58 protein-coding genes (2 of these 58 cut by a window edge) are annotated in these 54829 nt (G+C 67.8%); 22 read left to right on the plus strand and 36 right to left on the minus strand.

Features of this window, described 5'->3' with window-relative positions; all coding sequences use genetic code 11:
* The 3 genes from G7045_RS14860 to G7045_RS13585 all read left to right on the plus strand — a co-directional run.
* Window positions 1–931, plus strand: partial view of a methyl-accepting chemotaxis protein gene (locus G7045_RS14860; RefSeq protein ID WP_166160115.1) — the 3' portion only. 698 nt of this gene lie to the left of the window's left edge; only the last 931 of its 1629 coding nucleotides appear in the window; its start codon lies off the left edge, out of view; the stop codon is at window positions 929–931.
* Between the two features lie 63 nt (window positions 932–994).
* Complete coding sequence (locus tag G7045_RS13580; RefSeq protein WP_166160116.1) at window positions 995–1987, plus strand: ABC transporter substrate-binding protein; 993 nt, start codon at window positions 995–997, stop codon at window positions 1985–1987.
* Window positions 1984–4545, plus strand: coding sequence for a bifunctional diguanylate cyclase/phosphodiesterase (locus G7045_RS13585; RefSeq protein WP_240919234.1), 2562 nt, complete (start codon window positions 1984–1986; stop codon window positions 4543–4545). The genes G7045_RS13580 and G7045_RS13585 overlap by 4 nt, the downstream gene beginning before the upstream one ends.
* Here the strand turns inward: G7045_RS13585 and glcF are convergent.
* From glcF to glcE, 3 genes are read right to left on the minus strand one after another with little or no spacing between them, the layout of a single operon-like run.
* Window positions 4469–5695, minus strand: a complete 1227-nt coding sequence (gene glcF, locus G7045_RS13590) for a glycolate oxidase subunit GlcF (RefSeq protein WP_166160117.1) — start codon at window positions 5693–5695, stop codon at window positions 4469–4471. The two genes, G7045_RS13585 and glcF, sit on opposite strands and share 77 nt — an antisense overlap.
* 18 nt (window positions 5696–5713) lie before the next feature.
* Window positions 5714–6511: a YoaK family protein gene (locus G7045_RS13595; protein ID WP_166160118.1), complete on the minus strand. Its 798-nt coding sequence runs from the start codon at window positions 6509–6511 to the stop codon at window positions 5714–5716.
* Between the two features lie 20 nt (window positions 6512–6531).
* Entirely contained in the window at window positions 6532–7653 is a 1122-nt protein-coding gene (gene glcE, locus G7045_RS13600; protein WP_370521769.1) for a glycolate oxidase subunit GlcE, read from the minus strand.
* Between the two features lie 116 nt (window positions 7654–7769).
* Between glcE and G7045_RS13605 the strand changes: the two genes are divergently transcribed.
* Window positions 7770–8897, plus strand: coding sequence for a diguanylate cyclase (locus tag G7045_RS13605; RefSeq protein WP_166160120.1), 1128 nt, complete (start codon window positions 7770–7772; stop codon window positions 8895–8897).
* Between the two features lie 56 nt (window positions 8898–8953).
* On the opposite strand, the gene G7045_RS13610 is transcribed toward G7045_RS13605, so the two are convergent.
* The gene (locus G7045_RS13610) at window positions 8954–10195 is read right to left on the minus strand and encodes an ammonium transporter (RefSeq protein WP_166160121.1); all 1242 of its coding nucleotides are present in this window, start codon (window positions 10193–10195) and stop codon (window positions 8954–8956) included.
* A complete protein-coding gene (locus G7045_RS13615) occupies window positions 10192–10530 on the minus strand; it encodes a P-II family nitrogen regulator (RefSeq protein ID WP_166160122.1) in 339 nt (112 codons plus the stop codon). Before G7045_RS13615 ends, G7045_RS13610 begins: the two co-directional genes overlap by 4 nt.
* Before the next feature lie 799 nt (window positions 10531–11329).
* On the opposite strand from G7045_RS13615, the gene G7045_RS13620 reads away from it, so the two are divergent.
* Window positions 11330–12103: a ferredoxin--NADP reductase gene (locus G7045_RS13620; RefSeq protein ID WP_166160123.1), complete on the plus strand. Its 774-nt coding sequence runs from the start codon at window positions 11330–11332 to the stop codon at window positions 12101–12103.
* A 65-nt stretch (window positions 12104–12168) separates the two neighbouring features.
* Here G7045_RS13620 and ptsP read toward each other — a convergent pair whose 3' ends face one another.
* The 3 genes from ptsP to G7045_RS13635 are packed head-to-tail and all read right to left on the minus strand — an operon-like array spanning window position 12169 to window position 14633.
* Window positions 12169–13923, minus strand: coding sequence for a phosphoenolpyruvate--protein phosphotransferase (ptsP, locus tag G7045_RS13625; RefSeq protein WP_166160124.1), 1755 nt, complete (start codon window positions 13921–13923; stop codon window positions 12169–12171).
* A 15-nt stretch (window positions 13924–13938) separates the two neighbouring features.
* Window positions 13939–14208 (minus strand): HPr family phosphocarrier protein, encoded by a 270-nt coding sequence (locus G7045_RS13630; protein WP_166160125.1) that lies wholly within the window; start codon window positions 14206–14208, stop codon window positions 13939–13941.
* Window positions 14205–14633, minus strand: coding sequence for a PTS sugar transporter subunit IIA (locus G7045_RS13635; RefSeq protein WP_166160126.1), 429 nt, complete (start codon window positions 14631–14633; stop codon window positions 14205–14207). Before G7045_RS13635 ends, G7045_RS13630 begins: the two co-directional genes overlap by 4 nt.
* Window positions 14634–14759: 126 nt before the next feature.
* On the opposite strand from G7045_RS13635, the gene G7045_RS13640 reads away from it, so the two are divergent.
* Together G7045_RS13640 and G7045_RS13645 are read left to right on the plus strand one after the other, a co-directional pair.
* The gene (locus G7045_RS13640) at window positions 14760–15263 is read left to right on the plus strand and encodes a TlpA disulfide reductase family protein (protein WP_166160127.1); all 504 of its coding nucleotides are present in this window, start codon (window positions 14760–14762) and stop codon (window positions 15261–15263) included.
* Between the two features lie 38 nt (window positions 15264–15301).
* Window positions 15302–15796 (plus strand): GNAT family N-acetyltransferase, encoded by a 495-nt coding sequence (locus G7045_RS13645; protein WP_166160128.1) that lies wholly within the window; start codon window positions 15302–15304, stop codon window positions 15794–15796.
* Between the two features lie 56 nt (window positions 15797–15852).
* On the opposite strand, the gene G7045_RS13650 is transcribed toward G7045_RS13645, so the two are convergent.
* The 22 genes from G7045_RS13650 to G7045_RS13755 all read right to left on the minus strand — a co-directional run bounded on the left by G7045_RS13650 (window position 15853) and on the right by G7045_RS13755 (window position 31301).
* Window positions 15853–16359 carry a peroxiredoxin gene (locus G7045_RS13650; RefSeq protein WP_166160129.1) on the minus strand — a complete coding sequence of 169 codons (507 nt, stop codon included), beginning with the start codon at window positions 16357–16359 and terminating at the stop codon, window positions 15853–15855.
* A 99-nt stretch (window positions 16360–16458) separates the two neighbouring features.
* On the minus strand, window positions 16459–16728 hold the full coding sequence (rpsQ, locus tag G7045_RS13655; protein WP_166160130.1) for a 30S ribosomal protein S17: 270 nt from the start codon (window positions 16726–16728) through the stop codon (window positions 16459–16461).
* A gap of 14 nt (window positions 16729–16742) precedes the next feature.
* Complete coding sequence (gene rpmC / locus G7045_RS13660; protein ID WP_166160131.1) at window positions 16743–16940, minus strand: 50S ribosomal protein L29; 198 nt, start codon at window positions 16938–16940, stop codon at window positions 16743–16745.
* 10 nt (window positions 16941–16950) lie between these two features.
* The gene (gene rplP, locus G7045_RS13665; protein ID WP_166160132.1) at window positions 16951–17367 is read right to left on the minus strand and encodes a 50S ribosomal protein L16; all 417 of its coding nucleotides are present in this window, start codon (window positions 17365–17367) and stop codon (window positions 16951–16953) included.
* A gap of 2 nt (window positions 17368–17369) precedes the next feature.
* A complete protein-coding gene (gene rpsC, locus G7045_RS13670; RefSeq protein ID WP_166160133.1) occupies window positions 17370–18236 on the minus strand; it encodes a 30S ribosomal protein S3 in 867 nt (288 codons plus the stop codon).
* Between the two features lie 17 nt (window positions 18237–18253).
* Window positions 18254–18586, minus strand: a complete 333-nt coding sequence (gene rplV / locus G7045_RS13675) for a 50S ribosomal protein L22 (RefSeq protein ID WP_166160134.1) — start codon at window positions 18584–18586, stop codon at window positions 18254–18256.
* A 10-nt stretch (window positions 18587–18596) separates the two neighbouring features.
* Window positions 18597–18872, minus strand: a complete 276-nt coding sequence (gene rpsS / locus G7045_RS13680; protein ID WP_166160135.1) for a 30S ribosomal protein S19 — start codon at window positions 18870–18872, stop codon at window positions 18597–18599.
* Between the two features lie 10 nt (window positions 18873–18882).
* Complete coding sequence (gene rplB / locus G7045_RS13685; protein WP_166160136.1) at window positions 18883–19707, minus strand: 50S ribosomal protein L2; 825 nt, start codon at window positions 19705–19707, stop codon at window positions 18883–18885.
* A gap of 3 nt (window positions 19708–19710) precedes the next feature.
* Window positions 19711–20025, minus strand: a complete 315-nt coding sequence (gene rplW, locus G7045_RS13690) for a 50S ribosomal protein L23 (RefSeq protein ID WP_166160137.1) — start codon at window positions 20023–20025, stop codon at window positions 19711–19713.
* On the minus strand, window positions 20022–20642 hold the full coding sequence (gene rplD / locus G7045_RS13695) for a 50S ribosomal protein L4 (protein WP_166160138.1): 621 nt from the start codon (window positions 20640–20642) through the stop codon (window positions 20022–20024). The genes rplW and rplD overlap by 4 nt, the downstream gene beginning before the upstream one ends.
* Window positions 20642–21316, minus strand: a complete 675-nt coding sequence (gene rplC, locus G7045_RS13700; protein ID WP_166160139.1) for a 50S ribosomal protein L3 — start codon at window positions 21314–21316, stop codon at window positions 20642–20644. The genes rplD and rplC overlap by 1 nt, the downstream gene beginning before the upstream one ends.
* Window positions 21317–21534: 218 nt before the next feature.
* On the minus strand, window positions 21535–21846 hold the full coding sequence (gene rpsJ / locus G7045_RS13705) for a 30S ribosomal protein S10 (RefSeq protein ID WP_005796953.1): 312 nt from the start codon (window positions 21844–21846) through the stop codon (window positions 21535–21537).
* Between the two features lie 24 nt (window positions 21847–21870).
* Window positions 21871–23061 carry an elongation factor Tu gene (gene tuf, locus G7045_RS13710; protein ID WP_166160078.1) on the minus strand — a complete coding sequence of 397 codons (1191 nt, stop codon included), beginning with the start codon at window positions 23059–23061 and terminating at the stop codon, window positions 21871–21873.
* A gap of 282 nt (window positions 23062–23343) precedes the next feature.
* Entirely contained in the window at window positions 23344–25452 is a 2109-nt protein-coding gene (gene fusA, locus G7045_RS13715) for an elongation factor G (protein ID WP_166160140.1), read from the minus strand.
* 84 nt (window positions 25453–25536) lie between these two features.
* A complete protein-coding gene (gene rpsG, locus G7045_RS13720; RefSeq protein ID WP_054258029.1) occupies window positions 25537–26010 on the minus strand; it encodes a 30S ribosomal protein S7 in 474 nt (157 codons plus the stop codon).
* 168 nt (window positions 26011–26178) lie between these two features.
* The gene (gene rpsL / locus G7045_RS13725; protein ID WP_166160141.1) at window positions 26179–26556 is read right to left on the minus strand and encodes a 30S ribosomal protein S12; all 378 of its coding nucleotides are present in this window, start codon (window positions 26554–26556) and stop codon (window positions 26179–26181) included.
* Window positions 26557–26683: 127 nt separating this feature from the next.
* Complete coding sequence (locus G7045_RS13730) at window positions 26684–27856, minus strand: D-alanyl-D-alanine carboxypeptidase family protein (protein ID WP_166160142.1); 1173 nt, start codon at window positions 27854–27856, stop codon at window positions 26684–26686.
* 25 nt (window positions 27857–27881) lie between these two features.
* Entirely contained in the window at window positions 27882–28517 is a 636-nt protein-coding gene (locus G7045_RS13735) for an alpha/beta hydrolase (protein WP_166160143.1), read from the minus strand.
* Between the two features lie 65 nt (window positions 28518–28582).
* Complete coding sequence (locus G7045_RS13740; RefSeq protein ID WP_166160144.1) at window positions 28583–28924, minus strand: ferredoxin; 342 nt, start codon at window positions 28922–28924, stop codon at window positions 28583–28585.
* Complete coding sequence (locus G7045_RS13745) at window positions 28917–30047, minus strand: VanZ family protein (protein WP_166160145.1); 1131 nt, start codon at window positions 30045–30047, stop codon at window positions 28917–28919. The genes G7045_RS13740 and G7045_RS13745 overlap by 8 nt, the downstream gene beginning before the upstream one ends.
* Before the next feature lie 14 nt (window positions 30048–30061).
* Entirely contained in the window at window positions 30062–30490 is a 429-nt protein-coding gene (locus G7045_RS13750) for a CopD family protein (RefSeq protein WP_166160146.1), read from the minus strand.
* 127 nt (window positions 30491–30617) lie between these two features.
* Entirely contained in the window at window positions 30618–31301 is a 684-nt protein-coding gene (locus tag G7045_RS13755; RefSeq protein WP_240919235.1) for a ligase, read from the minus strand.
* A gap of 98 nt (window positions 31302–31399) precedes the next feature.
* On the opposite strand from G7045_RS13755, the gene hemB reads away from it, so the two are divergent.
* Together hemB and G7045_RS13765 are read left to right on the plus strand one after the other, a co-directional pair.
* Window positions 31400–32410 (plus strand): porphobilinogen synthase, encoded by a 1011-nt coding sequence (gene hemB, locus G7045_RS13760; protein ID WP_166160147.1) that lies wholly within the window; start codon window positions 31400–31402, stop codon window positions 32408–32410.
* Window positions 32411–32446: 36 nt separating this feature from the next.
* Entirely contained in the window at window positions 32447–33568 is a 1122-nt protein-coding gene (locus G7045_RS13765; protein ID WP_205737196.1) for a magnesium transporter CorA family protein, read from the plus strand.
* 14 nt (window positions 33569–33582) lie between these two features.
* Here the strand turns inward: G7045_RS13765 and G7045_RS13770 are convergent, their stop codons facing one another.
* On the minus strand, window positions 33583–34080 hold the full coding sequence (locus G7045_RS13770) for a hemerythrin domain-containing protein (RefSeq protein WP_166160148.1): 498 nt from the start codon (window positions 34078–34080) through the stop codon (window positions 33583–33585).
* A gap of 39 nt (window positions 34081–34119) precedes the next feature.
* Window positions 34120–35178, minus strand: a complete 1059-nt coding sequence (locus G7045_RS13775) for an AraC family transcriptional regulator (protein WP_166160149.1) — start codon at window positions 35176–35178, stop codon at window positions 34120–34122.
* A gap of 56 nt (window positions 35179–35234) precedes the next feature.
* Between G7045_RS13775 and G7045_RS13780 the strand changes: the two genes are divergently transcribed.
* The 3 genes from G7045_RS13780 to G7045_RS13790 all read left to right on the plus strand — a co-directional run bounded on the left by G7045_RS13780 (window position 35235) and on the right by G7045_RS13790 (window position 40201).
* A complete protein-coding gene (locus G7045_RS13780) occupies window positions 35235–36851 on the plus strand; it encodes an FAD-binding oxidoreductase (RefSeq protein WP_166160150.1) in 1617 nt (538 codons plus the stop codon).
* Window positions 36839–38416, plus strand: coding sequence for a glycerol-3-phosphate dehydrogenase/oxidase (locus tag G7045_RS13785; protein ID WP_240919236.1), 1578 nt, complete (start codon window positions 36839–36841; stop codon window positions 38414–38416). The genes G7045_RS13780 and G7045_RS13785 overlap by 13 nt, the downstream gene beginning before the upstream one ends.
* Window positions 38417–38638: 222 nt before the next feature.
* Entirely contained in the window at window positions 38639–40201 is a 1563-nt protein-coding gene (locus G7045_RS13790; RefSeq protein WP_166160151.1) for an FGGY-family carbohydrate kinase, read from the plus strand.
* A gap of 96 nt (window positions 40202–40297) precedes the next feature.
* Here G7045_RS13790 and lplT read toward each other — a convergent pair whose 3' ends face one another.
* Window positions 40298–41563, minus strand: coding sequence for a lysophospholipid transporter LplT (lplT, locus tag G7045_RS13795; RefSeq protein WP_166160152.1), 1266 nt, complete (start codon window positions 41561–41563; stop codon window positions 40298–40300).
* Window positions 41564–41690: 127 nt separating this feature from the next.
* Between lplT and alr the strand changes: the two genes are divergently transcribed.
* The 9 genes from alr to G7045_RS13840 all read left to right on the plus strand — a co-directional run bounded on the left by alr (window position 41691) and on the right by G7045_RS13840 (window position 50579).
* Window positions 41691–42803, plus strand: a complete 1113-nt coding sequence (gene alr / locus G7045_RS13800) for an alanine racemase (protein WP_166160153.1) — start codon at window positions 41691–41693, stop codon at window positions 42801–42803.
* A 1-nt stretch (window position 42804) separates the two neighbouring features.
* Entirely contained in the window at window positions 42805–43569 is a 765-nt protein-coding gene (locus G7045_RS13805; protein WP_166160154.1) for a hypothetical protein, read from the plus strand.
* A 64-nt stretch (window positions 43570–43633) separates the two neighbouring features.
* Entirely contained in the window at window positions 43634–45022 is a 1389-nt protein-coding gene (radA, locus tag G7045_RS13810) for a DNA repair protein RadA (protein ID WP_166160155.1), read from the plus strand.
* Window positions 45023–45092: 70 nt separating this feature from the next.
* Window positions 45093–46031: a branched-chain amino acid transaminase gene (locus G7045_RS13815; RefSeq protein WP_166160156.1), complete on the plus strand. Its 939-nt coding sequence runs from the start codon at window positions 45093–45095 to the stop codon at window positions 46029–46031.
* Window positions 46032–46039: 8 nt separating this feature from the next.
* On the plus strand, window positions 46040–46246 hold the full coding sequence (locus tag G7045_RS13820; RefSeq protein ID WP_166160157.1) for a zinc-finger domain-containing protein: 207 nt from the start codon (window positions 46040–46042) through the stop codon (window positions 46244–46246).
* Window positions 46236–47147, plus strand: coding sequence for a glycosyltransferase family 2 protein (locus tag G7045_RS13825; RefSeq protein WP_240919237.1), 912 nt, complete (start codon window positions 46236–46238; stop codon window positions 47145–47147). Before G7045_RS13820 ends, G7045_RS13825 begins: the two co-directional genes overlap by 11 nt.
* 9 nt (window positions 47148–47156) lie before the next feature.
* Window positions 47157–47933 carry a glycosyltransferase family 2 protein gene (locus G7045_RS13830; RefSeq protein ID WP_166160158.1) on the plus strand — a complete coding sequence of 259 codons (777 nt, stop codon included), beginning with the start codon at window positions 47157–47159 and terminating at the stop codon, window positions 47931–47933.
* Window positions 47934–47942: 9 nt separating this feature from the next.
* Complete coding sequence (locus G7045_RS13835; RefSeq protein ID WP_166160159.1) at window positions 47943–49175, plus strand: O-antigen ligase; 1233 nt, start codon at window positions 47943–47945, stop codon at window positions 49173–49175.
* Window positions 49176–49349: 174 nt separating this feature from the next.
* Window positions 49350–50579 (plus strand): YbfB/YjiJ family MFS transporter, encoded by a 1230-nt coding sequence (locus tag G7045_RS13840; RefSeq protein WP_166160160.1) that lies wholly within the window; start codon window positions 49350–49352, stop codon window positions 50577–50579.
* A gap of 33 nt (window positions 50580–50612) precedes the next feature.
* On the opposite strand, the gene G7045_RS13845 is transcribed toward G7045_RS13840, so the two are convergent.
* The 3 genes from G7045_RS13845 to G7045_RS13855 all read right to left on the minus strand — a co-directional run bounded on the left by G7045_RS13845 (window position 50613) and on the right by G7045_RS13855 (window position 53997).
* Window positions 50613–51869, minus strand: coding sequence for an ATP-binding protein (locus tag G7045_RS13845; protein ID WP_166160161.1), 1257 nt, complete (start codon window positions 51867–51869; stop codon window positions 50613–50615).
* A 1-nt stretch (window position 51870) separates the two neighbouring features.
* On the minus strand, window positions 51871–52584 hold the full coding sequence (locus G7045_RS13850) for a response regulator transcription factor (protein ID WP_166160162.1): 714 nt from the start codon (window positions 52582–52584) through the stop codon (window positions 51871–51873).
* A gap of 90 nt (window positions 52585–52674) precedes the next feature.
* Entirely contained in the window at window positions 52675–53997 is a 1323-nt protein-coding gene (locus G7045_RS13855; protein ID WP_166160163.1) for an MFS transporter, read from the minus strand.
* Window positions 53998–54117: 120 nt separating this feature from the next.
* On the opposite strand from G7045_RS13855, the gene G7045_RS13860 reads away from it, so the two are divergent.
* On the plus strand, window positions 54118–54829 hold the 5' portion of the coding sequence (locus tag G7045_RS13860) for a DMT family transporter (protein WP_240919238.1). The gene runs 176 nt beyond the window's last position; 712 of the gene's 888 nt are visible here — the first part of the coding sequence; the start codon lies at window positions 54118–54120; its stop codon lies off the right edge, out of view.

The following is a 54829-nucleotide window of genomic DNA, read 5'->3' on the forward strand; positions in this document are numbered from 1 at the left end:
GCGCGGCAACCTGGCCGTGGACATGCACATCAAGCCCGGCGACAGCGCCAGCCTGATGGCGCAAATGGCCGCCATGCGCGACAGCCTGGTGCGCGTCGTCTCCCACGTGCGCCAGGGCAGCGAGACCGTGGCCGCCGCCAGCACGCAGATTGCCGAGGGCAACCACGACCTGTCGGGCCGCACCGAAACCCAGGCCAGCGCGCTCGAAGAAACCGCCGCCTCCATGGAGCAGCTCGGCGGCGCCGTGCAGCAAAACGCCGCCCACGCCCGCCAGGCCAACCAGCTGGCGCAGCAAGCCTCGGACATTGCCGGCCAGGGTGGCGCTGCCGTGCAGCAGGTGGTGACGACCATGACCGGCATCGCGCAGTCGAGCCAGAAGATGGCCGACATCATCCAGGTGATCGACGCCATCGCCTTCCAGACCAACATCCTGGCGCTCAACGCCGCCGTCGAAGCCGCACGCGCAGGCGAGCAGGGCCGGGGCTTTGCCGTCGTCGCCAGCGAGGTGCGCCAGCTCGCCGGCCGCAGCGCCGAGGCCGCCAAAGAAATCAAGCAGCTGATCGACGCCAACGTCACCCAGGTGCAAGCGGGCCACCAGCAGGTGCAGCAAGCGGGCCGCACCATGGACGACGTGGTGCAGGGCATCACCCGCGTTGCCAGCATCATGGGCGAGATCAGCGCTGCCAGCCACGAGCAAAGCGCCGGCGTCGGCCAAGTGGGCGAGGCCGTGGTGCAAATGGACCAGACGACGCAGCAAAACGCCGCCCTGGTCGAAGAAATGTCCGCCGCCGCGCACAGCCTGCGCCAGCAAGCGCAAGACCTGGTGCAGGCCGTGGCCGCGTTCGAGCTGCCGCACGACGGCCACCCCAGCAGCAGCGCCGCCGCGCCGCGCCGCCTGCCCGCGCAACGCCCGGCACTGCAGCTCGGTTGATGGCGCGCAACGAATACCCAATCCCCATCCGGCCCCACGGATAGGGACCGGATAATGGCGGGCATGACGCCCGCTGCCGCCACCGTCCACCACCGCCTGCGCCGCCTCGGCCGCGCGCTGCTGGCTGCGGCCACCGTGGCGCTGGCGGCCTGCAGCCCGGCCTACCAGCCGCCCCTGATGGTGGGGGCCAACACCTGGATTGGCTACGAACCTCTGTTCCTGGCGCGCGAGCAAGGCTGGCTCGACGGCCACAACCTGCGCCTGGTGGAGCTGGCATCGAGCAGCCAGACCATGGACGCGCTGCGCGCCGGCCAGCTCGACCTGGCGGGCCTGACCCTCGACGAAGTCCTGACCCTGCAGCAAGAAGGCGTGCCGCTGGTCGCCATCTGGGTGCTCAACGTCTCCAACGGCGCCGACGCCGTGGTCGCCCGCAAACGCGTGCCCGACCTGCAGGCCCTGCTTGGCCAGCGCATCGGCGTCGAACAGACCGCCCTGGGGGCCTTCGTCCTCGACGCCGCGCTGCGGCAAGCGGGGCTGCGCAGCGACGAGGTGCGCATCGTCGCCCTGCCCATCGACGAGCACCTGGGCGCCTGGCGCAGCGGCCAGGTCGATGCCCTGGTCACCTTCGACCCCATTCGCCAGGCCCTGCTGCAAGAAGGCGGGCACGACCTGTTCGACAGCCGCGCCATGCCCGACCAGATCGTCGATGTGCTGGTGGCACGCCCGAGCGCCCTGCAATGCTGCAGCGCCCGCATTGCCGCGCTGCTCGCCGGCCAGCAGCGCGCCCTGCGCCACCTGCAAACACAGCCCCAGGCCGCCCAGGCGCAAATCGCCCAGCGCCTGGGCCTGCAGCCGCAGGACATTGCCCGCAGCCTGGCCCATGTGGAGCTGCCCAACGCCCACGCCAACACCTTGCTGCTGCGCGGCCCCGAACCAGCGCTGGCGCGCAGCGCCGAACACCTGGGCCAGCTCATGCAAGAGCGCGGCCTGCTGGCCGCAGCGCCGCACGGCGCGCAACTGTTTGACGCCCGCTTCACCCCCTCCGACCGGCCATGACAGACCGCCCCACCCCGCCACTGCGCCCGCTGCGCACCATCCGCCTGCAGCTGTGGCTGCCCCTGTTGCTGCTGGTCGTGAGCCTGGCCAGCATGGCGGTACTGGCCGCGCTGCAGCAGCGTGAGCACCACCAGGCGCTGCAGCAATTTGCCCACCAGACGGCGCACGAGCAGCTGCTGGCCACCCGGCGCGCGCTGGAGACCACGCTGCGCCGCAGCGACGGCAGCGGGCTCGACGCCGCCTTGGCGCCGCTCGGGCTCGATCCCAGCGTTGCCCACGCCGTGTTCAGCGACGACCAAGGCATGGTGCGCGCCGCCACGCGCTTTGCCTGGCGCGGCCAGGCCGTGAGCAGCCTGGCGCAGTACCCCGGCGCCGACACCACCGCACGCCTGGCGCAAGGCAGCGCCACGCTGCTGCTCAGCGCCGACGGCCTGCAACTGACCGCCCTGGCCCCCGTCACCCTGCACCCGCAGGCGAGCCAGATGCGCACCGACAAGCCCGGCATGTTGTGGCTGCAATACGACCTGCGCCCGCTGGCACAGCAGGCACAGCACCGCCTGCAAGAGCAAGCGCTGTGGCTCGCTGGCGTGCTGCTGCTGGCCGCCTTGCTGCTGCTGGGCCTGCTGCACTGGGCGGTGCTGCGCCCGGTGGCCGCGCTGCGCAGCGCCATGGCACGCATTGGCAGCGGCGATTTTGAGCAGCTGCCGCAGTGGCGCGGCGCGGGCGAGTTTGCCGACCTCGGCCATGCCCTGGCCCGCATGGCGCACCGGCTGCAAGACAGCGCCCGCAGCCTGGCCGAAAAAGAGCAGCGCTACCGCCAGCTCTCGGACTCGGCGTTCGAGGCCATCGTGCTGCACAGCAATGGCGTCATCGTGGACGCCAACCAGGCCGCCGACGAGCTCATGGCCGTGCCCCCGGGCGGCCTGGTGGGCCTGCCCATGCTGCAATTCGTGGCCGAGCACGACCACCCCATCACCCGGCTGCGCACCGGCAGCGGCGCCGAGGGCCTGTGGGAAGTCGATCTGCGCGACGCCAACGGCCAGATCATCCCGGTGGAATGCAGCGTGCGCCAACGCCATGAAGGCGCGCAGGCGGTGCGCGCCGTGGCCGTGCGCGACATCCGTGCGCGCCTGGCGGCAGAGGCCGAGATCCGCCAGCTGGCGCACTACGACGCCCTCACCGGCCTGCCCAACCGGCGCTTCATCCTCGACCAGGTGCAGCAGGAGCTGGCCGAAGTCGAGCGCCACCCGCGCCGCGCGGCGCTGGCGGCGTTCAACCTCAATGCGTTCCAGGGCATCAACGACTCCCTGGGCATGGCAGCGGGCGACGCCGTGCTGCGCACCATGGCGCGGCGCCTGAGCGCCCTGCTCGGCCCCGGTCAGACCCTGGCGCGCGTCGATGGCGACACCTTTGCCCTGCTGCTGACCGACCTTGGCGGCGACCTGCAGGCCGCCTCCACCCAGGCCGCGCGCAGCATCGAGCAGCTGCTGCTGGCCGTGGCCGAACCGCTGGAGCAGCAAGGCCAGGTGCTGCACCTGAGCGCGGGCGCCGGCGTGGTCATGATCCCCAACGACAGCCGCGACCCGCCCGAGCTGCTGCGCGAGGCCGAAACCGCCATGCACCAGGCCAAGGCCACGGGCGACGCGCGCGTGCGCTTTTTTGCCCACGCCCTGCAAGAGGCGGCCAGCGAGCGCCTGGCGCTGCGCAACGACCTGCGCCTGGCGCTGGGCAGCGCCCCCGCAGCGGCGCAGCAACTGCTGCTGCACTACCAACCGCAAGTGGGCGCGGACGGCTCCTTGCTCGGCGTTGAAGCCCTGGTGCGCTGGCAGCACCCCCGGCGCGGCCTGGTGGCGCCGGGCCAGTTCATCCCCGAGGCCGAGGCCAGCGGCCTGATCGTGCCCCTGGGCCAGTGGGTGCTTGAAGAGGCCGTGGCCTGCCTGCAGCGCTGGCAGGCGGCGGGCCACCCCTGGGCGGCCCAGTTGACGATGGCGGTCAACGTCAGCCCGCGCCAGTTCCGCGAGCCTGACTTCATCGCCCGCGTGGAAGACCTGCTCGCGCATGTGGACGTGCGCGCCCTGTCGCTGGAACTGGAGCTGACCGAGAGCGTGGTCGCCGACGACCTGGAAGCAACGCTGGAGAAAATGCAGGCCCTGCGCCGCCACGGCCTGCGCTTTGCGCTCGACGACTTTGGCACCGGCTACTCCAGCCTGGCCTACCTCAAGCGCCTGCCGATCGACACGCTCAAGATCGACCGCTCCTTCGTCATGGACATCGACGCCCCGGCAAAGGCACAAGGCGGCAAACGCCCGGCGGTGCTGATCGACGCCATCGTCGCCATGGCGCACCAGCTGGACCTGCGCGTGCTCGCCGAAGGCGTGGAAACGCCCACGCAGCTGGCCAAGCTGGTGCAGTCGGGCTGCGATATTTTTCAGGGCTACCACTTCAGCCGGCCCCTGCCCGAGGCCGCACTCGCCGCCTGGGCTACGGCGTCAACGCCCGATCGAGCAGCTCCACCCAATGGCGCACCGGCGTCTGCGTGCCCGCCTGTAGGTGCGTGATGCAGCCCACGTTGGCGCTGGCGATCACCGTCGGCGCCAGCGCCTGCAAGTGCCCGAGCTTGCGCGCGCGCAGCTGCTGCGACAAGGCCGCCTGCAGCACCGAATAGGTGCCGGCCGAGCCGCAGCACAGGTGCGATTCGGCCGGTAGCTGCAGCTCAAAGCCGAGCAGGCGCAAATACTTTTCCACCCCGCCGCGCAGCTGCTGCCCGTGCTGCAGGGTGCAGGGCGGGTGCCAGGCGACCACGCCCTCGGGGCGCCGGTGCAGGCGCTCACGCAGCAGCGGTACGAGCTCGGGCAGCAGCTCCGACAGGTCGCGCGTGAGGCTGCTCACGCGCGCGGCGCGGGCGGCGTACTGCGCATCGTGGCGCAGCAGGTGGCCGTATTCCTTGACCGTGACGCCGCAGCCCGAGGCGTTCATCACCACATATTCGACCGCGCCGGACTCGATGGACGGCCACCAGGCGTCGATGTTGGCGCGCATCTGCGCCAGGCCACCGTCCTGGTCGTTGAGGTGGAACTTGACGGCGCCGCAGCAGCCGGCCTCGGGCGCCACCACGGCCTCGATGGCGGCGGCGTCGAGCACGCGCACCGTGGCGTCGTGGATGTTGGGCGCCAGCGCCGGCTGCACGCAGCCCGCCAGCAGCAGCACCTTGCGCGCATGGCCGCCGCTGGGCAGCGGGCGGCGCGGCGGCGGCGCCGGCACCTTGGCGCGCACGCCCTCGGGCAGCGCAGCGCGCAGCGCCTGGCCCAGCTGCAGCGCGGGGGCGAACAGGGGCGAGTTCAGCCCCTCTTTGAGCGCCCAGCGCGCCACGCGCTCGCCCAGCGGGCGCGGCACCTGCGCATCGACCAGGCGCCGACCAATGTCAAGCAGCTGGCCGTACTGCACGCCGCTGGGGCAGGTGCTTTCGCAGTTGCGGCAGGTCAGGCAGCGGTCGAGGTGCAGCTGCGTCTTGCGCGTGGGCGTCTGGCCTTCGAGCACCTGCTTGATGAGGTAGATGCGCCCGCGCGGGCCGTCGAGCTCGTCGCCCAGCAGCTGGTAGGTCGGGCAGGTGGCGGTGCAAAAGCCGCAGTGCACGCACTGGCGCAGGATGGCTTCGGCTTCCTGGCCCTCGGGCTGGCCTTGGTAGGCGGGGGCGAGTTGGGTTTGCATGGGGGCAGTCCTTGGGTTTTAGGCCAGGGGCGGGGGCAGGCCCTCGGGGTCGCGCGTGCGCCACTCGCGCAGCGCGGCGCGCAGGCGCCGGCGGTCGCGCCACAGCGGCGGCAGCGCCAGCAGCAGCAGCACCAGCGCCAGCGGCACGACGCAGATGAAGCCCAGGTACTTGAAGCCTGCCGCCCCGGTGATGCCGCCGGCCAGAAAGCTGACCAGCAGCGTCGCGTGCAGCCACAGGCGCTCGCGGTTGGCACGCACCTGCTGCTGCGGCGGGGCGCCGCTTTTGTTCCAGAACAGCGCCTTGCCCAGCTCTATGCCCAGGTCGGTGACGGTGCCGGTGACGTGGGTGGTGCGAATCTGCGCCGACGACATCTTGGTGACGACGGCGTTTTGCAGCCCCATCAGAAACGCCAGCAGCAGCACCGTCAGCGGCACGGCAAAGGGCGTCGGCCAGCTCAGGGTGATGGCGCCCATCAGGCCAAAGAGCAGCAGCAGCACGGCTTCGATGAACAGCGGCAGCGCGTAGGTGCTGCGCAGGTGGCGGTGGCGCGCCCAGTGCACCATGATGGCGGTGGTGCCGGCGCCCGACATGAAGGCCCAGAGCGCCCCGATCGCCCCCAGCACCAGCTTGACGTTGCCCAGCACCAGGTGGTCGGCCAGCATGGCAACGATGCCCGTCATGTGCGAGGTGTAGAGGCTGACGACCAAAAAACCGCCCGCGTTGACCGCGCCGGCGTTAAAGGCCAGCAGCAGGCCCAGGTTGCGATTGCCCGCCACCGTGCGGCGGCGATCCATGAGGTGGCGCAGACTGCGCATGAAAGCTCCCTGCCCCGCCGTCAGGCAAACAGGCCCGCCGGGTCAAACGCCTGGCGCACCCGCTCCTGGAGCTTTGCCAGGGCCGTATTTTTTACATCAAAATGGGCTGTAGCGCTTATCTGGCAAGCGCTAGCAGCTATGAAAAGTATAGCACTACCACCCACTGCAGCAGCCGCCGCCTGCAGCGCTGCGCCGGCCTCGGGCGGGGCTTGCAGCCAGCGCTGCGCGCCGTGCCACTCGATCAGCGGCGCGCCCACGTCCGGGGGCAGCAGCAGCGGCGCAGCGCTGTCGGGCACCGACAGGCGCCACAGCGCGTGCCCGGGCGCGCGCTGCGCAAACCAGGGCAGGGTCTGCTCGGCGCAGGCTTGCCAGGCCAGCGCGGCCTGGGCGTCGTCCAGGCGCTCGCCGCCCAGGTGGGTGCAGGCGGCCTGCACCGCCGCACGGGCGCCACGCAGGCGCACATACAGCTGACCCTGGCCCTGGCCGGGCTCCCAGCGGCTGGCGTTGAGCGGCAGCGGCTGGCCGCACCAGGCGTTGAGCCACTGCAGCGCCTGGGCCTGGCTGCAGTCCAGGCGCAGCGTGGCCTCGGCCGGGGCCTGCGCCAGCACTTTGAGGCTGACCTCGGTCAGCACCCCCAGCCGCCCCCAGCTGCCCGCCATCAGGCGCGAGATGTCGTAGCCGGCGACGTTTTTCATCACCTGGCCGCCAAAGCGCAGGTGCTCGGCACGGCCATTGATGAGGCGCACGCCCAGCACGTAGTCGCGCACCGCGCCCACGCTGGCGCGCGCCGGCCCCGAGAGCCCGGCAGCGACCATGCCGCCGACGGTGGCGCCGGGGCCAAAATGCGGCGGCTCGAACGGCAGGCATTGGCCGCTGGCCGCCAGCAGCGCCTGCACCTGGGCCAGCGGCGTGCCCGCGCCGGCGGTGACGACCAGCTCGCTGGGCTCGTAGGCGACGATGCCACACAGCGCCCGGGTATCGAGCACCGCGTCCGCCTCGGTCGCCGCTGCCGGCGCCGCCCAAGGCCGGGCGGCGTAAAAGTCCTTGCTGCCGCTGCCGCGCACGCGCAGCCGGCAGTGCGTGGCCAGGGCGGTGCGTACGCATTCCAGGGTTTGGGTCACAGCGTTATCCATGACCAAGATCGTAGCGCCAGTGCCAGCGCTGGCGCCCAACCCTGCCCATAATCATCCATGGCGCGCAAGGGGCGCGCGCCAGCGGTTTTGCCACCCACCACCGGCCCCATGGAGGCACCCCCATCGTGGAGCAGTTTCCTGCCGAATCCATCTCCGGCATCCGGCTGCTGCGCTTTCCCAGGGCGCTGGAGCAGGAGTTTCGGCGCTATCACCTGCAGATTTTTCTGGTGCGTATGCGCTGGGCGCTGCTGGTGGCGACGTCGTTGTTTCTGCTGTTTGCGGTGCTCGACATCATCAGCCTGCCCGAGCCGGTGCGCACCCAGGTGCTGGCGCTGCGCCTGGGGCTGATCCTGCCGCCGCTCGTCCTCACCTGGGCCGCCACCTACCGGCCCCGGCTGCACGACTGGTTGCAGTGGATTGGGGGCGCGGCCTCGCTGATCTGCGGGCTGGGCGTGGTCGGCGTCATTGGCGTGGCGCGCAGCCACGCCTTTCCCCTGCCCTACGAGGGCATCATCCTCGTCACCTTTGCGTTTTACTTTCTCACCGGCCTGCACTTTGTGCCCGCCGTAGTCTGCGGCTGGCTGACGTTTGCCGCCTACCTGGGCATGGAGCTGCTGGCAGGCACACCGGGCGATGAGCTGCTGTACAACGCCTTCTTCCTCGGCACGGCCAACGTCATCGGCACCACCGGCTGCTACTTTCTGGAATACGCCGTGCGCCAGCAATTCCTGGCCAAAAAAGAATTGCGGGAAATGGCAGAGAAAGACCCGCTGACCGGGCTGCTCAACCGCCGCGCCTTCACCACCCGCGCCGAAAGCGCCTGGCGCCAGGCGCAGCGCGAGCACCATGCGGTGGGCGTGGCCATGATCGACGTCGATTTTTTCAAACGCTACAACGACCACTACGGCCACGCGGCGGGCGACGCGGCGCTGCGCCAGGTCGCCCAGGTCCTGCACGACCATGCCCGCCGCCCGCTCGACAGCGTGGCGCGCTACGGCGGCGAGGAGTTCGTCGGCCTGTGGTACGACGTGCGCGCCGAGGACATGCAAGCACTGCTCGAACAGGTGCGCGCCGGCGTTGCTGCACTCGCCCTGCCCCACACGGCCTCCGATGCAGCAGCGCACGTGAGCATCAGCATCGGCCTGCTCCATAGCCACCCCCAGCCCGGCGACAACCTGGAGGCTGCGCTGCGGCAGGCCGATGCTGCGCTGTACCGGGCCAAGGCACAGGGGCGCAACCGGGTGACCCCATAAAAAAACGCACCGGGATGCCAACCATCCACGGTGCGCGAAGGGAGAACCGTGCGTATTTAGCGGACGTAGGCCGTCTCGCCATGCGCCGAGATGTCCAGGCCCTGGCGCTCAGCATCCTCGGGCACACGCAGGCCCACCAGCAGATCGGCCACCTTGTAGGCCACGAACGCCACCACCGCCGACCAGACCACGGTGATGAGCACACTCTTGGCCTGCACCCAGACCTGCGCCCCCATGGCAAAGGTATCGGGCGTGAGGCCGCCGGTACCGCCCAGGCTTTGCGCAGCAAACACCCCGGTCAGGAGAGCACCGGCAATGCCGCCCACGCCGTGCACGCCAAAGACGTCGAACGCATCATCGACCCGCAGCAGGCGCTTGAGGCCACTCACGCCCCACAGGCACAAAGGGCCCACCAGCAGGCCCATGGCCATGGCACCCATGGGGCCGACAAAACCAGCCGCCGGGGTCACCGCCACCAGCCCGGCGACAGCGCCCGAGGCCGCGCCCAGCATCGAGGCTTTGCCCTTGTGCAGCGCCTCGGCCCCCAGCCACGACAGCGTGGCCGCCGCCGTGGCCAGCACGGTGTTGATGAAGGCCAGGCCCGCCACCCCGTTGGCCGCACCGGCGCTGCCGGCGTTGAAGCCAAACCAGCCCACCCACAGAAGCGATGCGCCCACCATGGTCAGCGTCAGGCTGTGCGGCATGAGCGCCTCTTTGCCGTAGCCGATGCGCTTGCCCACCATGTAAGCGCCCACCAGTGCGGCAATGCCGGCATTGATGTGCACCACGGTGCCACCGGCAAAGTCGAGCGCGCCATCCTTGCCCAGCAGGCCGCCGCCCCACACCATGTGCGCCACGGGGATGTAGCTGAAGGTGAACCACAGCACGGAGAAGATCAGCACCGCCGAGAAGCGCATGCGCTCGGCAAACGCGCCCACGATCAGCGCCACGGTAATGGCGGCAAACGTGCCCTGGAAGGCGACGAAGACATATTCCGGAATCGTCGGCAGCAGGCCCGAGAGCTGATCCGGCGCAATGCCCTGGAGGAACAGCTTGCCGCCGTCGCCAAAGAACTGGCCTTCACCACTGAAGGTGTAGCTGTAGCCGAACAGCGCCCACAGCACGCTGATGAGGGCAAAGATCACAAACACCTGCACCAGCACCGAGAGCATGTTCTTGGCGCGCGCCAGGCCGCCGTAGAACAGCGCCAGGCCTGGGATGGTCATGAGGATGACCAGCAGCGTGGAAGTGAGCATCCAGGCGGTATCGCCGGCGTTCAAAGTGGCAACGGCAGTCATAGCGCCTCCTCACCGGTTTCACCGGTACGAATGCGCAGCACCTGCGACAGGGGCGAGACGAAAATCTTGCCGTCGCCAATCTTGCCGGTACGCGCCGCGCCTTCGATGGCCTCGATGGCGCGCTCGAGCAGGGCGTCCCCAATGGCGACTTCAATTTTCACCTTGGGCAAAAAATCGACCACGTATTCAGCCCCCCGGTACAACTCGGTGTGGCCTTTCTGGCGGCCAAAGCCCTTGACCTCGGTCACGGTAATCCCCTGAACACCGATGTCCGAGAGGGCCTCGCGCACCTCGTCGAGTTTGAAAGGTTTGATGATGGCGGTAACCATGTGCATGGCGGCTTCCTTTGGATGATGAGCGAACACAACACCTAAAGCACAGGTCGTGCCAGCAGCGATTTTCTCCCCGCAGGCCACAGGCATATACACATCAATTTTGATAGCACCTCACGCTGATTGGGCGCCGGCTGGCACTGGGCACAGAGGCTGATATTGGGCGCAATCTTTACTCCCACTCCCCTTGCGGGAGAGGGTTGGGGAGAGGGGTGAACAGGCAAGGCGCTACCAGCGCCCCCCTCTCCCCCGGCCCCTCCCCCGCGAGAGCTTATGTAGGCACACATCTTTTTTTGATAGCGCACAACGCTTGTTTGGCGCTGGTTTGCACTCCCTCTCCCCTTGCGGGAGAGGGTTGGGGAGAGGGTTGGGGAGAGGGGTGAACAGGCAAGGCGCTGCCAGCGCCCCCTCTCCCCCGGCCCCTCCCCCGCGAGGGGGGAGGGGAGCACAAACCGCCCTTTGACCAGGCGGATGGGAGCCGTCAAAAGATGTGTGCATACACAAGCCCGCGAGAGAGGGGAGTAAAACCCCGCAGCGTGGGCAGGCGGTAGGGCGCTGCAGCCGTCACACGCTGGATTTGCACCAAAACAGTGCAAGCCACGCGCCAGGAAAGTGCCATGCACCAGGGGCGCCATTTCTTGCCCCATATCAAGCCCCACCCCTGCCACCGCCCCAAAACCCAAGGGTTTGTCCGACAATCACCGGGGCGCGCCGGCACAGAATTTCGGCTTATGCCTGTGGCGCATAAAAAAACGTAGAAACTACGCCGCTTCTTTGTTCTTCCACCTTTGTCGAGTCATCTATGAGCGCATTCCTCGAAGAGCGTGTCCTGTCCGTGCACCACTGGACCGATCGTCTGTTCTCCTTCACCACCACGCGCGATCCAGCGCTGCGCTTCTCCAACGGTCACTTCACCATGATCGGGCTGAAGGTGGACGGCAAACCGCTGTTGCGCGCCTACTCGATTGCCAGCCCGAACTGGGAAGAGCACCTGGAGTTTTTGTCGATCAAAGTCCAGGACGGCCCGCTGACCTCGCGCCTGCAGAACATCCAGGTGGGCGACACCATCATCGTCGGCAAAAAGCCCACGGGCACGCTGCTCATCGACTACCTGCTGCCGGGCAAGAACCTGTACCTGATCGGCACCGGCACGGGCCTGGCGCCCTGGCTGTCGATCGTGCGCGATCCGGAAACCTACGAGCGCTTTGAAAAAGTAGTGGTGGTGCACGGCGTGCGCGAGGTCAACGAGCTGGCCTACCACGATCTGTTCGAGAAAGAGCTGCCCAACCACGAACTGCTGGGCGAGATCGTCAAGGACAAGCTGGTGTACTACCCCACGGTCACGCGCGAGCCCTTCCGCAACCAGGGCCGCATCACCGACCTGATTGAAAGCGGCACCTTCCCGGCCAACATCGGCCTGCCAGCGCTCAACCCGCTGACCGACCGCGTGATGCTCTGCGGCAGCCCGGCCATGCTCGCCGACCTGAAGGTGATGCTGGAAAAGCGCGACTTCGAGGAAGGCAACACCAGCACCCCGGGCGACTTCGTGATCGAGCGCGCTTTTGTAGAGAAATAAGCCTCTAGCGCCCGTCAATCAAGCGTCAGCAGCTATTAAAACAATAGCTGCTGACGCTTTTTTATTTACTCTTGATGGAGTTCACTGGCGGGCTCGTCGGCTTCGAGCACGCGCTGCGCCCAGGCGCCGAGCTTGCGCGTGTCGGCGCGCAGCACCTCCTGCTTGACGGTCAGGATCTGCGTCGGGTGCATGGAAAAACTGCGCAGCCCCAGGCCCAGCAGCAGCCGGGTGAGCGCCGGGTCGCCCGCCATCTCGCCGCACACGCTCACGCTCTTGCCCTGCTCGGCGCCGGCGGCAATCACGTCGGCCAGCAGGCGCAGCACCGCCGGGTGCAGCGGGTCGTAGAGGTGGGCCACGGCCTCGTCGGTGCGGTCTATGGCCAGGGCGTACTGGATCAGGTCGTTGGTGCCGATGGAGAGAAAGTCAAAATCGCGCAAAAAGCGCCGCGCCAGCAGGGCCGCTGCCGGCACCTCGATCATGGCCCCCAGGCGTACCGCACCGTAGGCGCAGCCCCGGGCGTCGAGCTCGGCACGCGCGAGCGCCACCTGGGCCAGGGTTTCGTCGATCTCGCGCGTGTGCGAGAGCATGGGAAACAGCAGGTTCACCTGGCCGTGGGCAGCGGCGCGCAGCACGGCGCGCAGCTGGGTGCGGAACATCACCGGGTCGGCCAGGCTCCAGCGGATCGCGCGCAGGCCCAGCGCCGGGTTCAGGTGGCTGTCCTTGTGCGCCTTGTCCAGCTGCTTGTCGGCGCCGACGTCGATGGTGCGTATCGTCACCGGCAGGCCCTGCATCCCGTCCATCACCTGGCGGTAGGCCTGGTACTGCTCCTCTTCGCCCGGCAGGTTGGCACCTTTGCCCATGAACAAAAATTCGGTCCGAAACAGGCCCACGCCCACCGCCCCGGCCTGCACGGCGACGAGGGCATCGGCCGGCTGCTCGATGTTGGCCAGCAGCTCGACGCGGTGGCCGTCGATGGTCAGCGCCGGTGCATGGCGCAGGCGCGCCAGGCGCTCGCGTTCGAGCGTGATCTGGCGCTGGCGAAAGCCGTATTCGGCCAGGATGATGGGCGAGGGATCGACGATGAGCACGCCGGCGTCGCCGTCGATGATGACCCAGTCGTCCTGGCGCACCAGCTGGCTGGCGGCGCGCGCGCCGACCACCGCCGGAATATCCATGCTGCGCGCGACGATGGCGGTGTGGCTGGTCTTGCCGCCGACGTCGGTGACGAAGCCGGCAAAAATGCTCTGCTTGAACTGCAGCAGGTCCGCCGGTGCCAGGTCGGGCGCCACCAGCACCAGGGGCACGTCATGCCCGGTGCCGGCGAGCAGTTCCTGCTGCGCCCCGGGCGGCGGCGGTGGCGGACTGGCCACCGGGTTGGCCACGCCCTTCATGTAGCGCAGGATGCGTTCGACCACCTGCTCCAGATCGGCCTTGCGCTCGCGCAGGTAGTCGTCCTCCATCTCGTCGAACTGGCGCGCAATCACGTCCAGCTGCGTCACCAGCGCCCATTCGGCGTTGTACAGGCGCTCGCTGATCCAGTGCTTGATGCCGGTGACCAGGGCCTCGTCCTGCAGCAGCATCAGGTGCACGTCCAGCAGCGCCGGCAGCTCGCTCGGGGCGTCGGGCGGCATTTCGGCCTGCAGGCGCTGCAGCTCCTGCACCACGGCGTTGCGCCCCCGGCGCACGCGCTCGATCTCGGCGTTGACCTGATCGGCGGTAATGAAGTAATGCGCCACCTCCAGATGGCCAGCGGCCAGCAGCACCACGCGCCCGATGGCAATGCCCCGGGCCACGGCCAGTCCGTGGATGGCAAAGGTCATGGCCAGCTCCTCGCTTTACTGCCCTTCGCCGAACTTGTCGGCGATGAGCGCCAGCAACGCGTCCATGGCCTCGCGCTCCTGGGGACCGTCGGTCTGCAGCACGACTTCGGAGCCGATGCCGGCGGCCAGCATCATCACGCCCATGATGCTCTTGGCGTTGATGCGGCGCTCGCCCCGGCTCATGTAAACGTCGCACGGAAAGCTGCCGGCGAGCTTGGTCAACTTGGCCGAGGCGCGGGCGTGCAGGCCCAGTTTGTTGATGATGGTGGTGGTTTCGCTGATCATGGACAGGGGCAACGCAAAGAAGGGGCCGACAGGGCGCTCTCCACCCGCATGACGCCGGCCTTGCCGCCATCGACGGCGCGCGAGACGAGGCTATCGAGCGCCTCATGGCGGTAGCACAGCGCGCGCAGCAGCATCGGCAGGTTCACCCCCGTGACCAGGGCGTAATCCGTCTGCGCCTGCACCAGGCGCTGGGCCACGTTGCAGGGCGTGGCCCCGAGCACGTCGGTCAGCACCAGGGTTTGCGGCTGGGGTGGCACCGACGCCAGCAGCGCCTGCGCGGCCGCCAGGCTGTCCTCGGGCGCCTCGTGCGCGGGCACGTCGAGCACCAGCAGCTCGGCGGCGCAATCCGGAAACACATGGGCAGCGCAAGCGTGCAGGGCCTGCGCCAGCGGGGCGTGGGTGAGGAGGAGGATGCGCGTACTCATGGCATGGGTGTTAGCCCTGGCATTATGCGGGCGTCCCAGGCGCTGGCCGACAATGCGAACTTATCGCCAGCGGTGCAGTCGCACCCAGGCAACACCCTTTTTCTCTTTGTTTTTCACGTTCACGCTATGGCCATCAAACAATGGATTGCAGGTGCCGCGCTGGCCGCTTTTGCCGCCGTCGGCGCGTATGTTTACCTTGGCGCCGGTCAGCAGGCGGCGCCGCAGTCCACCTTCGTGCTGCTCGACGGCAGCCAGCAGAGCACGGCCGACCTGCGCGGCAAGGTCACGCTGGTGAACTTCTGGGCCACCAGCTGCACCACCTGCGTGGCCGAGATGCCCGACATCGTCGCCACACACAAAAAATACCAGGCCCAGGGCTACGACACCCTGGCCGTGGCCATGAGCTACGACCCGCCGCAGTACGTGCTCAACTTTGCGCAGTCGCGCCAGCTGCCGTTCAAGGTGGCGCTCGACCACACCGGCGCCGTCGCCCGCGCCTGGGGCGACATCAAGATCACGCCCACCACCTACCTGGTGAACAAACGCGGCGAGATCGTCAAAAGCTACGTCGGCGCACCCGACTTTGCCGAGCTGCACCGCCTGATCGAAAAACTGCTGGCCGAAGCCTGAGCGCAGTACACTGGGCTTTTGCCCTCTGCCCCACCCCCGTGGCTCCTGCGCCTGCCATTACCCTCTGGACACCGACACAGCCGAGCGAACTCGACGCTGTGCGCGCAATTTTTCGTGAATACGCCGCCAGCCTGACGGTCGATCTGGCGTTCCAGGACTTCGAGGCCGAACTCGCCGCCCTGCCCGGCGACTACGGCGCGCCACGCGGCCTGCTGCTGCTGGCCAGCGTCGATGGCGCCATCGCCGGCTGCTGCGCCCTGCGCCCGCTCGACGGCTGCGACTACCCCAACGCCGCCGAGATGAAGCGCCTGTACGTGCGCCCCGCCTTTCGCGGCCTCGGGCTGGGGCGCCAGCTGGCCGAGGCGACGCTGGACGCCGCCCGCCTGGCCGGCTATGCCAGCGTACTGCTCGACACCCTCGACGAGATGGAGTCGGCACGCGCGCTCTACGCCGAGCTGGGGTTTGAGGAGATTCCGCCCTACTACCACAACCCCGTGGCTGGCGCCCATTACCTCAAAGCCGATTTGGAATAAAAATGGCGCTAACCCTTGTGGGGCAAGCGCCAGAAGCTATCGATTAGATAGCGAAATCAAGCCTGCGCTTGTGCCAGCAGTGTGCCCGCGTCGCTGACCTCGAACTTGCCCGGGGCTTCGTTGTTGAGCTGGCGCACCACGCCGTCCTTGACCAGCATGGAGTAGCGGTTGCTGCGCAGGCCCAGGCCCTTGCCGCTCAGATCGAGCGTCAGACCCGTGGCCTTGGCGAAGACGGCATCGCCGTCCGCGAGCATCCGCACCTTGCCAGCGGCCTGCTGCTCGCGCCCCCAGGCGCCCATGACGAAGGCGTCGTTCACCGCCAGGCACCAGATTTCATCCACACCGGCAGCCTTGAACGCCGCCACCTGGGCGATATAGCCCGGCAGGTGCTGGGCCGAACAGGTGGGCGTGAAAGCGCCCGGCACCGCCAGCAGGGCAATGGTTTTGCCGGCGCTGGCGGCGCGCACGTCCACCGGATTCGGGCCGATGCTGCAGCCGTTGCCCTCGACTTCGACGTACTCCATCAGCGTGGCGGCGGGCAGGGTGTCTCCAACCTTGATCATGGCAATTTCCTTTCCAAAGGCCCCCTGGGGGCAAAAAAAAAACGACCCACGCATTGTGGGTCGTTTCCTCAGGCATTGCTGCCCAGGGGCTGATTGGGCTTAGACCAGAGCAGCCTTTTGCACCAAGCGGGTGACAACCCAGTTCTTGGTCTTGGAGAGCGGACGGCTTTCCGTGATCTCGATCACGTCGCCCATCTTGTACTCGCCGTTTTCATCATGGGCGTGGTACTTGCTCGAACGCACCACGATCTTGTCGTAGAGCGGGTGCTTGACGCTGCGCTCGACGAGCACGGTCACGGTCTTGGCACGCTTGTCGCTGACCACCTTGCCAATCAAGGTGCGCTTGAGGGATTTTTTAGCTTCCGTCATGTCGGCTCCTTCGATTACTTGGCAGCTTGCTTTTCAGCAAGGATGGTCTTGGCGCGGGCGATGTCGCGGCGGGTAGCCTTGATCGTCGCCGTGTTGCCCAGTTGTTGCGTGGCCTTTTGCATACGCAGACCAAAGTGGGCCTTTTGCAGGGCTTTCACTTCAGCTTCGAGGGCAGCAACGTCTTTTTGGCGGAGTTCAGCAGCTTTCGTCATGTTGATCTCCTTAAGCACCAATTTGACGGGTCACGAAGGTCGTGCGCAGGGGCAGCTTGGCAGCAGCAAGGCGGAAAGCCTCGCGTGCCAGCTCTTCGGGCACACCGACGATCTCATAGAGCATCTTGCCGGGCTGGATCTCAGCCACGTAGTACTCAGGGTTGCCCTTACCGTTACCCATACGGACTTCGGCAGGCTTGGTCGAGATCGGCTTGTCAGGGAAGACACGGATCCAGATACGGCCACCGCGCTTGACGTGGCGCGAAATCGCGCGACGGGCGGCTTCGATCTGGCGGGCCGTGAGGCGGCCGCGATCGGTGGACTTCAGGCCGAAGTCGCCGAAGGACACGGCGTTGCCACGGGTGGCGATGCCGGTGTTGCGGCCTTTTTGTTCCTTACGGAACTTGCGGCGTGCTGGTTGCAGCATGTTTATTCTCCTTTACCGTCCGCAGCAGCGGGCGCGGCTTTGTTTACGCGCTTAACGGAATCGGCACCGGCGCCAGCGGGCTTGTCGCTGCCATCGGCAGGTGCGGCGTTGGTGCCTGCAGGGCGGCGGCCACCACGGCCAGCGCCATCACGGCGACCGTCACCACGGCCATCGCGACGCGGGCCACGCGGGCGACGTTCGTCGTCAGGACGCGGCGTCTCGACCGCCGGCACAGCGCCACGGCCCAGGGTGTCGCCCTTGTAGACCCACACCTTGACGCCGATCACACCGTAGGTGGTCTTGGCTTCGGAGGTGCCGTAGTCGATGTCGGCGCGCAGGGTGTGCAGCGGCACACGGCCTTCGCGGTACCACTCGGTACGGGCGATTTCGATGCCGTTGAGACGACCCGAGGACATGATCTTGATGCCCTGAGCGCCCAGGCGCATGGCGTTCTGCATGGCGCGCTTCATGGCGCGGCGGAACATGATGCGCTTCTCGAGCTGCTGGGTGATCGAGTCAGCGATCAGCTTGGCATCGATTTCGGGCTTGCGCACTTCTTCGATGTTCACAGCAACGGGCACGCCCAGACGGGTTGCCAGTTCCTTCTTGAGCAGCTCGATGTCTTCGCCCTTCTTGCCGATCACGACGCCCGGACGTGCCGAGAAAATCGTGATGCGGGCATTCTTGGCGGGGCGCTCGATCAGGATGCGCGACACCGCAGCGTTCTTGAGCTTGGCCTTGAGGTACTCGCGCACCTTCACGTCTTCGGCCAACATGCCGGCGAAGTCGCGGTTGCTGGCGTACCAGCGGCTGGCCCAGTTACGGCTTACAGCAAGGCGAAAGCCGGTAGGATGGATTTTCTGTCCCATATTCTTCCTCTGGCCTTTTAGTTGCCAACAGTCACGTAGATGTGGCAGGTCGGCTTGCTGATGCGGTTGCCACGGCCCTTGGCGCGCGCGGTGAAGCGCTTGAGCGTGGTGCCTTGCTCGACGTAGATGGTCTTGACCTTCAGATCGTCGATGTCGGCGCCGTCGTTGTGCTCGGCATTGGCGATGGCCGATTCGAGCACCTTCTTGACGATCACGGCAGCTTTTTTCTGCGTGAAGGCCAGGATGTTCAGGGCTTGGTCCACTTTTTTGCCACGGATCAGATCCGCGACCAGGCGACCCTTGTCCACAGACAAGCGGACGCCACGGAGAACAGCACGTGTTTCAGACATGTTCTATTCCTTACTTCTTGGCTTTTTTGTCCGCAGGGTGACCCTTGAACGTACGGGTCAGCGCGAATTCGCCGAGCTTGTGGCCAACCATCTGGTCGGTCACATACACCGGCACGTGCTGCTTGCCGTTGTGCACGGCAATCGTCAGGCCGATGAACTCGGGCAGCACCATGGAGCGGCGCGACCAGGTCTTGACGGGCTTTTTATCCTTGGTGGCGATGGCCTTTTCGACCTTGGCCAGCAGGTGATGGTCAACAAACGGACCCTTTTTGATAGAGCGAGTCATTTGCTACCCCTTACTTCTTACGGCGCGACACAATCATCACTTGTGTGCGCTTGTTGTTGCGGGTGCGGTAGCCCTTGGTCAGGTTGCCCCATGGGTCAACAGCGTGACGGCCTTCACCGGTACGGCCTTCACCACCACCGTGCGGGTGGTCGATCGGGTTCATGGCCACGCCGCGCACGGTCGGGCGAATACCCATCCAGCGCTTGACACCGGCCTTGCCCAACTGGCGCAGGCTGTGCTCTTCGTTGGCCACTTCACCGATGGTGGCGCGGCATTCGATGTGGATCTTGCGCACTTCGCCCGAACGCATACGCACCTGGGCGTACACGCCTTCACGCGCCAGCAGCGTGGCCGACGTGCCAGCGGAGCGGGCGATCTGGGCACCGGCACCGGGCTTGAGCTCGATGCAGTGAATGGTCGAACCCACCGGGATGTTGCGGATCGGCAGGGTGTTGCCGACGCGGATCGGGGCTTCGGAGCCGCTCAGAATGGAGCTACCGACTTCCAGGTTGCGCGGGGCAATGATGTAACGGCGCTCGCCGTCGGCGTAGCACACCAGGGCGATGTGGGCCGAACGGTTCGGGTCGTACTCGATGCGCTCCACCTTGGCGGGGATGGCATCCTTGTTGCGACGGAAGTCCACCACACGGTAGTGGTGCTTGTGGCCACCGCCCTTGTGACGGGTGGTGATGTGACCGTTGTTGTTGCGGCCGGCCTTCTGGAACTGGGGTTCCAGCAGGGCTGCGAACGCTTCACCCTTGTGCAGGTGGTCACGCGAAATCTTCACCGTGCCGCGACGGCCGGGCGAAGTGGGTTTGAGCTTGATAACGGCCATGGTTTACGCAGCCTCCCCGGACAGGTTCAGCTCTTGACCTTCTTTGAGCGTCACGTAAGCCTTGCGCACGTTGTCGCGGCGGCCCATCGTTTTGCCAAAGCGCTTGGTCTTGCCTTTGGTATTGACCACAGAAACGCCCTTGACTTCGACCTTGAACAGCAGCTCGACAGCGGCTTTGATCTCGGGCTTGGTGGCGTTTTGCAGCACTTTGAACGTCACAGCGTTGGACTTTTCGGCAACCATGGTGGCCTTTTCGGACACGATGGGAGCAACCAACACTTGCATCAGACGACCTTCGTCAAACTTGAGTGTGCTCATGCGAACATCTCCTTGAGTTTGTCGATCGCGCCCTTGGTGACGAGCACTTTCTTGAAGTGCACCAGCGACACGGGGTCTGCATAACGCGGTTCAACGACGAACACGTTCTTCAGATTGCGCGAAGCGAGGTACAGGTTTTCATCGACCTCGTCGGCGATCACCATCACCGATTCCAGGTTCATGGCCTTGAACTTGTCAGCCAGGACCTTGGTCTTGGGGGTTTCGACCTTGAGCGAATCGACCACAGCCAGGCGGCCTTCGCGCGCCAGCTGCGACAGAATGCAGGCCATACCGGCGCGGTACATCTTCTTGTTGATCTTCTGCGTGAAGTTTTCTTCAGGCAGGTTCGGGAAGATGCGACCGCCCCCACGCCACAGCGGCGAGGAGGTCATACCGGCACGTGCGTTGCCGGTGCCCTTTTGCTTGAAGGGCTTCTTGGTCGAGTGGCGCACCTGCTCGCGGTCCTTCTGGGCACGGGTGCCCTGACGGCCGTTGGCGCGGTAGGCGACGACGATCTGGTGGATCAGGTCTTCGTTGTATTGGCGATCGAACACGGTCTCGGGAACGTCCACCTTGGACGCGGCCTGGCCCTGTTCATTCAGGAGTTCGAGCTGCATTAGTTCGCTCCTTTGGAAGCTTTGGCCTTGATGGCGGGACGCACCGTCACGAAGCCACCCTTGGAGCCCGGAACAGCGCCCTTGATCAAGAGCAGTTGACGCGCTTCGTCGATACGAACCACGTCGAGGTTTTGGGTAGTCACGGTCTCATCGCCCATGTGACCAGTCATCTTCTTGCCAGGGAACACGCGGCCCGGATCCTGCGCCATACCGATGGAGCCAGGAACGTTGTGCGAGCGGCTGTTACCGTGCGAGGCGCGCTGCGAACCGAAGTTGTGGCGCTTGATGGTGCCGGCGTAGCCCTTACCGATGGAGGTGCCTTGCACGTCCACTTTCTGGCCCACGGCGAAGACGTCAGCGACGGGCACGGTGGCACCAGCAGCGTACTTGCCAGCAACTTCAGCGGTCACGGGGAATTCGCGGATGATTTCACCGGCTTCGACACCTGCCTTGGCGAGGTGGCCGGCTTCAGGCTTGGTCACACGCGAAGCTTTGCGTGCGCCGAACGTGACCTGCAGGGCCACGTAGCCATCGTTCTCTTGGGTTTTGACCTGGGTCACGCGGTTGTTGGACACATCCACCACCGTGACGGGAATGGCTTCCCCGTCATCGGTGAACAGACGCATCATGCCCACCTTGCGGCCCAGCAACCCGAGGGAGTTGCACAGACTCATTGGTTTTCTCCAGAGCTTTCACCGCCGCAACTTCAATTGGCTGCGCCGTTTACACCTTGCTCGCCCATGGGCTTGCGTGCTGTGAAAGAGGGTTATTAAAGCTTCGCCCACCCCAAAGGGATAAGCGAAGCCGCAAAGTATAACGCGGACTGCTTTTGCAAGCAAGCCCGCGTCATACTGGGGTTGCAGTGCCCGCTAACGGGCACTGCAAAGCGGCATTACTGCAGCTTGATCTCGACGTCCACGCCGGCCGGCAGGTCGAGCTTCATCAGCGCGTCCACGGTCTTGTCGGTGGGATCGACGATATCCATCAGGCGCTGGTGCGTGCGGATTTCGAGCTGGTCGCGGCTGGTCTTGTTGACGTGCGGCGAGCGCAGGATGTCAAAACGCTTCATGCGCGTCGGCAGGGGCACGGGGCCCTTGACGATGGCACCGGTGCGCTTGGCGGTGTCAACGATCTCGGCAGCGGACTGGTCGATCAGCTTGTAATCGAACGCCTTGAGGCGGATGCGGATTTTTTGCTTGGACATAGGTATTCCTGACGTACGTGAGGATTACGCAATGATCTTGGCAACCACGCCGGCGCCGACGGTACGGCCACCTTCGCGGATAGCGAAGCGCAGACCTTCTTCCATGGCGATGGGGTTGATCAGCTTGACGGTGATCGACACGTTGTCGCCAGGCATGACCATTTCCTTGTCGGCCGGCAGCTCGATGGAGCCGGTGACGTCGGTCGTGCGGAAGTAGAACTGCGGACGGTAGTTGTTGAAGAACGGGGTGTGGCGGCCGCCTTCGTCCTTGGAGAGCACGTACACCTCAGCCGTGAAGTGGGTGTGCGGCTTGATGGAGCCGGGCTTGCACAGCACTTGGCCGCGCTCGACGTCTTCGCGCTTGGTGCCGCGCAGCAGCAGACCGACGTTGTCGCCAGCCTGGCCCTGGTCGAGCAGCTTGCGGAACATTTCCACGCCCGTGCAGGTGGTCTTTTGCGTGTCGCGGATGCCGACGATTTCGATTTCTTCGCCGACCTTGATGATGCCGCGCTCGACGCGGCCGGTCACCACGGTGCCACGGCCAGAGATGGAGAACACATCTTCCACGGGCATCAGGAAGGCACCGTCCACAGCGCGCTCAGGCGTGGGGATGTAGGTGTCCAGGGCTTCGGCCAGCTTCATGATGGCTTCTTCGCCGAGCTTGCCGGTGTCGCCTTCCAGGGCCAGCTTGGCCGAGCCACGGATGATGGGGGTGTCGTCGCCGGGGAAGCTGTACTTCGACAGCAGTTCGCGCACTTCCATTTCGACGAGTTCGAGCAGCTCTTCGTCGTCCACCATGTCGCACTTGTTCAGGAACACGATGATGTAGGGCACGCCCACCTGGCGGGCCAGCAGGATGTGCTCACGGGTCTGGGGCATCGGGCCGTCAGCGGCCGAGCACACCAGGATGGCGCCGTCCATCTGGGCAGCGCCGGTGATCATGTTCTTCACGTAGTCGGCGTGGCCGGGGCAGTCCACGTGGGCGTAGTGGCGGCCAGCGGTTTCGTACTCGACGTGCGAGGTGTTGATGGTGATGCCACGGGCCTTTTCTTCGGGCGCGTTGTCGATCTGCGAGTAGTCCTTGGCTTCGCCGCCGAACTTCTTGGACAGCACGGTGGCGATCGCTGCGGTCAGCGTGGTCTTGCCATGGTCCACGTGGCCGATGGTGCCAACGTTGACGTGCGGCTTAGTCCGCTCAAATTTCTCTTTTGCCATATCAATCTCTCCAAAGAGCAATGCCTGTGTGGGGGTTTAACGTCTGCACCCGGTTGCTCAATCCCCCCGCACAGGACAACAAGGGGGCACCGGGTCGCAGATTGCAAAAATTCTTTTGCTATTGAATTAATAGCTGCTTGCGCTTGCTGGATAAGCGCAAACGGCTATTTTTTACCTAATCAGAGGTATCCGAGAAAATTCGCTGCGCGAATTCGATCCGACACCCCCAGTCAGAGGTGCCCGAGCAAATTCGCTGCGCGAATTTGGTCCGGCACCTAGGCATTATTTTGCGCGGGCAGCAACAATGGCTTCGGCCACGTTGCGCGGGGCTTCGGCGTAATGCTTGAATTCCATCGTGTAGGTGGCACGGCCTTGCGTCATGGAGCGCAGCGTGGTGGCGTAGCCGAACATTTCGGACATCGGCACTTCGGCCTTGATGGCCTTGCCGCCGCCGACCATGTCGTCCATGCCCTGCACCATGCCGCGACGGCTGGAGAGGTCACCCATCACGGTACCGGCGTAGTCTTCAGGCGTCTCGACTTCCACGGCCATCATGGGCTCGAGGATGACGGGGCTGGCCTTGCGGGCAGCTTCCTTGAAACCGAAGATGGCGGCCATCTTGAACGCCTGCTCCGACGAGTCCACGTCGTGGTACGAACCGAAGGTCAGCGCAACCTTCACGTCCACCACCGGGTAGCCGGCCAGCACGCCGGCCGTCAGGGCTTCGATCACGCCCTTTTCGACTGCCGGGATGTACTCGCGCGGCACCACGCCGCCCTTGATTTCGTCCAGAAACTCAAAGCCCTTGCCCGGCTCGTTGGGTTCCAGGCGGAACACGACGTGACCGTACTGGCCCTTACCACCGGACTGGCGCACGAACTTGCCATCCACGTCCTTGACGGTATTGCGGATGGTTTCGCGGTAGGCCACCTGGGGCTTGCCGACGTTGGCTTCGACGTTGAACTCGCGCTTCATGCGGTCCACGATGATTTCCAGGTGCAGCTCGCCCATGCCGGCGATGATGGTCTGGCCCGACTCTTCGTCGGTACGCACGCGGAACGACGGATCTTCGGACGCCAGGCGCGACAGGGCAATACCCATCTTTTCCTGGTCAGCCTTGGTCTTGGGCTCGACGGCCTGCGCAATCACGGGCTCGGGGAAGACCATGCGTTCGAGCGTGATCGGGCTGTCCACGTCGCACAGGGTTTCACCGGTGGTCACATCCTTGAGGCCCACGCAGGCAGCGATGTCGCCAGCGCGGATTTCTTCCACTTCGATACGCTCGTTGGCGTGCATCTGCACGATACGGCCGATGCGCTCTTTCTTGCCTTTGACCGAGTTGTACACCGTGTCGCCCTTGGAGAGCACGCCGGAGTACACACGCACAAAGGTCAGCTGGCCGACGAAGGGGTCGGTCATGAGCTTGAACGCCAGGGCCGAGAATTTCTCGCCGTCGTCCGCCTTGCGGGTGATTTTTTTCTCTTCGTCGTCGGGGTCGGTGCCGCCCACGTCGTCGATGTCCACGGGCGAAGGCAGGTAGTCGATCACGGCGTCGAGCATACGCTGCACGCCTTTGTTCTTGAACGCGGTACCGCACAGCATGGGCTGAATTTCGGTGGCGATGGTGCGGGTGCGCAGGCCCAGCTTGATCTCGGCTTCGGACAGGTCACCCTCTTCAAGGTACTTGTTCATCAGCTCTTCGCTGGACTCCGCAGCGGCTTCGATCATGTTCTCGCGCCACTTCTGGGCGTCCGCAGCCAGCTCGGCCGGGATGTCAGCGTAGTCAAACTTCATGCCCTGCGAAGCCTCATCCCACAGGATGGCCTTCATCTTGAGCAGATCGACCACGCCCTTGAAGTTGTCTTCAGCGCCAATCGGGATCACCACGGGCACGGGGTTGGCCTTCAGGCGCAGCTTCATCTGGTCGTAGACCTTGAAGAAGTTGGCGCCGGTACGGTCCATCTTGTTGACGAACGCCAGACGCGGCACCTTGTACTTGTTGGCCTGACGCCAGACGGTTTCCGACTGCGGCTGCACGCCACCCACGGCACAGTACACCATGCAGGCGCCGTCGAGCACGCGCATGGAGCGCTCCACCTCAATGGTGAAGTCCACGTGGCCGGGGGTGTCGATGATGTTGAAACGGTGTTCGGGGTAGGACATGTCCATACCCTTCCAGAAGCAGGTCACGGCGGCGGACGTGATGGTGATGCCGCGCTCTTGCTCCTGCTCCATCCAGTCGGTGGTGGCCGCGCCGTCGTGCACTTCGCCCAGCTTGTGGGTCACGCCGGTGTAGAACAGGATACGCTCGGTGGTGGTGGTCTTGCCGGCGTCGATGTGGGCCGAGATACCGATGTTACGGTAACGCTCGATGGGGGTTTTGCGTGCCATGGTGATGGTCTTTCGTTAACGGCCAAGAGCCCGGTCGTCCAAAGGGTGACGAGCGGGCTCCCGGCCTTCGAGGGGATGCGAGGATTAGAAGCGGAAGTGGCTGAAGGCCTTGTTGGCTTCGGCCATGCGGTGCACTTCGTCACGGCGCTTCATGGCGCCGCCACGGCCTTCGGTGGCTTCCATCAGCTCGTTGGCCAGGCGTTGGGCCATGGACTTTTCGCCACGCTTGCGGGCGGCTTCCTTGATCCAGCGCATCGACAGGGCCAGGCGGCGCACCGGGCGCACTTCCACCGGCACCTGGTAGTTGGCGCCACCCACGCGGCGGGATTTCACTTCCACCATGGGCTTGACGTTGTTGATGGCCGTGGTGAACACCTCCAGGGCATTCTTCTCGGGCTGCTTCTTCTCGATCAGCTCCAGGGCGCCGTAAATGATGCGCTCTGCAACTGCCTTCTTGCCGCCTTCCATGATCACGTTCATGAATTTGGACAGCTCGACGTTGCCGAACTTGGGATCCGGCAGGATTTCACGTTTGGGGACTTCGCGACGACGTGGCATTTTTTACCTCTATCTTTGCTTCAGTTGGCACCATTTCAGGCACCGCGAGAGCCAAACAACTGGACTCCCACTTACTCGACCCATGCAAAAACGACTGCACTTGGGGGTCACTACGCTGCACCACCGCGCCACGCGGGGCCAGCACCGAAATTGTCAAAGCGACAGGGCTTACTTGGCCTTGGGCTTCTTGGCGCCGTACTTGGAGCGCGACTGCTTGCGGTCCTTGACGCCTTGCAGGTCAAGCGAACCGCGCACGATGTGGTAACGCACACCGGGCAAGTCCTTCACACGGCCGCCGCGCACCAGCACGACGCTGTGCTCTTGCAGGTTGTGGCCTTCGCCGCCGATGTAGGAGATGACCTCAAAACCGTTGGTCAGGCGCACCTTGGCAACCTTACGCAGAGCGGAGTTAGGCTTCTTGGGCGTCGTGGTGTACACACGGGTGCACACGCCACGGCGCTGCGGGCAGTTTTCCATGGCGGGGCTCTTGGACTTGACAGTCTCGACCTCGCGCCCATGGCGAATGAGCTGGTTAATGGTTGGCATTAGATACGTCCCTAAACGTGAAAATGCTTAAAAAGCGAAAACGTGAAGCCCTTCGGAAAATTCCGAAAAGCCCTCAATCGTAGCAGCAGGGGCCGCGCTTGGCAAGCCCCCGCGCACCGCAGCCGGCTTACTTGATCCAGAGCCGAATGGCATCCCAGGCGCGGCCAAAGATGCCTGCCTGCTCCACACCCTCCAGAGCCACCAGCGGCACCTCGGCCACGGCCTGGTCACCGACCGAGACTTTGAGCGTGCCCACCTGCTGACCCTTGGTGATGGGCGCAATCAAGGGTTCCTGGCGCACGATGTGCGTGCTGACCTTGCCCGCACTGCCGCCAGGCACGGTGACGACGATGGCCTGCTCGCGGCCAATCTTGAGCTTGTTTTGCTTGCCCTTCCACAGCGCCGGCTCGGCCACGGGCTGGCCGGCGTCGAACAGCTTGACCGCGTCATACGCGGTGTAGCCCCAGTTGAGCAGCTTCTGGCTTTCGTTGGCACGGGCGTTCTCGCTGGCCGTGCCCAGAACGATGGAGAGCAGGCGGCGCTGGCCCACCTGGGGAAAGTCGCGCTTGGCGGTGGACACCAGGCAATAGCCAGCGGCGGCGGTGTGGCCGGTCTTCAGGCCATCGACGCTCGGGTCACGAAACAGCAGCAGGTTGCGGTTATTGCTGTTCGATGCCGGTGTGCCCTCGTAGCGGTACTGCTTGGTCGAGTAGTAATGCAGGTACTCCGGAAAGTCCTGCATCAGGCGCGTTGCCAGCGTCGCCAGGTCGCGCGCCGTGGTGGTGTGGCCGGGCTCGGTCAGGCCCTCGGGGTTTTTGTACTGCGTGCCATTCATGCCCAGGGCCTTGGCCTGCTCGTTCATGAGGCGCACAAAGTTTTCTGCCGTGCCGCCCACGCCCTCGGCCAGGGCCATGGTGGCGTCGTTGCCCGACTGCACGATCATGCCCTTGAGCAAATCGTCCACCGGCACCTGCATCTTGGGGTCGATGAACATGCGCGAGCCCGGCATCTTCCAGGCGCGCTCGCTCACGGGCAGTTTTTGCTCCAGCGTGATTTTTTTGGCGCGCAGGGCATCAAACACCAGGTAGCCGGTCATGAGCTTGGTCAGCGACGCCTGCTCCACCGGCGCGTCGATGTCCTTGGCGGCCAGCACCTGGCCAGCGGTCACGTCCACCAACAGGTAGTTGCGGGCGGCAATCTCGGGCGGTTGGGGCGCACTCACTTGCGCAAAAAGCACGGCGGGCAGGGCCGCAGCAGCGGCCAGCACCAGGGCGCGCAGGGCGGGACGGGGTTCAATCATGGCAAAACCTTTGCAAAAAGAGGGGTCAGCACTGCGTCTGCAGATGGCGCAGCACCAGGTTTTTCAACAGCGGCAGCTGGCCGTGGAAGAAATGCCCGCCGCCGGGCACCACGGTCACGGGCAGCAGCTGCGGCCGCGCCCAGTCCATGACGCTCGCCAGGGGCACGGTCTCGTCGTGCTCGCCGTGCACCACCAGGGTGCGCAGCTGCGCCTCGGGCGGCACGGGCGCCACGTCAAAACGGCTCGCCGCCGTGCCCACCAGCACGGCGTGCTGCACGCCGCGCTGCGGCCACAGCTGCTGCAGTGCGTGGCTGGTGACGAAGGCACCAAAGGAAAAGCCGGCCAGCGCCAGCGGCCCTTGGGGTGCGCTTTGCTGCACCACGGCGAGCAAATCGTCGAGCTCGCCCGCTCCGGCGTCGTAATGGCCGTCCGAAGCACCCACGCCCCGAAAATTAAAGCGCACCGCCTGGTAGCCGCCAGCGACAAAGGCGCGCGCCAGCGTCTGCACCACCTTGTTCTCCATGGTGCCGCCAAACAGCGGGTGCGGGTGGGCAATGACGGCGACGCCGCGCACGGCAACGCCAGCGGGCGGCAAGTCACGCAGCGCCTCGATGGCGCCCGCAGCACCCACCAGGCTCAGGCGTTCAGTCTGGGCATTCAAAATACTATCCTTTTGATAGCTGCTCGCGCTTATCTGGCAAGCGCCAGCAGCCTATAGAGCAGGTTTTAGCGCCCGAGTTCCGGCGGCGTCAGCAGGCGCTCGACCACCTGGCCGTTTTTCAGGTGCGACTCGACGATCTCATCAATATCAGCGGCATCGACGTAGGAGTACCACACGCCCTCGGGATAGACCACCGCCACCGGGCCGGCGGCGCAGCGGTCAAGGCAGCCGGCCTTGTTCACGCGCACCTGGCCCACGCCGGCCAGGCCCAGGGCCTTGACCTGCGCCTTGCAGCGCTCGAACGCAGCCTGCGCGCCGTGCTGGGCGCAACAGGCTTCGCCATTGGCGCGCTCGTTGGTGCAAAAGAAGATGTGGCGGGCGAAATACGGGGGGCGGGCATCAGTCATGGGGCGCGATTGTAGGTTCGCCGCCCCGGCGCTCGCGCCGCGACAGGCGCAGCACCAACACCAGCAACGTGGCATAGGGCCAGAGCCAGCCGAGCCACTGCGACAGGCCATAAAAGCGCACAAAGCGCCCCTGCTCCCACTGCTGCAGGGTTTGCGCAAAGTAGGCGCTGGTCGGCGCCTGGTTGAGCAGGCTCAGGTGCAGCACCAACGCCAGCAGCGCCAGCGCCGCGCAGGCGCGCACCGGCAGCAGCAAGGCCAAGAGCAGCAGCACAGGCGCGAGCGCCAGGCCCAGGCGCACGGGCAGGCTGCCCAAACCGTCCCACGCATGTTGCGGCCCCCAGGCCAGGGCGGCAGACAAGGCCGTGACCGCCACGCCCAACGCCAGCATCACCAGGGCAAAGCGCACCCGCCGCCCGCGCTGCGCCATCACGCTGTAGCCCAGCAGCCCCGGCACCAGCAGGCCCAGCAGCACGCACAGCACCTCGGTGCTGCGTGCCAGCGGCTCCAGCGGTGCGCCGCCCAGGGGCAGCCAGTCGAGAAACGGCGTGCCGTCGAGCACCTCGGCGGCAGCGGCCTCCAGGCGCTCTTGCACCTGGCCCAGGCCAAACGGCAAGGCGGTGGGGAACAGCAGCGCCGGCGGCCACAGCGCCAGCAACACCAGCGCACCATGCGCCTGCGGCACGAACCAGCGCGCCCGAAAGCGCGCCCAGTGGTCGATGGCGCCCGCGCGTTCGAGCAGCGCCGCCAGCAGCGCGCCCAACAGGCTGCCGCCGCTGTTGAGCAGCCAATCGAGGTTGGAGGACACGCGCTGGGGCAGGTAAATCTGCAAAAACTCCAGCGCCAGCGACAGCAGCGCCCCCGCCAGCGCCGCCAGCACCCAGGCGCTGCGCCGCCAGCCCGAGCGCATCAGCGCCAGCGCGAGCAAAAAACCCAGCGGCGCGTAGCCAGCCCAGTTGGCGTTGACGTCAAACCAGGTCCAGTACGGCGGCGGAATGGGTGCGGCCCAAAACTCCCAGGGCGAAATGCCCTGCGCCCGCCAGCCGCCAAACGGAAACAGGCTGGCAAAAACGATCAGCGCGGCATAGCTGAGCGCCAGCGGCCAGGCGATGGTTTTGTGTGCCACGCCGCCATCCAGGTTTAAAACGGCTTGAGCACCACCAGCAGCACGGCGGCGACCAGCAGCAGCACCGGGATTTCGTTGAACCAGCGCAACCACACATGGCTGCACCGGCAGGCATTGGCCGCGAACTGGCGCAGCAGGCGCGCGCAGTAGCCGTGGTAGAGCACAGCCAGCACCACCACCGAGAGCTTGGCGTGCAGCCAGCCGTTGCCCGGGCCGCGCCCAATGCCGTAGCCCAGCCACAGCCACAGGCCCAGGCCGATGGCGGGCACGGCCAGCAAGGTGCTAAAGCGCAGCAGCTTGCGCGCCATCAGCAGCAGGCGCTCGCGCTCGGCCACCGAACCCGGCGCCACCATGGCCAGGTTGACGTAGATGCGCGGCAGGTAGAACAGGCCAGCGAACCAACTGGCAATAAAGACGATGTGAAAGGCTTTGACCCAGAGCATGGCGGGCAGTGTAGGGGCAAAAAAAGCCCGGCGCGGGGCCGGGCGAGTAAGCCTGCTGGGCCTTGCAGCCGTCCCAGGCCCCGCTCAGGGAGGAAAAGCGGGGGGCGGCAAGCCGCCCGCAGGCAATCTAGCACCCGCCGGCGGGCGCTGCAAGGGCGCTTTCCTGCACCCCCAGGGCCGCCTCCAGCGCCGCCCGCAGCCGCGCGGCAAAAAGCGCGACGCTGGGCGCCTGGGCACACAAATCGGCGCAGCTGACGGTGCGCGCCTGCACCGCCGCCAGGTCCTGCGGCTGGCCCAGGGCCTGGCACAGCAGCGCCCAGTCGGGCGGCGCGACCAGGGTGCCGGCCACCAGCAGCACGCCGTGGCGCTGGCGCCGCTGCGCCAGGCCGACGAGCTTGCGCCCCTGCTGCACGTCCACCACCTCCCAGGGTGCCAGGCTGCCGTAGCAGGCCCAATCGACCACCGGCCCCAGGCGTGCGTTGCCAGCGGCGACCTCATCGCCCGGCAGGGCGCGGCTGGGCACGCCCAGCTGCTGCAGCACCTGCACGTGCAGCTCGCCCAGGGCGCGGTAGCTGTCGGGCAGGCGCCCTTGCAGCCAGGGGTGCGTGGGTGGCAGGGCGACGGAGCAGCTGACCATCCACGGCCCGGTCAACACCGCGCCGCCGCCCGAGGGCCGCTGCAGCAGCTCCCAGCCCTGCGGCCAGCGCGCGCGCGCTGCCTCCAGGTGCTGGCGCTGGGCGCAGCCAAGGACGACGGCGGGGGCGTCGAAAGTCCATACCCGCCAGCGCGGGGCGGGCAGGGGCGCTTGCATTTGCAGGTGGTTCCAGGCCTGCTCCTGGGCGATGGTGGCGATGGCGGCTCTCCGGCGAAAGCCCCAAGGCTAACGCAGCTATCGCACAATCGGCGCCCATGCATCTGTCCAGCCCTACCCCCTTCCCGACGAATCGCCCGCGCCGCCTGCGCCGCGATGCCTTCACCCGCAACCTGGTGCGCGAGCACCGCCTGTCGGCGCACGATTTCATCTACCCGGTGTTCGTGCACGCGGGCGAGAACCGCCGCGAGGCCGTGCCCTCCATGCCCGGTGTGGAGCGCCTGTCGCTCGACCTGCTGCTGCCCGTGGCGGCCGAATGCATGCAGCTGGGCATTCCCTACCTGGCGCTGTTCCCGGCCATCGACGGCGCGCTCAAAACGCCCGACGGCAAAGAGGCGCTCAACCCCGACGGCCTGATCCCGCAGGTGGTGCGCCGCCTCAAGGCGGAGTTTCCGCAGCTGGGCGTGATGACCGACGTCGCACTCGACCCCTACACCAGCCACGGCCAGGACGGCGTGCTCGACGACACGGGCTACATCATCAACGACGAGACCGTCGAGCTCCTCGTCGGCCAGGCGCTGGCGCACGCCGAGGCTGGCGTGGACATGGTCGCGCCCAGCGACATGATGGACGGGCGCATTGGCGCCATCCGCGAGGCGCTGGAGGCGCACGGCCACATCCACACCCGCATCATGGCCTACAGCGCCAAGTACGCCAGCGCCTTCTACGGCCCGTTTCGCGACGCCGTGGGCACGCGCGGCGCCCTGGGCAAGGCGGATAAAAACGTCTACCAGATGGACCCGGCGAACACCGACGAGGCGCTGCGCGAGGTGGCGCTCGATATTGCCGAAGGCGCCGACATGGTCATGGTCAAGCCCGGGATGCCGTACCTGGACATGGTGCGCCGCGTCAAGGACGAGTTCAAGGTGCCGACCTTCGCCTACCAGGTGTCGGGCGAGTACGCCATGCTCAAGGCCGCCGCCGCCCAGGGCTGGCTCGACCACGACGCCGTGATGCTGGAGGCGCTCTTGGCCTTCAAGCGCGCCGGTGCCGACGGCATCCTCACCTACTTTGCCCGCGACGCGGCACGATTGCTACAAAAACAATAGCTGCTTGCGCTTATCTGGCAAGCGCTGGAGGCTGATTTGACCCCTGCTTTTCGCGTATTCCACCTGCAACCCGGCCAGGGCGTGCGCGAGCTCGGCGCCCTGCCCAGCGCGCCGCCGGCGCAGGGCTTTTACTGGCTCGCCTGCACGCGCAGCGCCTTGCAAGAGGCCCTGGAGCCGCTGCAGGCGGCGCTGCAGGCCGTGACGGGCCAGCCGCTGGTGGACCTGCACGTCTCGGACCTGCTCAACGCCCAGCGGCCCTCGGGCTACGACTACACCCAGCACTACGACCTGCTGGTATTTCGCCGCCTGGTGGCCAGCGCCAACCCCGAGCAGCCGCCCGAATCCAGCGCCCCCCGGCGCGGCGGCCCGCCGGTGCTGCGCCGCATCGACACCAGCCCGCTGGGCTTTGCCCTGTTCGACCAACTGCTGCTGTCGGTGCACCCCGAAGATTGCGTGGTGCGCGAAGCCTACGCCGCCCGGCTGCTCGCCGCCCAGCCCACCGACCCGCGCGAAGGCCAGGCCAGCGCCGGCGCGCGCCTGCCCGCCAGCAGCGCCGACCTGATGCTGCGCACCCTGGGCTACATCGTCGATGGCTTTCTGGAGCTGCGCCGCGAGCTCTCGCGCCAGCTCGACCACTGGCAATCCGAGCTGCTGCTGCCCAGGACGCGCTTTACGAACTGGAGTGCCCTGCTCGATGCGCGCCTGGCGCTGCACGAGCTCGACGAAGTGTGCGAAGACCAGCGCAGCGCGGTGCAGGACTGGATCGAGGCCCTGGAAGAATGGCAGGCGCCCGAGCACGCACAGGCGCTGCGCGAGCTCGACCTGCTCAAGGTGCGCAGCCGCGACCTGCTCGAACACATCGAACGCGTCGCACACCACGTGCGGCGCCTGGAGAGCAGCACCGAAACGGCCGTGCAGATGCATTTCAGCGTGCAAAGCAACCGCACCAACGACATCATGCGCACCCTCACCGCCGTGACGGCGGTGTTCCTGCCGCTGAACCTGGTGGCTGGCATTTTCGGCATGAACTTCGATGTCCTACCGCTGATTCACCAGCAGCACGGCTTTTGGTGGGCCCTGGCCAGCATGGCTGGCATGGCGCTGGCGCTGGTGCTGTTTTTCTGGCGCAAACGCTATCTGGCGCGCAGCGAGCGCTAACAAGTCTTGGCAGGTTACGCCACGGCGGCGGGGGCCAGGTCGTCGTCGCCACAGGTGCTGCTGCAGCCGTGGATCAGCTCCCCGGGCAGGGCCTCGGGGCGGGCGAGCTGGCCGCTGGCGGGGTCGTAGCCGACCTGCTGCAGGTGCTGCGCCAGGGCGGCGTCCATGCTGTCGGCGTGAATCGGGAACCAGTGCACCAGCTCCGCCGCCATCGAGCGCACCAGCGCCAGGTTGCCGGCCGCGCCCTGCTTGGCGCCTTCGCGCATGACCTTGAGCACGGCCGCGTGCTGGGTACTGTGGCAGTTGCCGGCGGCAAAGCGCGTGGCCGCCATCCAGAAGTCTTCCTGGTCGAAATGCTGCTGCGTGTGCGCGATCAGCGCCTGCCAGGCGGGCAGCAGGGCGGCATCGTCTGCGGCCTCGACCTCGGCCAGCAGGGCGACGAATTCGCGGTGTGTGTCATCCATGCGCGCCACGCCCAGTTCCAGGGCGGGCGACCATTCCAATGCAGCCATGCGGACAAATTCCTTGGTGTTCTCAACGGGGGCGCAAGCTTACCGCGCGGTGCTGGCACCCGCTTGACATCCGTCCAGATCGGCGCCGGCACGCGCCCGGTACTGCCCCGGCCCCTGGCCCTGCCACTGCTTGAAGGCATGGTGGAACGCCGCCGCCTCCTGGTAACCGAGCAGCTGGCCAATGTCGGCCAGGGCCATGGGCGTCTGGCGCAGGTAGTGGCAGGCCAGGGCGTGGCGCGTGCCGTCGAGCAGGCCCTGAAAGGCCCATCCGGCCTCGGCCAGGCGCCGCTGCAGCGTGCGCGGCGCCAGCTGCAGGTCGGCGGCCACATCGGCCAGGCGCACGCCCTGCGGCCCCAGGCGCTGCGAGATGCACTGGCGCACCCGGGCGACGATGTCGGCGGCGTCGGGCTGGCGCGCGCGCAGCAGCTCCTCGGCGTGGCGCTGCAAGAGTGGCAGCAGACCGGGGTGGGTTTGCGGCAGCGGCCAATCGAGCCAGGCGGCCGGGAACCGCGCCCGGTGCGCCGGCGCGCCCCAGGCCAGCTGCGCGCCGCTGGCCTGGGCCAGGGCTGCCGCCGTGACCGCATCCGGCGCCGGGTGGGCAAACTCCACCTGCACCCCCACCAGAGGCTGGCCCAGCAGCCACTGGGCGCAGGTGTGGATGCCGGCAAACACCGACTCCACCAGCGCCGCCGCCGCCGGGTGGCTGGCGTGGGCGTTGCGCCATTCGTACACCACCACGGTGCCCTGGCGCGTGAGGGTCGAGCGCCCCAGGTCGTGCACCAGGGCTTCAAAGCGCAGCACCTGCGCCAGCGCCTCGCCCAGGGTGCCGCAGGCCAGCAGCAAGATGCCGTTGACGCCGTAGCTGGTGGGCTTGACGCTTTGCCCCAGGCACCAGCCAAAGCCCGGCCCGGCGTGCGCCAGCGCCTGCTGCAGCAGCGCCAGGTACTGGGCCACGGGCACATCGTCCTCGCCCGGCGGCGCGCCACACTGGGCCGGCGGCACGCCGGCCGCCAGGGCCGCGTCCCACAGGGTGCGGGCGTAGGGAGCAATGACGCGCAGCGGCGCGCCTGGCGCAATCGAACAAGAAGGTGGCGTCATGGCGCAATGGCAAAACAGGCGCGCCATCCTACAGTGTGGCGAACAAGGAAAACACCATGAGACGCTGGAACGGCTGGGGCGACGACGCCACTTCAATGGACCTGGGCACGGGCGCGCGCGCCATGCTGGCCGAACGGCTCGGCCCCGGCTGCCCGCAGCCGGATGCGCCGCTGGCCGGGCTGCTGGCGCGCATCCCGCCCTCGCGCCTGCCGGCGCACCCGCTGATCGAGCGCAGCGCCGAGGCCCGCCTGCCTGCCGCCTGGGGCGAGAGCTACGCCGATTGGATCCGCAAGCGCTGCGGCCACCTGCCGCCCGTGCCCGACGGCGTGGCCCGCCCCACGTCGCGCGAAGAGGTGCGCGAACTGCTGGCGCTGGCGCAGGCCGGGCGCTGGGTCGTCATCCCCCTGGGCGGGGGCACCAGCGTGGCGGGCCACCTGGACTGTCCGGCGGGCGAGCGGCCCATCTTGTCCATCCACCTGGGGCGCATGAACCAGCTGCTGCACCTGGATGGAGCCAGCCAGCTCGCCACCTTTGGCGCCGGCACGCCGGGGCCGATGGTGGAGGCGCAGCTGCGCGCCCAGGGCTACACGCTGGGGCATTTTCCGCAGTCGTTTGAATACTCCACCGTCGGCGGCTGGGTGGTGACGCGTTCGAGCGGCCAGCAGTCGCTGCGCTACGGGCGCATCGAGCAGCTTTTTGCCGGCGGCCAGCTGGAGACGCCCGTGGGCCCGCTGGCCCTGCCCACCCTGCCCGCCGCCAGCGCCGGGCCGGATCTGCGCGAGATCGTGCTCGGCAGCGAAGGCCGCCTGGGCGTGCTCACCGAGGCCACGGTGCGCGTCTCGCCCCTGCCGGCGCACGAGAGCTTTCACGCCCTTTTTCTGCCGAGCTGGGACGCGGCCGAAGCCGCCGTGCGCGCGCTGGTGCAACTGCGCCTGCCGCTGTCCATGCTGCGCCTGTCCAACGCCGTGGAAACCGACACCAACCTGCGCCTGGCCGGGCACGAGAAAACCATCGCCCTGCTGGAAAAATACCTCGCCTGGCGCGGCTGCCGCGCCGGCAAATGCCTGCTGCTGCTGGGCGTGAGTGCCGACGCCACCACCGCCCGCCACGCGCTGCGCGCCGCGCGCCGCCTGCTGAGCCGCCACGGCGCGGTCTACATCGGCGCGGCCATGGGGCGCAAGTGGGCGGCCAACCGCTTCAAAGGCCCCTACCTGCGCAATACCCTGTGGGATCTGGGCTACAGCGTGGACACGATTGAAACCGCCGTCGATTGGCCCCAGGTCAGGCCACTGATGCAGGCCATGGAGCAGGCCGCGCGCGACGCCTTCGCGCCCTTTGGCACGCCGGTGCACGCTTTCAGCCACCTGTCGCACCTGTACCCGCAGGGCAGCAGCATTTACGCGCAGTACGTCTGGCCCACGGCGCCGGGCGGCTTTGCGCCCAACTTTGCGCGCTGGCAGGCGCTGAAAACCGCCGTGGCGGCGCAGATCGCCGCGCACGGCGGCACCGTCAGCCACCAGCACGGCGTGGGGCGCGACCACGCCGCCCACCTGGCGCAGGAAAAAGGCGCGCTCGGCATGGCCACCCTGGCCGCGCTGTGCCGCCAGTTCGACCCGCAGGGCATCATGAACCCCGGCAAGCTGCTGCAGGACGGCGGGCCATGGCAGGAATGAACCGCGCTGCCGACCTGGCCCGGCTGACCAGCCAGGACTGGGATCTGGTCGTCATCGGCGGCGGCATCAGCGGCGCGGGCGTGGCGCAGCAGGCGGCAGCGCAGGGCTGGCGCGTGCTGCTGGCCGAGCAGCAGGACTTTGCCTGGGGCACGTCCAGCCGTTCATCCAAATTGGTGCACGGCGGCCTGCGCTACCTGGCGCAGGGCGACATCGCCACCACCTGGCACAGCCTGCAAGAGCGCCAGCGCCTGCTGCGCGAGGCCCCGGGCCTGGTCGTGCCGCAGCGCTTTTTGCTGCCCGACTGCGCCGGCCAAAAACCCGGGCGCCGCCTGGTACAGCTGGGGCTGGCGCTGTACGACGCCATGGCGCGCACGCGCCAGCACCGCTACGCCGCGCTGCCCGAAACCGCCCTGCTCGCCCCCGGCCTGGCGCCACCGGGGCTGCGCGGCGCGCTGCTGTTCCAAGACGCGCAGACCGACGACGCCCGCCTGGTGCTGCGCGTGCTGCACGCGGCGCGCCTGGCGGGGGCCACCACGCTCAACTACCTGGCCGTGCGCAGCGTGCAGCGCGCGCCCGGCGGCGCCCAGGCGCTGCAGCTGCAAGACACCCTCACGGGCACGCCGTACGGCCTGCGCGTGCGCTGCGTGGTCAACGCCACCGGCGTCTGGGCCGATGGGCTGCGCGGCCAGCGCGCGCCGCTACTGCGCCCGCTGCGCGGCAGCCACCTGATCGTGCCGCTGTGGCGCCTGCCGGTGGCGCAAAGCATCAGCTTCATGCACCCGCGCGATGGCCGCCCGGTGTTCCTCTACCCCTGGGAGGGCGCCACGCTCATTGGCACCACCGACCTCGACCACCACGACGCCCTGGGCGCCGAAGCGCGCATCACCGGCGCCGAGGTGGACTACCTGCTGCAGGCCGTGAACGTGCTCTTCCCCGGTGCGCAGCTGGCAGCGGCCGACGTCAGCGCCTGCTACGCCGGCGTGCGCCCGGTGCTCGCCGATGGCCACCAGGAGGCATCGAAAGCCACGCGCGAGCATGTGGTGTGCGACGAGGGCGGATTCATCACCCTCACCGGCGGCAAGCTCACCACCTTCCGCCCCATGGCGCAAGACGCGCTGGCCCTGGCCGCCGCCCATGTGGGCAAGCCCTTTGTGCGCAGCGCCGCACCCGTGCTCGCCCCCGCCAGCGCCCTGCCCCCCGGCTGGAGCCCCGCCGTGCGCCAGCGCCTGCAGGCACGCTACGGCAGCCTGGCCGCCGACTGGTGCACCCCGGCCCCGGCAGAGGCCCTGCAGCGCATTGCCGGCACGCACACCCTGTGGCTGGAGCTGCCCCTGGCCGCACGCCACGAGGCCGTGCAGCACCTGGACGACCTGCTGCTGCGCCGCACCCGCCTGGGCCTGCTGCTGCCCCAGGGCGCGCAGGCGCTCTTGCCGCAGGTGCGCCAGCTGTGCGCGCCGCACCTGGACTGGAGCGCCGCGCGCTGGGACGAGGAAACCGCCCGCTACCAGGCGCTGGTGGCCGCGCATTACCAGTTGCCAACGGGGGAGCAAACACCCCATGCATAACGGCTGCGGCCCCCTCCCCCCTCGCTGGCTTGTGTATGCCCACATCTTTTGATGATTCCCATCCGCCTGGTCAAAGGGCGGTTTTTGCTCCCCTCCCCCCTCGCGGGAGAGGGAGTCAAACACACACCGCCCAAGGCCCGCATCCATCAAGCAAAATAGCCGCTAGCGCTTACCCATAAAGCGTGAGCAGCTATCAAAACAATAGTACAGGAGACCGCCGCCATGACCCCGTCCTACCTGCTGGCCATCGACGCCGGCACGCAAAGCGTGCGCGCCCTGCTGTTCGACCTGCAGGGCCACCTGGTGGACAAGGCGCAGGTGCCCATCACCAGCTACCAGTCGCCCCAGCCCGGCTGGATGGAATGCGCGCCCGACGCCTTCTGGCAGCACCTGTGCCAGGCGGCGCAGCGCCTGTGGGCCAACACGCGCGTGCCCAAGGCGGCGCTTGCCGGCGTGGTGCTGACGACGCAGCGCGCGGTGCCGGTGGCGCTCGATGCCGCTGGCCAAGCGCTGCGCCCCTCCATGATCTGGCTCGACCACCGCCGCGCCGCGCACGCGCCGCGCCTGCCCTGGTGGTGGGAGCTGGCCTTTGGCGCCATCGGGATGCGCGCCACGCTGCGCCACTTCCAGCGCGAGGCCGAGGCCAACTGGATCGCCCAGCACCAGCCCGACCTGTGGGCGCGCACCGCGCACTACCTGCTGCTGCCGGGCTACCTGCACTGGCGCCTGTGCGGGCGCATGGTGGACGCCGTGGCCAACCAGGTCGGCTACGTGCCGTTCGACTACAAAAAAGGCCGCTGGGCCGGCGCGCACGACTGGAAGTGGCACGCCCTGCCCGTCACCCGCGCCATGCTGCCCGAGCTGGTGCCGGCCGGCACCGTCATCGGCAGCATCAGCGCCCAGGCGGCGCAGGACAGCGGCATTCCCGCCGGCCTGCCGCTGGTGGCGGGCGCGGCCGACAAAGCCTGCGAGGTGCTGGGCGCGGGCTGCCTGACGCCCGAGATCGGGTGCCTCTCCTACGGCACGGCGGCCACCTTCAACACCTGCACGGCACGCTACCGCGAGGTCACGCCCTTCATCCCGCCCTACCAGGCGGCCGTGCCCGGGCACTACAACACCGAGGTGCAGATCACGCGCGGCTTCTGGATGGTGCGCTGGTTCAAGGAGCAGTTCGGCCAGCACGAGGAGAAAGAAGCCCTGGCGCGCGGCGTGGCACCCGAGAGCCTGTTCGACGCATTGGTGGGCGCCGTGCCTCCCGGCGCCCAGGGGCTGATGCTGCAGCCCTTCTGGAACCCCGGCATCAAATGGCCCGGCCCCGAGGCCAAGGGCGCCATCATCGGCTTTGGCGACGTGCACACCCGCGCCCACATGTACCGCGCCATCCTGGAGGGCCTGGCCTACGCCCTGCGCGAGGCCAAGGAGCGCACCGAACGGCGCACGGGCGTGCCCATCACGCGATTGCGCGTCTCGGGCGGCGGCTCGCAAAGCGACGCCGCCATGCAGATCACCGCCAACGTCTTCAACCTGCCCTGCGAGCGCCCGCATTTGTACGAAACCAGCGGCCTGGGCGCGGCCATCATCGCCAGCGTCGGCCTGGGCCTGCACCCGGACTACGCCAGCGCCGTGCGCGCCATGGCGCGCACCGGCCAGGTCTTCACCCCCGAGCCGGCGCACGCGCGCACCTACGAGCAGCTCTACCGGCGCGTGTACCAGCGCATGTATGAGCGGCTGCAGCCGCTGTACCGCGACATTCGGGCGATTACGGGCTATCCGTCGCACGACTGAGCGCGCGCAACGCCCGGCCCCACACGGCTCAAAATACAAGAAAAAAAGCCTCTGGCGCTTGTACAGCAAGCGCCACAAGCTATCAAAACAGGAGCATCAATGGTGATCGCGCCGGGCGATGGCGAGCAGCCGACCCATCTCTTTGCGGTGGCGGCGGGTGTTGTGGGCCAGCCATAGACCGATGAGCCACATCACGCTCGCCACCAGCAGGCCAAAAACGGCAATGGCGCCAAAGGCGGACAGGCCCAGGCGCGTTGAGAGGCTGTAGAAGCCCCCCATGCAGAGAATGGCGGCCTGCTCGTTGAAGTTCTGCACCGCAATCGAGCGCCCCGAACCCATCAGGTTGTGGCCCCGGTGTTGCAAAAGCGCGTTCATGGGCACCACCAGGAAGCCGCCCAGGCCGCCGAGCACGATCAAAAACGGCACCGCCAGCCAGACGCTGTGGATCAGGTTCATGCCCACCACCAGCAGGCCCATGGCAATGCCCAGCGGAATCACGCGCGTGGCCTTGTTCAGGCGCATCCGCAGCGAGGCCCAGACGGCGCCCGCCGCCGTACCGATGGCCACCACCCCCACCAGCGCCGAGGCCTGGGTGGTGCTGTAGCCCAGCGCTGCTGCCGCCCAGGCGAGCACGATGTAGCGCAGGTTGCCCGAGACGCCCCAGAACAGCGTCGTCGTCGCCAGCGAGATCTGTCCGAGCTTGTCGCGCCACAGGCACAGGTTGCAGCGCCAGAAATCGGTCAACAGCTGCCACAGCTGGCGCGGCATGGGCTGCAAGGACACGCCGGTGCGGGGGATGCGCAGGTTGAAGCCCGCTGCCAGCGCGTACACCGGCACCAGTGCCAGGATGGCCGCCTCAGCCGGCAAGTCGATGCCCGGCAGCTGCCAGGCCAGGATCGGGCCCGCCAGGTGCGGCGCCACCAGCTGCCCGCCCAGCAGCACGCCCAGGATGATGGAGGTGATCGTCAGGCCCTCGATCCAACCGTTGGCCTTGACCAGCTGCGAGGCCGGCAGCAGCTCGGTGAGGATGCCGTACTTGGCCGGCGAGTACGCCGCCGCGCCCAGGCCGACGATGGCGTAGGCCAGCAGCGGGTGCGAGCCCCAGAGCATGAGCAGGCAGCCCAGCACCTTGATGGCGTTGCTCAGGAACATGACCCGGCCCTTGGGCAGGGCGTCGGCAAAAGCGCCGACGAAGGGCGCCAGCAGCACGTAGAACAGCGCAAACATGGGCACCAGGGCGGCGCGCTGCCATTCGGCGGCCCCGGCCGAGCGCAGCAGTTCCACGGCGACGACGAAGAGGGCATTGTCGGCCAGCGAGCTGAAAAACTGCGCCGCCATGATGGTGTAGAAACCGCGCTTCATCGAACAGGGGAGGCTGCATCAGCGGTACTGATGCGGGGTGAAAAAGGCCGGGATACGGGGATGGCGGGTTATATCACGCACCCCGATGGTGCAAAAATCGCCCGTCCTCGCTTTTTTGCCTGCCGCCATGCCCCGTCCCATCCAAGCCACCATCGACCTGCCGGCCCTGCAGCACAACCTGGCGCGCTGCCGCGCGGCGGCGCCGGACGCGCGCCTGTGGGCCGTGGTCAAGGCCAACGCCTACGGCCATGGCATCGAGCGCGTGTACGACGCCCTGCGCGGCACCGACGGCTTTGCCCTGCTCGACCTGGCCGAGGCGCAGCGCCTGCGCCAGCTCGGCTGGCGCGGCCCGATCCTGCTGCTCGAAGGCGTGTTCGAGCCGCGCGACCTGGAGCTGTGCTCGCGCCTGTCGCTGTGGCACGCCGTGCATTGCGAGGCGCAGATCGACTGGCTGGCGGCGCACAAAACCCAGGCGCCGCACCGCGTCTTTTTGAAAATGAACACCGGCATGAACCGCCTGGGGTTTACGCCGCAGCGCTACCGCAGCGCCTGGGCGCGGCTGTCGGCGCTGCCGCAGGTCGATGAAATCTCGCACATGGCGCACTTTGCCAACGCCGATGTCGAGGGCGGCCTGGCCGCACCGCTGCAGCTGTTCCATACCGCCACGCACGACCTGCCCGGCGAGCGCAGCCTGAGCAACAGCGCCGCCTTGCTGCGCCACGGCGACCAAGCCCCGGTGCGCTGCGACTGGGTGCGCGCCGGCATCGCCCTCTACGGCAGCGCCCCCGACCACCCGGCGCACCGCAGCGCCCACTGGGACTTGCAGCCGACCATGACGCTCGCCACCCGCCTGCTGGCAACGCAGCAGCTGCAGGCGGGCGACAGCGTCGGCTACGGCGCGCGCTTTACGGCCAGCGCGCCGATGCTCATCGGCATCGCCGCCTGCGGCTACGCCGACGGCTATCCGCGCCACGCCGACAACGGCACGCCGGTGCTGGTCGATGGCGTGCGCACACGCCTGGTCGGGCGCGTGAGCATGGACATGCTGAGCGTCGATCTGACGCCGCTGCTGGAAGCGGGCCTGGCCCCCGGCCTGGGCAGCGAAGTCACGCTCTGGGGGCGCGCGGGCAACGGCACGGTGCTGCCCATCGACGATGTGGCCGAGGGCGCGGGCACGGTGGGCTACGAGCTAATGTGCGCCGTCGCGCCGCGCGTGCCCGTCGTGGTGGACGCGATCTGACATGCCCGGCCTGCACCGCCGCTGGGCCACATTGCAGCTGCAGCGCCAGGCCCTGGCGCAGGATTTGCAGCAGCGCCACCACCTGCGCCTGCACGGCACGCTCATGGGGGCCTTCACCCTGGCACTGACCTGGGCCGGCGCCACCGTGCTGCGCCGCTGGGGCGTGGACAGCCTGGCGCTGCGCTACCTGCTGGCGCTGGGCCTGGGTTACGGCGCTTACCTGCTCTTGCTGCGCTGGTGGGCGCAGCAGCTGCTGCAGCCGGCGCAGGTGGGGCTGGGTGATGCCGTGGATGGCGTGGAACTGGGTGCGGATATTGCTGCGGCGCTGCCCCGGCCCCGTCCGGCCCCAGCCAGCGGCATGGACGCCGCCGAGACCCACGTTCAGGCCGAAACCGGCGTCGCCGACTGGGCCGAAGGCGCACTCGAAGCCGTCGGCAGCGCCGATGAGGGCGCCGTGGTGGTCGTGCCGGTGCTGGCGCTGTTTGCCATCGGCACGGCGCTGTTCATGGGCGCCGGGGCGCTGGCGCTGCTGTTCTTTGGCTGGGACGCGCTGTTGGCCGTGGCCGTGGAGCTGGCCTTTGCCAGCGTGGCCGCGCGCACGACCATGGGCCTGGAGCGCCACGGCTGGCTGGGCGCCGCCATGCGCCTGACGTGCAAGCCCATGCTCGCCGCCTTGCTGTGCGCCGTGGCCCTGGGGGCTGCCATCGACCACTGGCTACCCGGGGCGCAAACCCTGCCGCAGGCGCTGCAGCAACTGCGTCGTTAGCTACTAAAACAATAGCTTCTGACGCTTGCTGGATCAGCGTTTGCGGCATTTTTCATCATCCATCATGGCCAAAGACAAAACCCTCTACACCTGCAACGAATGTGGCGCCAGCAGCCCGCGCTGGCTCGGCAAGTGCCCCGGCTGCGGCGGCTGGAACACGCTGGTGGAGACCCTGGCCGAGAGTGCCGGCAGCGGCAAGAACCGGCTGAGCGCCAGCGCCGGCCAGTACACCGGCCTGGCGCAGGCGCAGGCGGTGCAGCCGCTGGTGAGCATCGAGGCGAACGAGGTGGCGCGCACGCAAAGCGGCATCGAGGAGCTCGACCGCGTGCTCGGCGGCGGCGTCGTCGAGGGCGCGGTGGTGCTCATCGGCGGCGATCCGGGCATTGGCAAATCCACCCTGCTGCTGCAGGCCATGGATGCGCTGCAGCGCGCCGGCCTGCCCACGCTCTACGTCACGGGCGAGGAGAGCGGCGCGCAGGTGGCGCTGCGCGCGCGCCGCCTGGGCATCGAGGGTAGCCAGGTGCAGTTGCTCGCTGAAATTCAGCTGGAAAAAATCCTCGCCACGGTACAGGCCGAGCAGCCGGCGGTGTGCGTCATCGACTCCATCCAGACGGTGTACTCCGACCAGCTCACCAGCGCCCCCGGCAGCGTCGCCCAGGTGCGCGAGTGCGCCGCGCACCTCACGCGCCTGGCCAAGGCCACGGGCATTGCCGTCATCCTGGTCGGCCACGTGACCAAGGAGGGCGCGCTCGCCGGCCCGCGCGTGCTCGAACACATGGTCGATACCGTGCTGTACTTCGAGGGCGATACGCACAGCAGCTACCGCCTGGTGCGCGCCATCAAGAACCGTTTTGGCGCCGTCAACGAGATCGGCGTCTTCGCCATGACCGAGCGCGGCCTGCGCGGCGTCTCCAACCCGAGCGCAATTTTTTTGAGCCAGCACAGCGAGCCCGTGCCCGGCAGCTGCGTGCTGGTCACCCTTGAAGGCACGCGCCCGCTGCTGGTGGAGATTCAAGCCCTGGTCGATGGCGGCGGGGTGAGCCCCCGGCGCCTGTCGGTGGGCCTGGAGCGCGACCGCCTGGCCATGCTGCTGGCGGTGCTGCACCGCCACGCCGGCGTCGCCTGCGCCGACCAGGACGTGTTCGTCAACGCCGTCGGCGGCGTGCGCATCAGCGAGCCGGCGGCGGATTTGGCGGTGCTGCTGGCCATCACCAGCAGCCTGCGCGGCAAGGCCCTGCCCAAGGGTTTTATCGCCTTTGGCGAAGTCGGCCTGGCGGGCGAGGTGCGGCCCGCGCCGCGCGGCCAGGAGCGTTTGAAGGAGGCGGCCAAGCTCGGCTTCACGGTGGCCGTGGTGCCGAAGGCGAATGCGCCGAAAAAGCCGATTGCGGGTTTGGTGATCCACGCCGTCGAGCGCGTGGACGAGGCCATGACCGTGGTGCGCGGACTCGATTGAAACGCCTGCCGCGCCCGTAGAATTGCCTTTTTTGCGGCCCGCTGGCCGCTCGCCCTTGCAAAGGATTCCCATGAGCCCCGTAGTTCCCTCGATGGCCGACCGTGACGGCAAGATCTGGATGGACGGCCAAATGGTCGAATGGCGCGATGCCAAGATCCACGTGCTCACGCACACGCTGCACTACGGCTGCGGCGCCTTTGAGGGCGTGCGCGCGTACAACACCGCCGGCGGCACGGCCATCTTCCGCCTGCAGGAGCACACCGAGCGCCTGATGAACAGCGCCAAAATCCTGCGCATGAAGCTGCCCTTCACGGCCGAGCAGCTCAACGCCGCGCAGCTCGACGTGGTGCGGGCCAACAAGCTCGAGAGCTGCTACCTGCGCCCGCTGGTGTGGATTGGCGACAAGAAACTCGGCGTCTCGCCCAAGGGCAACACCATCCACGCCATGGTCGCCGCCTGGGCCTGGGGCGCCTACCTGGGCGAAGAGGGTTTGAAGCGCGGCATCCGCGTCAAGACCAGCAGCTACACGCGCCACCACGTCAACATCACCATGACGCAGGCCAAGGCGGTGAGCAACTACAGCAACTCCATCCTCGCCAACATGGAAGCGACCGACGACGGCTACGACGAGGCGCTGCTGCTCGACAGCGCTGGCTTCGTCTCCGAAGGCGCGGGCGAGAACATTTTCATCATCAAGAACGGCGTCATCTACACCCCCGACCTGTCCGCCGGTGCCTTGAACGGCATCACGCGCAACACGGTGTTCCACATCGCCCGCGACCTGGGCCTGGAGATCGTGCAAAAGCGCATCACGCGCGACGAGGTGTACATCGCCGACGAAGCCTTCTTCACCGGCACGGCGGCGGAAGTGACACCGATCCGCGAGCTCGACCGCATCGAGCTCGGCGCCGGCTGCCGGGGCCCGATCACGGAAAAAATCCAAACCGCGTTCTTTGACATCGTCAACGGCCGCAACCCGAAATACGCCCACTGGCTGACCAAGGTGTGAGCAATACCATGACCCAAGCAACCGTAGAACTGCTGGCCAAAGACCTGGACAACAACGGCGGCATCCACTGCCCCAGCGCCCAGGCCGACATGAAACTCTGGAACAACCACCCGCGCGTGTTCCTCGGCATCGCCCACCAGGGGCGCGCCAAGTGCCCGTACTGCGGCACGGTGTACCAGCTCAAGGCGGGGGAGGTGGTGCAGGGTGGGCATTGAGCCCCCGGCTGCACCGCCCGCCGACAGCGCCCTGCCCGGGCGCTGTCCTGCCTTAGGGGACGTCACCGCCGTCATCGTCAGCTACAACAGCGCGCACTGCGTGCCGGCCCTGGCGGCGCAGCTCGCCGATTGGCCACACGTCATCGTCGCCGACAACGGCAGCAGCGACGCCACCGCCACTGTCCTGCGCCAACAGCTGCCGCAGGCGCAGGTGCTGGAGCTGGGCGAAAACCGGGGCTTTGGCGCTGCCAACAACGCCGCCCTGGCGCGGGTGAGCACGCCCTACGCCCTGCTCATCAACCCCGACTGCGAGTTGCACGCCGCACAGGCGCTGGCGCTGCTGGCGTGCATGGCGCAGTGGCCGCAGGCCGCCATCGTGGTGCCGCAGCTGGTCGATGGCCGGGGCCAGCCGCAGCTCAACTACGGCTGGCTGCGCCGGCAATGGGCCGCGCGCGGCCCCGGGGCCGAGGGCCTGGCCTGCGTCGGCAATGCCTGCGGCGCCGCCATGCTGCTGCGCCTGTCGGCCCTGCCGACGCGCGACTGGTTCGATACGCGTTTTTTCCTCTACTACGAGGACGAGGATTTGTGCCTGCGCCTGCTGCAGGCCGGCAAGCCGGTGCTGATCGAGCCGGCGGTGCGCGTGGCGCACGCCAACCGGGGCTCGGTGCGCGGCCCGCGCCCGCTGCGCGTGGAATGGGGCCGGGGCTACCACCATGCGCGCTCGAAGATTCTGTTCACCGCCAAGCACCACGGCCCGCAGCCGGCCGCGCGCCAGCGCCGCCAGGCCCTGGCCGGCGCCCTGGCGCTGCTGCTGCTGCGCCTGCTCGCGCCCTCACCCAAGCACGTGGCGCGCCTGTGGGGGCGCATCCAGGGCCTGTGGTCGGCGCCAGTGCATTACTGAGGCCCATCCATGTCCTGTTTGACCGTCGTCATCCTCACGCTCAATGAGGCGCACCACATCGAGGCCTGCCTGCGCAGCCTGCAGGGGCTGCAGGCTGCGCGCCTGGTGCTCGACAGCGGCAGCAGCGACGCCACCGTCGCCCTGGCCCAGGCCCTGGGCGCGCAGGTGCAGGTGTACGCCGACTGGCAGGGCTTTGGCGTGCAGCGCAGCCGCGCCCTGGCCCATGTGGCCGAGAGCGATTGGGTGTTTTTTCTCGATGCCGACGAGCGCATGACGCCGGCGCTGGCGCAGGAGATCGCCGCCGTCGTCGCGCGCGACGAGGAGGCCGTGTGGGAAGTCGTCTGGGAGCAGATGGCCTACGGCCAGTCGCTGGCGCGCATGGGTGGCTCCGGCGGCGTGGCGCGGCTGTTCCCGCGCCGCCTGCTCGAACGCTTTGACGGCGCCGTGCACGAAGGCGCCGTGCTGCGCCGCAGCGCACCCACGCGCCGCCTGCGTGCGCGCCTGCCGCATTACTCGCGCGAGACGATTTATGCCAGCTTGCAAAAACTCGCCCAGTACGTGCAGCTGGGCGCGCTCAAGCGCCACCAGGCCGGCAAGCGCGGCGGCCTGTTGCGCGGCATGGGCTCGGGGCTGGCCAATTTTTTACGGCTGTACCTGTTCCAGCGTGGCTTTTTGTGTGGGCGGGCAGGATTCTTGTACAGCTTCTTCGTCGGTCTGGAATGCTTTTTTCGCTACGTCGCGCTGGAAGTGGACCGGGCGGAGTTGAACGCGCCCGTGCGGCGCTAGAAAGAAAACATGGGCGCCAAGCTGCAGCAGCGCCTGCACACCGGGGCGCAATGGGCGCTGGTGGCAGGTTTTTTGTTCTTCCCGGTGTTCCTGGCGTTGGGGAACATCGCTATCGCACTGGCCGCTGTGCTGGCCCTGTTGGCAGGCGGCTGGCGCCAGCGCTGGCAGCAGATAGGCAGCACGCCGCTGCTGTGGTGGGCGCTGGGCCTGTACGGCTGCGTGCTGCTGGGCGTGGCCTACAGCCCAGCGCCTTGGGCAGATATGCAGGTGCACCTGAGCAAGTACGGCAAGCTGCTGGTGCTGCCGCTGTTTTGGCCGCTGCTGCAAGAGGCGCATTGGCGCCGGCGCTGCACCAACGCCTTTGCTGCCGCCATGGTGTTCATTTTGCTGTCGGTGTACGCCAGTATTTGGTGGCTGCTGCCATGGTCGGCCAAACAGACCCTGGGCTGGGGGGGCGACCACACCGTGGCGGGCGACTACATCACGCAAAACATCATGATGTGCTTTTTTGTGCTGCTGGCCCTGGTGCGCGGCCAGGCCGCCCGCTGGCACTGGCTGCGCGCCACCTGGTGGCTGCTGGCGGCGCTGGCGGCGCTGGCGATTACGCAGCTGTCCGAGGGGCGCACCGGCTACCTGCTGCTGGCCGTGGTGCTGGCGGTGTACATACTCGTGGCCTGGCAGGGGCGGGGGCGCTGGTGGGCGCTGGGGGCTGCGGCCAGTGCCTTGGCGTTGGCGCTATGGGCCTCGCCCGTGGTGCGCGAGCGCATGGCGCTGGGCTGGCAAGAAGCCCGCACCAGCACCAACATGGAAATCACCAGCGTGGGCGGGCGGATCAATTTTTGGCGCCTGACGGCTGAAATGGCGCTGGAAAAACCCCTCCAGGGCTGGGGCACGGGCAGCTACCACAACACCTGGTGTCAGCATGTGACGCAAAAGGGGCGGCCCGATTGGTGCCATTTCGGCGGCTGGCATCCGCACAACCAGTACCTGTTTTTCTGGATGGAAAACGGCCTGCCCGGGCTGCTGCTGTTCGTGTTGTTGCTGGCCACCCCGGCCTGGCTGGCGCGCCAGGCGGCGCCCACCGATCGGCCTCTGCTGTGGGGCTTGAGCGCCATCTTGGCCGTGAACAGCCTGATCAACGCCCCCCTGTTCAGCGCCCGCGAGAGCCATTTTTTCATCCTCATGCTGCTGCTGTGGGGCGCACAGGCCCACTGGGGTAGGCGTGCGCAGCACCCAGGTTAGGAGCCTGTCGGACTTGGAAATCGTCGGCTGCAAATCCGGCAAAAACTGGTCTCGCTGGGGCCGATTTTCGCTTTCGACGCTCCAAATCCGACAGGCTCCTAGCGCAGCAAGGCGGGCTGTTTTGCTTTATAAGTGTGCAAACTAATTACGGCCCTGTCCTTGCCGTCTGCCACCATGCCCCTGACCTCCCCCCTCCTCATCGCTCTTGCCGGCATGGCCGCGCTGGCCTCGGCCATGGGCATTGGCCGGTTTGCCTTCACGCCGCTGCTGCCCATGATGCTGCACGACGGCGTGGTCGATATCGCCCAGGGCAGCTGGCTGGCGACGGCGAATTACTTTGGCTACCTCAGCGGCGCGCTCTTGTACATGGCGCTGCCGCGCCTGCTGCACGGGCCGGGGGCCAGCCATGGGCTGGCGCTCAATGCGACGTTGGTGCGCGGCGGGCTGGTGGCGACGGCGCTGGTGACAGCGGCGCTGCTGCTGCCCTGGCCGGGCAGCTGGGCGTTTTGGCGGCTGCTCGCCGGGGTGGCGAGCGCGCTGGTATTCCTGGGCACGGTCAACTGGTGCCTGGGGCGGCTGGCGCAGCTCAAGGCGCCGGCGCTGGGCGGGTTGATTTTTTGCGGCCCGGGGCTGGGCATCGTGCTCACCGGGCTGGCGGCCAGCGCCATGGTGGCGGCGCACTGGACGGCCGCTGCCGGCTGGGGCTTGTTTGCCCTGCTCGCCTGCCTGCTGTGCGCGCTGGTGTGGCGGGTTTTCGTGCCGCTGGCGCCAGCCGATGGTACCGGCGCCGGTGCGACGGCGGCGGCGGCGGCGGCGCAGCTGCCGGCGCCCACGCCGCTGCTCGAACGCAGCCTGCTGGCCCTGGCCTACGGCCTGGCGGGGCTGGGCTACATCGTCACGGCCACTTTCTTGCCGGTGATTGCGCGTGCAGCGCTGCCGCCGGGCTCGGTCTGGCCGGATTTGTTCTGGCCGCTGTTTGGCCTCGGGGTGGCGCTGGGGGCGGTGCTGTCCACGCGCATCTCTCCCGCCCGCGACCGGCGCGTGCTGCTGGCGCTGGCCTACGTGCTGCAGGCGCTGGCGATTGCCCTGGGCCTGCTGTGGCCGGGGCGCCTGGGGTTTGCGCTCGGCAGCTTGCTGCTGGGCATACCGTTCACGGCGATCACGTTTTTTGCCCTGGCCGAGGCACGCCACCAGTGGCCGCAGGCGGGCGCAGGCTTTACCGGCCTGCTGACGGCGCTCTACGGCATTGGCCAGATCGCTGGCCCGCCCATGGTGGCGGCCCTGCTGGCACGCGCGCCTTCGCAGGCGCAGGGCTTTGACTGGGCCCTGGGCACGGCCGCAGGGGCGCTGGTGCTGGGGGCGCTGGTGTACCTTGCCATGGTGCTGCGCTGGCGGCGTCAATAGCTATAAAAATAATAGCTGCTCGCGCTTGATGGGTCAGCGTTGGCAGCTGTTTTTTCCTTGAAGCGGCAGCTGCAGGGTAAAGCAGGCGCCGTGGCTGCCGTCGGGGCGGGCGCCGCATTGCACCTGGCCGCCGTGGCGCTGGGCGATGGAGCGCACCAGCGCCAGGCCCAGGCCGACGCCGCCCTCGCGCTCGCTGGCGCCGCTGGCGCGGTAGAAGGGCTCGAAGATGCGTTCGCGCTCGGCGGCGGGCACGCCCGGGCCGTGGTCGCAGACTTGCAGCTGGGCCTGGCCGGCGAGCAGCTGCAGGTGCAGCTCGATCGGGCCGGGGCTGTAGCGGCGGGCGTTTTCCAGCAGGTTGCGCAGGGCGCGGCGCAGCAGCTTGGCGACGCCGGGCACCTCCAGCGCGGTGCAGTCTGGCGGCAGGTGCAGTTCGGCGCCGACGCGGGCGGCCTCCTCGGCGGCCAGGCCGATGAGGTCGATGCGCTCGACGCTGCCCATGTCGGCCTCGCGCGCGTCCAGGCGGCTGGCGAGCAAAATTTCGTCGATCAGCTGGTCAAGCTCGTTGACGTTGCGCTGCATCTCCTGGCGCAGGGCGGCGCCGGTGCTCGCGGGCAGCAGCTCCAGCCCCATGCGGATGCGCGCCAGCGGCGAACGCAGCTCATGCGAGGCGTTGGCGAGCAGGCTTTTGTGCGCGGCCAGCAGGGCCTCGATGCGGGCGGCAGCAGCGTTGAACTGGCGCGCCAGGTCGGCCACCTCGTCCTGCCCGCCTTCGGGCACGCGCGCCGTCAAATCGCCCTCGCCAAAGCGCTGCACGCTGCGCTGCAGGATCTCCAGGCGCTTGAGCAGGCGCCGGATGATGGGGAACACCCCCACCACCACCGCCAGGCTCACCAGGCCAAGCAGCCACAGAAAACCCAGCGGCGGGCGCAGCCAGAAGGCCACCTCGGGGTTGCGGTGCGGGCCCGGAGGGCCGCCGCTGCGGTCGCTGCGCGGGGCCATGTGCAGGCGATAGTCCTGGCCGTCGCGGCCTTCGATGCGCCATTCCACGCCCTCGGCGGGCGGGCCGGGCAGGCGCTGGGCCTGGCCGGCGAGCACCACCTCGCCGCTGCGGCCCAGCAGCACGATGTCGCGCGTGGGCGGTGTCGGTGGGGCGGTGTTTTGTTCGGCGGCAATGCGCCAGGCCCAGCCGACGAGCAGCGTCAGCAGTGCCACGCCGCCGACCACCGCCAGCCAGATGCGCAGGTACAGGCGCTGTGAGAAAGCCCGGGCCAGGGCGCGCAGCAAGCCCATGTCAGTCCTGCTGCTTGGCAAAAACGTAGCCCACGCCGCGCACGGTGAGGATGCGCTTGGGGCTCTTGGGGTCGGCCTCGATGGCGGCGCGGATGCGGCCCATGTGCACGTCGATGGAGCGGTCGAACGCTTCGAGCTCGCGCCCGCGCACGGCCTCCATGATCTGCTCGCGCGTGAGCACGCGCCCGGCGCTGGCGGCCAGGGTGACGAGCAAATCAAACTGGTACGAGGTCAGCTCCGCCGCCTGCCCGGCAACGGTGACGCTGCGCGCGTCGCGGTCGATCTCCAGCTGGCCAAAGCGCAGCCGCTCGCTGCCGCCGGGCGTGGCCGGGGCCCTGGCGCTGCGCCGCAGCAGGGCGCGGATGCGCGCCAGCAGCTCGCGCGGCTCGAAGGGTTTGGGCAGGTAGTCGTCCGCGCCCAGCTCCAGGCCGATGATGCGGTCCATGGGGTCGCCCTTGGCCGTGAGCATGAGCACCGGCACCTGCGCCGCCGCCCCGGGCAGGGCGCGGATGCGCCGGCAGATCTCCAGCCCATCCATGTCGGGCAGCATCAAATCCAGCAGCACCAACGCCGGCAGGCGTTCGCCTTGCAGCTGCGCCAGGCCGCTGGCGCCGTCGGCACAGTGCAGCACCGCCAGGCCGTTGTGGCCCAGGTACTCGGCCACCATCTGCGCCAGACGGTGGTCGTCTTCGATCATCAGCAACGGGGTGTTCATGCCTTGATTGTCACGGCGGCACGCACCGGGCGCTTGTCGGCGGTGTAAAGCGGGGGTAAAGGCTTTGCAGGTGGCGCCTGGAATGGCGCTTCAGGAGCGCGCCTGCACCCTGGCCGCCAGCGCCACCAGCAGCAGCACCGGCAGCCCCAGCAGCGCCGTGCCGAGGAAAAATTCCTGGTAGCCGTAGGCATCGACAAAGCGCCCGGAAAACCCCGCCAGCCACTTGGGCGCGAGCAGCATCATGGAGCTGAACAGCGCGTACTGCGTGGCCGAGTACTGCACATTGGTCAGCCCCGAGAGGTAAGCGATGAAGGCCGCCGAGGCGATGCCGCCGGCCAGGTTGTCGGCCGAGACGACAAAAATCAGCCCCGTCAGGTCGTGCCCGCGCGTGGCCAGCCAGGCGAACAACAGGTTGCTCGCCGCCGACAGCAGTGCGCCCAGCAGCAGCACCCGCATCACGCCCCAGCGCAGCGCCATGGCGCCGCCCAAAAAGGCGCCGCCCAGGGTCATGAGCACGCCGTAAATCTTGGTCACGGCCGCCACCTCGTCCTTGGTGAACCCCATATCGACGTAGAACGGATTGGCCATGATGCCCATCACCACGTCGCTGATGCGGTAGACCGCAATCAGCGCCAGGATCAGCAGCGCCTGCCAGCGGTAGCGGCCCAGAAAATCGGCAAACGGCGCCACCAGCGCGCCGTGCAGCCAGGCCGCCAGCCCTTGCGCCGGCGGCTGCGGGCGCGACTGCGGCTCGGGCGCGAGCAGCACCGTGATCATGCCGACCGCCATCGACGCCGCCATGGCCAGGTAGGCCATGCGCCAGGCGCCCGCCTGGTAGCCGCTGATGCCCGCTGCCTCCGAGCGCGCCGCCAGCCACAGCACGCCGGCGCCGGCCCAGATCATGGCCAGGCGGTAGCCGCTTTGGTAGGTGGCCGAGAGCGCCGCCTGGCGCTCGGTGTCGGCGCTTTCGATGCGGTAGGCGTCCAGGGCGATGTCTTGCGTCGCCGAGCCAAACGCCACCGCCAGCGCACACCACACCAGCGGCGTGAGCGCCTGCTGCGGATCGTTGCCGGCCATGCCCACGAGGCCCAGCACCACCAGCGCCTGCGCCAGCAGCAGCCAGCTGCGCCGCCGCCCCAGGGCGCGCGTCAGGAACGGCAGCGGCAGGCGATCGACCAGCGGCGCCCACACCCACTTGAAGGCGTAGGCCAGCCCGACCCAGGACAGGTAGCCGATGGTGGTGCGGTCCACCCCCGCCTCGCGCAGCCAGAACGACAGCGTGCCCAGCACCAGCAAAAGCGGCAATCCAGCAGAAAAACCCAGCGCCAACATGCGCAGGCTGGCCGGTTCGGTATAGACGCGCCAGGTGGCGGCCCAGCTGCGGCGGGGGGGCATGGAGGAGGGCTGGGACATGCGGGAAAGCGGCGTGAAATGCTCTGAAATAGGTAGCGACTGGCGCAGCATGGGCGCTGCAGTCGGTTATTTTGCGCCATGGCCCTGGCGGGAGCCGATCTTGGGGCAAGATGCCGGCCCATGATGCACCTCTCCCCCTCCACCCGGGGCATGGCCCTGGTGGTTCTTGCGGCTGTGCTCTGGGGTACGGGCGGCACGGCCCAAAGCCTGGCGCCGGCACAGCTCTCGCCGTACTGGGTGGGGGCGCTGCGCGTGGCCTTTGCCGCCGTTTTTTTCGCCCTGCTGGCCGGGCCGCGCGCCGTGGGAGCGCAGCCGCCCTGGCCCTGGCGCCGGCTGTGGCCGGCGGCGCTGTGCATTGCCAGCTACAACCTGAGTTTTTTTGCCGGCGTCAAGCTCTCGGGCGTGGCCCTGGGCACGGCGCTGGCGATTGGCAGCGGGCCGCTGTGGGCGGGCTTGCTCGAAGCGCTGTGGCTGCGCCGCTGGCCCAGCCCGCTGTGGTGGCTGGGCACGGTGGTGAGCGTGGCCGGCGGCGTGGCCATGGTGCTGGGCCAGGGCGGGGCGCTGCAGCTGTCGGCAGCGGGCGTGGCGCTGTGTCTGCTGGCGGGCCTGTGCTATGCCATCTACGCGCTGCTGAGCAAATCGCTGGTGCTGCAGCTGGGGCCGGCGCGCACCAATCTGGGCGTGTTTGTGCTGGCCTCGCTGCTGTCGCTGCCGCTGGCCTGGGCCTTGGCCGGGCCGCTGCAGACCGATGCCCGGGGCTGGGCGGTGGCGCTGTACCTGGGGCTGGTGAGCTCGGGGCTGGCGTACCTGTTGTTCACGACGGCGCTGCGCC

Origin of the sequence: Acidovorax sp. HDW3, from assembly GCF_011303755.1 — a bacterium.
Taxonomy (GTDB): domain Bacteria; phylum Pseudomonadota; class Gammaproteobacteria; order Burkholderiales; family Burkholderiaceae_C; genus Paenacidovorax.

What these genes read in the sequence shown, in the direction of transcription:
- G7045_RS13580 (WP_166160116.1), top strand. Translation starts at nt 995, where the DNA reads ATGACGCCCGCTGCCGCCACCGTCCACCACCGCCTGCGCCGCCTCGGC.
- G7045_RS13585 (WP_240919234.1), top strand. Translation starts at nt 1,984, where the DNA reads ATGACAGACCGCCCCACCCCGCCACTGCGCCCGCTGCGCACCATCCGC.
- glcF (WP_166160117.1), bottom strand. Translation starts at nt 5,695, where the DNA reads ATGCAAACCCAACTCGCCCCCGCCTACCAAGGCCAGCCCGAGGGCCAG.
- G7045_RS13595 (WP_166160118.1), bottom strand. Translation starts at nt 6,511, where the DNA reads ATGCGCAGTCTGCGCCACCTCATGGATCGCCGCCGCACGGTGGCGGGC.
- G7045_RS13610 (WP_166160121.1), bottom strand. Translation starts at nt 10,195, where the DNA reads ATGACTGCCGTTGCCACTTTGAACGCCGGCGATACCGCCTGGATGCTC.
- G7045_RS13615 (WP_166160122.1), bottom strand. Translation starts at nt 10,530, where the DNA reads ATGCACATGGTTACCGCCATCATCAAACCTTTCAAACTCGACGAGGTG.
- G7045_RS13620 (WP_166160123.1), top strand. Translation starts at nt 11,330, where the DNA reads ATGAGCGCATTCCTCGAAGAGCGTGTCCTGTCCGTGCACCACTGGACC.
- ptsP (WP_166160124.1), bottom strand. Translation starts at nt 13,923, where the DNA reads ATGACCTTTGCCATCCACGGACTGGCCGTGGCCCGGGGCATTGCCATC.
- G7045_RS13630 (WP_166160125.1), bottom strand. Translation starts at nt 14,208, where the DNA reads ATGATCAGCGAAACCACCACCATCATCAACAAACTGGGCCTGCACGCC.
- G7045_RS13635 (WP_166160126.1), bottom strand. Translation starts at nt 14,633, where the DNA reads ATGAGTACGCGCATCCTCCTCCTCACCCACGCCCCGCTGGCGCAGGCC.
- G7045_RS13640 (WP_166160127.1), top strand. Translation starts at nt 14,760, where the DNA reads ATGGCCATCAAACAATGGATTGCAGGTGCCGCGCTGGCCGCTTTTGCC.
- G7045_RS13650 (WP_166160129.1), bottom strand. Translation starts at nt 16,359, where the DNA reads ATGATCAAGGTTGGAGACACCCTGCCCGCCGCCACGCTGATGGAGTAC.
- rpsQ (WP_166160130.1), bottom strand. Translation starts at nt 16,728, where the DNA reads ATGACGGAAGCTAAAAAATCCCTCAAGCGCACCTTGATTGGCAAGGTG.
- rpmC (WP_166160131.1), bottom strand. Translation starts at nt 16,940, where the DNA reads ATGACGAAAGCTGCTGAACTCCGCCAAAAAGACGTTGCTGCCCTCGAA.
- rplP (WP_166160132.1), bottom strand. Translation starts at nt 17,367, where the DNA reads ATGCTGCAACCAGCACGCCGCAAGTTCCGTAAGGAACAAAAAGGCCGC.
- rpsC (WP_166160133.1), bottom strand. Translation starts at nt 18,236, where the DNA reads ATGGGACAGAAAATCCATCCTACCGGCTTTCGCCTTGCTGTAAGCCGT.
- rplV (WP_166160134.1), bottom strand. Translation starts at nt 18,586, where the DNA reads ATGTCTGAAACACGTGCTGTTCTCCGTGGCGTCCGCTTGTCTGTGGAC.
- rpsS (WP_166160135.1), bottom strand. Translation starts at nt 18,872, where the DNA reads ATGACTCGCTCTATCAAAAAGGGTCCGTTTGTTGACCATCACCTGCTG.
- rplB (WP_166160136.1), bottom strand. Translation starts at nt 19,707, where the DNA reads ATGGCCGTTATCAAGCTCAAACCCACTTCGCCCGGCCGTCGCGGCACG.
- rplW (WP_166160137.1), bottom strand. Translation starts at nt 20,025, where the DNA reads ATGAGCACACTCAAGTTTGACGAAGGTCGTCTGATGCAAGTGTTGGTT.
- rplD (WP_166160138.1), bottom strand. Translation starts at nt 20,642, where the DNA reads ATGCAGCTCGAACTCCTGAATGAACAGGGCCAGGCCGCGTCCAAGGTG.
- rplC (WP_166160139.1), bottom strand. Translation starts at nt 21,316, where the DNA reads ATGAGTCTGTGCAACTCCCTCGGGTTGCTGGGCCGCAAGGTGGGCATG.
- rpsJ (WP_005796953.1), bottom strand. Translation starts at nt 21,846, where the DNA reads ATGTCCAAGCAAAAAATCCGCATCCGCCTCAAGGCGTTCGATTACAAG.
- tuf (WP_166160078.1), bottom strand. Translation starts at nt 23,061, where the DNA reads ATGGCAAAAGAGAAATTTGAGCGGACTAAGCCGCACGTCAACGTTGGC.
- fusA (WP_166160140.1), bottom strand. Translation starts at nt 25,452, where the DNA reads ATGGCACGCAAAACCCCCATCGAGCGTTACCGTAACATCGGTATCTCG.
- rpsG (WP_054258029.1), bottom strand. Translation starts at nt 26,010, where the DNA reads ATGCCACGTCGTCGCGAAGTCCCCAAACGTGAAATCCTGCCGGATCCC.
- rpsL (WP_166160141.1), bottom strand. Translation starts at nt 26,556, where the DNA reads ATGCCAACCATTAACCAGCTCATTCGCCATGGGCGCGAGGTCGAGACT.
- G7045_RS13730 (WP_166160142.1), bottom strand. Translation starts at nt 27,856, where the DNA reads ATGATTGAACCCCGTCCCGCCCTGCGCGCCCTGGTGCTGGCCGCTGCT.
- G7045_RS13740 (WP_166160144.1), bottom strand. Translation starts at nt 28,924, where the DNA reads ATGACTGATGCCCGCCCCCCGTATTTCGCCCGCCACATCTTCTTTTGC.
- G7045_RS13750 (WP_166160146.1), bottom strand. Translation starts at nt 30,490, where the DNA reads ATGCTCTGGGTCAAAGCCTTTCACATCGTCTTTATTGCCAGTTGGTTC.
- G7045_RS13755 (WP_240919235.1), bottom strand. Translation starts at nt 31,301, where the DNA reads ATGCAAGCGCCCCTGCCCGCCCCGCGCTGGCGGGTATGGACTTTCGAC.
- hemB (WP_166160147.1), top strand. Translation starts at nt 31,400, where the DNA reads ATGCATCTGTCCAGCCCTACCCCCTTCCCGACGAATCGCCCGCGCCGC.
- G7045_RS13770 (WP_166160148.1), bottom strand. Translation starts at nt 34,080, where the DNA reads ATGGCTGCATTGGAATGGTCGCCCGCCCTGGAACTGGGCGTGGCGCGC.
- G7045_RS13775 (WP_166160149.1), bottom strand. Translation starts at nt 35,178, where the DNA reads ATGACGCCACCTTCTTGTTCGATTGCGCCAGGCGCGCCGCTGCGCGTC.
- G7045_RS13780 (WP_166160150.1), top strand. Translation starts at nt 35,235, where the DNA reads ATGAGACGCTGGAACGGCTGGGGCGACGACGCCACTTCAATGGACCTG.
- G7045_RS13785 (WP_240919236.1), top strand. Translation starts at nt 36,839, where the DNA reads ATGGCAGGAATGAACCGCGCTGCCGACCTGGCCCGGCTGACCAGCCAG.
- G7045_RS13790 (WP_166160151.1), top strand. Translation starts at nt 38,639, where the DNA reads ATGACCCCGTCCTACCTGCTGGCCATCGACGCCGGCACGCAAAGCGTG.
- lplT (WP_166160152.1), bottom strand. Translation starts at nt 41,563, where the DNA reads ATGAAGCGCGGTTTCTACACCATCATGGCGGCGCAGTTTTTCAGCTCG.
- alr (WP_166160153.1), top strand. Translation starts at nt 41,691, where the DNA reads ATGCCCCGTCCCATCCAAGCCACCATCGACCTGCCGGCCCTGCAGCAC.
- G7045_RS13805 (WP_166160154.1), top strand. Translation starts at nt 42,805, where the DNA reads ATGCCCGGCCTGCACCGCCGCTGGGCCACATTGCAGCTGCAGCGCCAG.
- radA (WP_166160155.1), top strand. Translation starts at nt 43,634, where the DNA reads ATGGCCAAAGACAAAACCCTCTACACCTGCAACGAATGTGGCGCCAGC.
- G7045_RS13815 (WP_166160156.1), top strand. Translation starts at nt 45,093, where the DNA reads ATGAGCCCCGTAGTTCCCTCGATGGCCGACCGTGACGGCAAGATCTGG.
- G7045_RS13820 (WP_166160157.1), top strand. Translation starts at nt 46,040, where the DNA reads ATGACCCAAGCAACCGTAGAACTGCTGGCCAAAGACCTGGACAACAAC.
- G7045_RS13830 (WP_166160158.1), top strand. Translation starts at nt 47,157, where the DNA reads ATGTCCTGTTTGACCGTCGTCATCCTCACGCTCAATGAGGCGCACCAC.
- G7045_RS13835 (WP_166160159.1), top strand. Translation starts at nt 47,943, where the DNA reads ATGGGCGCCAAGCTGCAGCAGCGCCTGCACACCGGGGCGCAATGGGCG.
- G7045_RS13840 (WP_166160160.1), top strand. Translation starts at nt 49,350, where the DNA reads ATGCCCCTGACCTCCCCCCTCCTCATCGCTCTTGCCGGCATGGCCGCG.
- G7045_RS13845 (WP_166160161.1), bottom strand. Translation starts at nt 51,869, where the DNA reads ATGGGCTTGCTGCGCGCCCTGGCCCGGGCTTTCTCACAGCGCCTGTAC.
- G7045_RS13850 (WP_166160162.1), bottom strand. Translation starts at nt 52,584, where the DNA reads ATGAACACCCCGTTGCTGATGATCGAAGACGACCACCGTCTGGCGCAG.
- G7045_RS13855 (WP_166160163.1), bottom strand. Translation starts at nt 53,997, where the DNA reads ATGTCCCAGCCCTCCTCCATGCCCCCCCGCCGCAGCTGGGCCGCCACC.